The sequence below is a fragment of the Streptomyces kronopolitis genome, assembly GCF_014646275.1.
GTDB classification, from domain to species: Bacteria; Actinomycetota; Actinomycetes; order Streptomycetales; family Streptomycetaceae; genus Streptomyces; species Streptomyces kronopolitis.
Map to the genome: position 1 here is coordinate 57,672 of NZ_BMND01000005.1, position 54,413 is coordinate 112,084.

At 72.7% G+C, this 54,413-nt stretch carries 60 protein-coding genes (2 of these 60 cut by a window edge); 26 read left to right on the top strand and 34 right to left on the bottom strand.

Going from position 1 to position 54,413, the window contains the following annotated elements:
* Positions 1 to 1,064, top strand: the 3' end of a protein-coding gene (locus IEY78_RS08165; protein WP_189096934.1) for a phosphoketolase family protein. The gene continues 1,339 nt to the left of window position 1, outside the view; only the last 1,064 of its 2,403 coding nucleotides appear in the window; the start codon falls outside the window, past its left edge; its stop codon occupies positions 1,062 to 1,064.
* Between the two features lie 12 nt (positions 1,065 to 1,076).
* On the opposite strand, the gene IEY78_RS08170 is transcribed toward IEY78_RS08165, so the two are convergent.
* Positions 1,077 to 1,736, bottom strand: coding sequence for an endonuclease (locus IEY78_RS08170; protein WP_189096935.1), 660 nt, complete (start codon positions 1,734 to 1,736; stop codon positions 1,077 to 1,079).
* A gap of 822 nt (positions 1,737 to 2,558) precedes the next feature.
* Here IEY78_RS08170 and aroQ point away from each other — a divergent pair.
* The 6 genes from aroQ to IEY78_RS08200 all read left to right on the top strand — a co-directional run bounded on the left by aroQ (position 2,559) and on the right by IEY78_RS08200 (position 7,257).
* Positions 2,559 to 3,029: a type II 3-dehydroquinate dehydratase gene (gene aroQ / locus IEY78_RS08175; RefSeq protein WP_189096936.1), complete on the top strand. Its 471-nt coding sequence runs from the start codon at positions 2,559 to 2,561 to the stop codon at positions 3,027 to 3,029.
* A gap of 41 nt (positions 3,030 to 3,070) precedes the next feature.
* Positions 3,071 to 3,910: a hypothetical protein gene (locus IEY78_RS08180; RefSeq protein WP_189096937.1), complete on the top strand. Its 840-nt coding sequence runs from the start codon at positions 3,071 to 3,073 to the stop codon at positions 3,908 to 3,910.
* Between the two features lie 100 nt (positions 3,911 to 4,010).
* Complete coding sequence (locus tag IEY78_RS08185) at positions 4,011 to 4,409, top strand: DUF7144 family membrane protein (protein WP_189096938.1); 399 nt, start codon at positions 4,011 to 4,013, stop codon at positions 4,407 to 4,409.
* A gap of 78 nt (positions 4,410 to 4,487) precedes the next feature.
* Positions 4,488 to 5,819 (top strand): DUF2252 domain-containing protein, encoded by a 1,332-nt coding sequence (locus IEY78_RS08190; RefSeq protein ID WP_373294088.1) that lies wholly within the window; start codon positions 4,488 to 4,490, stop codon positions 5,817 to 5,819.
* 132 nt (positions 5,820 to 5,951) lie between these two features.
* On the top strand, positions 5,952 to 6,923 hold the full coding sequence (gene ku / locus IEY78_RS08195) for a non-homologous end joining protein Ku (RefSeq protein WP_189096940.1): 972 nt from the start codon (positions 5,952 to 5,954) through the stop codon (positions 6,921 to 6,923).
* Between the two features lie 106 nt (positions 6,924 to 7,029).
* Positions 7,030 to 7,257 (top strand): DUF6458 family protein, encoded by a 228-nt coding sequence (locus IEY78_RS08200; protein WP_189096941.1) that lies wholly within the window; start codon positions 7,030 to 7,032, stop codon positions 7,255 to 7,257.
* A 43-nt stretch (positions 7,258 to 7,300) separates the two neighbouring features.
* Here the strand turns inward: IEY78_RS08200 and IEY78_RS08205 are convergent, their stop codons facing one another.
* Entirely contained in the window at positions 7,301 to 8,770 is a 1,470-nt protein-coding gene (locus tag IEY78_RS08205) for an alpha/beta hydrolase (RefSeq protein WP_229699783.1), read from the bottom strand.
* A gap of 344 nt (positions 8,771 to 9,114) precedes the next feature.
* Positions 9,115 to 9,441 carry a plasmid stabilization protein gene (locus IEY78_RS08210; RefSeq protein WP_189096943.1) on the bottom strand — a complete coding sequence of 109 codons (327 nt, stop codon included), beginning with the start codon at positions 9,439 to 9,441 and terminating at the stop codon, positions 9,115 to 9,117.
* Between the two features lie 339 nt (positions 9,442 to 9,780).
* Between IEY78_RS08210 and IEY78_RS08215 the strand changes: the two genes are divergently transcribed.
* Positions 9,781 to 10,311 (top strand): Dps family protein, encoded by a 531-nt coding sequence (locus tag IEY78_RS08215; protein WP_189097135.1) that lies wholly within the window; start codon positions 9,781 to 9,783, stop codon positions 10,309 to 10,311.
* A 51-nt stretch (positions 10,312 to 10,362) separates the two neighbouring features.
* On the opposite strand, the gene IEY78_RS08220 is transcribed toward IEY78_RS08215, so the two are convergent.
* The 9 genes from IEY78_RS08220 to IEY78_RS08260 form a co-directional block, all read right to left on the bottom strand.
* Positions 10,363 to 10,536, bottom strand: coding sequence for a CsbD family protein (locus tag IEY78_RS08220; protein ID WP_189096944.1), 174 nt, complete (start codon positions 10,534 to 10,536; stop codon positions 10,363 to 10,365).
* Between the two features lie 17 nt (positions 10,537 to 10,553).
* Positions 10,554 to 10,961 carry a gas vesicle protein K gene (locus IEY78_RS08225; RefSeq protein ID WP_189096945.1) on the bottom strand — a complete coding sequence of 136 codons (408 nt, stop codon included), beginning with the start codon at positions 10,959 to 10,961 and terminating at the stop codon, positions 10,554 to 10,556.
* On the bottom strand, positions 10,951 to 11,202 hold the full coding sequence (locus IEY78_RS08230) for a gas vesicle protein (protein WP_189096946.1): 252 nt from the start codon (positions 11,200 to 11,202) through the stop codon (positions 10,951 to 10,953). The genes IEY78_RS08225 and IEY78_RS08230 overlap by 11 nt, the downstream gene beginning before the upstream one ends.
* 10 nt (positions 11,203 to 11,212) lie before the next feature.
* Positions 11,213 to 12,028 (bottom strand): GvpL/GvpF family gas vesicle protein, encoded by an 816-nt coding sequence (locus tag IEY78_RS08235; RefSeq protein WP_189096947.1) that lies wholly within the window; start codon positions 12,026 to 12,028, stop codon positions 11,213 to 11,215.
* Positions 12,025 to 12,549, bottom strand: a complete 525-nt coding sequence (locus tag IEY78_RS08240) for a gas vesicle protein (RefSeq protein ID WP_189096948.1) — start codon at positions 12,547 to 12,549, stop codon at positions 12,025 to 12,027. Before IEY78_RS08240 ends, IEY78_RS08235 begins: the two co-directional genes overlap by 4 nt.
* Before the next feature lie 81 nt (positions 12,550 to 12,630).
* The gene (locus tag IEY78_RS08245; RefSeq protein WP_189096949.1) at positions 12,631 to 12,882 is read right to left on the bottom strand and encodes a gas vesicle protein GvpG; all 252 of its coding nucleotides are present in this window, start codon (positions 12,880 to 12,882) and stop codon (positions 12,631 to 12,633) included.
* 9 nt (positions 12,883 to 12,891) lie between these two features.
* Positions 12,892 to 13,605, bottom strand: a complete 714-nt coding sequence (locus IEY78_RS08250) for a GvpL/GvpF family gas vesicle protein (protein WP_189096950.1) — start codon at positions 13,603 to 13,605, stop codon at positions 12,892 to 12,894.
* A 3-nt stretch (positions 13,606 to 13,608) separates the two neighbouring features.
* Positions 13,609 to 14,061, bottom strand: a complete 453-nt coding sequence (locus IEY78_RS08255; RefSeq protein WP_189096951.1) for a gas vesicle structural protein GvpA — start codon at positions 14,059 to 14,061, stop codon at positions 13,609 to 13,611.
* A gap of 84 nt (positions 14,062 to 14,145) precedes the next feature.
* The gene (locus IEY78_RS08260) at positions 14,146 to 14,541 is read right to left on the bottom strand and encodes a gas vesicle protein GvpO (protein ID WP_189096952.1); all 396 of its coding nucleotides are present in this window, start codon (positions 14,539 to 14,541) and stop codon (positions 14,146 to 14,148) included.
* Positions 14,542 to 14,806: 265 nt separating this feature from the next.
* Here IEY78_RS08260 and IEY78_RS08265 point away from each other — a divergent pair, with 265 nt between their 5' ends.
* The 4 genes from IEY78_RS08265 (at position 14,807) to IEY78_RS08280 (ending at position 19,563) form a co-directional block, all read left to right on the top strand.
* Positions 14,807 to 16,930 carry a SpoIIE family protein phosphatase gene (locus tag IEY78_RS08265; protein ID WP_189096953.1) on the top strand — a complete coding sequence of 708 codons (2,124 nt, stop codon included), beginning with the start codon at positions 14,807 to 14,809 and terminating at the stop codon, positions 16,928 to 16,930.
* A gap of 546 nt (positions 16,931 to 17,476) precedes the next feature.
* Positions 17,477 to 18,469 (top strand): dihydroxyacetone kinase subunit DhaK, encoded by a 993-nt coding sequence (dhaK, locus tag IEY78_RS08270; RefSeq protein WP_189096954.1) that lies wholly within the window; start codon positions 17,477 to 17,479, stop codon positions 18,467 to 18,469.
* Positions 18,470 to 18,538: 69 nt separating this feature from the next.
* A complete protein-coding gene (gene dhaL / locus IEY78_RS08275) occupies positions 18,539 to 19,135 on the top strand; it encodes a dihydroxyacetone kinase subunit DhaL (protein WP_189097136.1) in 597 nt (198 codons plus the stop codon).
* Positions 19,132 to 19,563 carry a PTS-dependent dihydroxyacetone kinase phosphotransferase subunit DhaM gene (locus IEY78_RS08280; RefSeq protein ID WP_189096955.1) on the top strand — a complete coding sequence of 144 codons (432 nt, stop codon included), beginning with the start codon at positions 19,132 to 19,134 and terminating at the stop codon, positions 19,561 to 19,563. Before dhaL ends, IEY78_RS08280 begins: the two co-directional genes overlap by 4 nt.
* Positions 19,564 to 19,599: 36 nt before the next feature.
* On the opposite strand, the gene IEY78_RS08285 is transcribed toward IEY78_RS08280, so the two are convergent.
* On the bottom strand, positions 19,600 to 20,418 hold the full coding sequence (locus IEY78_RS08285) for an SAM-dependent methyltransferase (RefSeq protein WP_189096956.1): 819 nt from the start codon (positions 20,416 to 20,418) through the stop codon (positions 19,600 to 19,602).
* Positions 20,419 to 20,796: 378 nt separating this feature from the next.
* Here IEY78_RS08285 and IEY78_RS08290 point away from each other — a divergent pair, with 378 nt between their 5' ends.
* Both IEY78_RS08290 and IEY78_RS08295 read left to right on the top strand, forming a co-directional pair.
* Positions 20,797 to 21,441: an RNA polymerase sigma factor gene (locus IEY78_RS08290; RefSeq protein WP_189096957.1), complete on the top strand. Its 645-nt coding sequence runs from the start codon at positions 20,797 to 20,799 to the stop codon at positions 21,439 to 21,441.
* 2 nt (positions 21,442 to 21,443) lie between these two features.
* Positions 21,444 to 22,196 carry a hypothetical protein gene (locus IEY78_RS08295; RefSeq protein WP_189096958.1) on the top strand — a complete coding sequence of 251 codons (753 nt, stop codon included), beginning with the start codon at positions 21,444 to 21,446 and terminating at the stop codon, positions 22,194 to 22,196.
* A 34-nt stretch (positions 22,197 to 22,230) separates the two neighbouring features.
* Here IEY78_RS08295 and IEY78_RS08300 read toward each other — a convergent pair whose 3' ends face one another.
* Positions 22,231 to 22,653, bottom strand: coding sequence for an STAS domain-containing protein (locus tag IEY78_RS08300; RefSeq protein WP_229699784.1), 423 nt, complete (start codon positions 22,651 to 22,653; stop codon positions 22,231 to 22,233).
* Between the two features lie 306 nt (positions 22,654 to 22,959).
* On the opposite strand from IEY78_RS08300, the gene IEY78_RS08305 reads away from it, so the two are divergent.
* The 5 genes from IEY78_RS08305 to IEY78_RS08325 all read left to right on the top strand — a co-directional run bounded on the left by IEY78_RS08305 (position 22,960) and on the right by IEY78_RS08325 (position 28,129).
* Positions 22,960 to 23,721: a DeoR/GlpR family DNA-binding transcription regulator gene (locus IEY78_RS08305; RefSeq protein WP_189096959.1), complete on the top strand. Its 762-nt coding sequence runs from the start codon at positions 22,960 to 22,962 to the stop codon at positions 23,719 to 23,721.
* A gap of 200 nt (positions 23,722 to 23,921) precedes the next feature.
* Positions 23,922 to 25,301, top strand: a complete 1,380-nt coding sequence (locus IEY78_RS08310) for an ABC transporter substrate-binding protein (RefSeq protein WP_189096960.1) — start codon at positions 23,922 to 23,924, stop codon at positions 25,299 to 25,301.
* Positions 25,282 to 26,265: a carbohydrate ABC transporter permease gene (locus tag IEY78_RS08315; RefSeq protein WP_229699785.1), complete on the top strand. Its 984-nt coding sequence runs from the start codon at positions 25,282 to 25,284 to the stop codon at positions 26,263 to 26,265. Before IEY78_RS08310 ends, IEY78_RS08315 begins: the two co-directional genes overlap by 20 nt.
* 5 nt (positions 26,266 to 26,270) lie before the next feature.
* A complete protein-coding gene (locus IEY78_RS08320) occupies positions 26,271 to 27,140 on the top strand; it encodes a carbohydrate ABC transporter permease (RefSeq protein ID WP_373294100.1) in 870 nt (289 codons plus the stop codon).
* Positions 27,137 to 28,129: a zinc-dependent alcohol dehydrogenase family protein gene (locus tag IEY78_RS08325; RefSeq protein WP_189096962.1), complete on the top strand. Its 993-nt coding sequence runs from the start codon at positions 27,137 to 27,139 to the stop codon at positions 28,127 to 28,129. Before IEY78_RS08320 ends, IEY78_RS08325 begins: the two co-directional genes overlap by 4 nt.
* Here IEY78_RS08325 and IEY78_RS08330 read toward each other — a convergent pair.
* The 5 genes from IEY78_RS08330 to IEY78_RS08350 form a co-directional block, all read right to left on the bottom strand.
* Positions 28,041 to 29,162: a helix-turn-helix domain-containing protein gene (locus IEY78_RS08330; protein ID WP_189096963.1), complete on the bottom strand. Its 1,122-nt coding sequence runs from the start codon at positions 29,160 to 29,162 to the stop codon at positions 28,041 to 28,043. The two genes, IEY78_RS08325 and IEY78_RS08330, sit on opposite strands and share 89 nt — an antisense overlap.
* A gap of 228 nt (positions 29,163 to 29,390) precedes the next feature.
* The gene (locus IEY78_RS08335) at positions 29,391 to 29,858 is read right to left on the bottom strand and encodes an NUDIX hydrolase (protein WP_189097139.1); all 468 of its coding nucleotides are present in this window, start codon (positions 29,856 to 29,858) and stop codon (positions 29,391 to 29,393) included.
* A gap of 109 nt (positions 29,859 to 29,967) precedes the next feature.
* The gene (locus IEY78_RS08340; protein WP_189096964.1) at positions 29,968 to 31,515 is read right to left on the bottom strand and encodes an ATP-dependent DNA ligase; all 1,548 of its coding nucleotides are present in this window, start codon (positions 31,513 to 31,515) and stop codon (positions 29,968 to 29,970) included.
* Positions 31,516 to 31,581: 66 nt separating this feature from the next.
* Positions 31,582 to 32,973: an FAD-binding oxidoreductase gene (locus IEY78_RS08345; protein ID WP_189096965.1), complete on the bottom strand. Its 1,392-nt coding sequence runs from the start codon at positions 32,971 to 32,973 to the stop codon at positions 31,582 to 31,584.
* 10 nt (positions 32,974 to 32,983) lie between these two features.
* Positions 32,984 to 33,922, bottom strand: coding sequence for an antibiotic biosynthesis monooxygenase (locus tag IEY78_RS08350; RefSeq protein ID WP_189096966.1), 939 nt, complete (start codon positions 33,920 to 33,922; stop codon positions 32,984 to 32,986).
* Positions 33,923 to 34,065: 143 nt separating this feature from the next.
* On the opposite strand from IEY78_RS08350, the gene IEY78_RS08355 reads away from it, so the two are divergent.
* Positions 34,066 to 34,632 carry a nucleoside deaminase gene (locus IEY78_RS08355; RefSeq protein ID WP_189096967.1) on the top strand — a complete coding sequence of 189 codons (567 nt, stop codon included), beginning with the start codon at positions 34,066 to 34,068 and terminating at the stop codon, positions 34,630 to 34,632.
* 106 nt (positions 34,633 to 34,738) lie between these two features.
* On the opposite strand, the gene IEY78_RS08360 is transcribed toward IEY78_RS08355, so the two are convergent.
* Complete coding sequence (locus IEY78_RS08360; protein WP_229699786.1) at positions 34,739 to 35,854, bottom strand: hypothetical protein; 1,116 nt, start codon at positions 35,852 to 35,854, stop codon at positions 34,739 to 34,741.
* Between the two features lie 164 nt (positions 35,855 to 36,018).
* On the opposite strand from IEY78_RS08360, the gene IEY78_RS08365 reads away from it, so the two are divergent.
* The 3 genes from IEY78_RS08365 to IEY78_RS08375 all read left to right on the top strand — a co-directional run bounded on the left by IEY78_RS08365 (position 36,019) and on the right by IEY78_RS08375 (position 38,816).
* Entirely contained in the window at positions 36,019 to 36,723 is a 705-nt protein-coding gene (locus IEY78_RS08365; protein WP_189096968.1) for a histone deacetylase, read from the top strand.
* A 102-nt stretch (positions 36,724 to 36,825) separates the two neighbouring features.
* The gene (locus IEY78_RS08370) at positions 36,826 to 37,395 is read left to right on the top strand and encodes a dihydrofolate reductase family protein (protein ID WP_189096969.1); all 570 of its coding nucleotides are present in this window, start codon (positions 36,826 to 36,828) and stop codon (positions 37,393 to 37,395) included.
* Positions 37,396 to 37,514: 119 nt separating this feature from the next.
* Positions 37,515 to 38,816: a phosphoribosyltransferase family protein gene (locus IEY78_RS08375; RefSeq protein WP_189096970.1), complete on the top strand. Its 1,302-nt coding sequence runs from the start codon at positions 37,515 to 37,517 to the stop codon at positions 38,814 to 38,816.
* 5 nt (positions 38,817 to 38,821) lie between these two features.
* Here the strand turns inward: IEY78_RS08375 and IEY78_RS08380 are convergent, their stop codons facing one another.
* From IEY78_RS08380 to IEY78_RS08390, 4 genes are all read right to left on the bottom strand, one after another.
* Complete coding sequence (locus tag IEY78_RS08380) at positions 38,822 to 39,145, bottom strand: putative quinol monooxygenase (RefSeq protein ID WP_189096971.1); 324 nt, start codon at positions 39,143 to 39,145, stop codon at positions 38,822 to 38,824.
* Between the two features lie 103 nt (positions 39,146 to 39,248).
* Positions 39,249 to 40,076: a hypothetical protein gene (locus IEY78_RS08385; protein WP_189096972.1), complete on the bottom strand. Its 828-nt coding sequence runs from the start codon at positions 40,074 to 40,076 to the stop codon at positions 39,249 to 39,251.
* Positions 40,077 to 40,493: 417 nt separating this feature from the next.
* The gene (locus IEY78_RS35105; protein ID WP_370454205.1) at positions 40,494 to 40,571 is read right to left on the bottom strand and encodes a 50S ribosomal protein bL37; all 78 of its coding nucleotides are present in this window, start codon (positions 40,569 to 40,571) and stop codon (positions 40,494 to 40,496) included.
* Positions 40,572 to 40,744: 173 nt separating this feature from the next.
* Entirely contained in the window at positions 40,745 to 41,956 is a 1,212-nt protein-coding gene (locus tag IEY78_RS08390; RefSeq protein WP_189096973.1) for a 4-hydroxybenzoate 3-monooxygenase, read from the bottom strand.
* Positions 41,957 to 42,141: 185 nt separating this feature from the next.
* Between IEY78_RS08390 and IEY78_RS08395 the strand changes: the two genes are divergently transcribed.
* The gene (locus IEY78_RS08395) at positions 42,142 to 43,260 is read left to right on the top strand and encodes a PP2C family protein-serine/threonine phosphatase (protein WP_189096974.1); all 1,119 of its coding nucleotides are present in this window, start codon (positions 42,142 to 42,144) and stop codon (positions 43,258 to 43,260) included.
* 198 nt (positions 43,261 to 43,458) lie between these two features.
* On the opposite strand, the gene IEY78_RS08400 is transcribed toward IEY78_RS08395, so the two are convergent.
* From IEY78_RS08400 to IEY78_RS08430, 7 genes are all read right to left on the bottom strand, one after another.
* Positions 43,459 to 44,787 (bottom strand): MFS transporter, encoded by a 1,329-nt coding sequence (locus IEY78_RS08400; protein WP_189096975.1) that lies wholly within the window; start codon positions 44,785 to 44,787, stop codon positions 43,459 to 43,461.
* 3 nt (positions 44,788 to 44,790) lie between these two features.
* Complete coding sequence (locus IEY78_RS08405) at positions 44,791 to 45,069, bottom strand: MoaD/ThiS family protein (protein WP_189096976.1); 279 nt, start codon at positions 45,067 to 45,069, stop codon at positions 44,791 to 44,793.
* Positions 45,060 to 45,812, bottom strand: coding sequence for an HAD family hydrolase (locus tag IEY78_RS08410; RefSeq protein WP_189096977.1), 753 nt, complete (start codon positions 45,810 to 45,812; stop codon positions 45,060 to 45,062). The genes IEY78_RS08405 and IEY78_RS08410 overlap by 10 nt, the downstream gene beginning before the upstream one ends.
* Positions 45,813 to 45,832: 20 nt before the next feature.
* Complete coding sequence (locus IEY78_RS08415) at positions 45,833 to 46,600, bottom strand: HisA/HisF-related TIM barrel protein (RefSeq protein WP_189096978.1); 768 nt, start codon at positions 46,598 to 46,600, stop codon at positions 45,833 to 45,835.
* A gap of 600 nt (positions 46,601 to 47,200) precedes the next feature.
* Positions 47,201 to 47,881, bottom strand: a complete 681-nt coding sequence (locus IEY78_RS08420; RefSeq protein WP_189097141.1) for a class F sortase — start codon at positions 47,879 to 47,881, stop codon at positions 47,201 to 47,203.
* A 32-nt stretch (positions 47,882 to 47,913) separates the two neighbouring features.
* Positions 47,914 to 48,777: a GVDTG sorting domain-containing protein gene (locus IEY78_RS08425; RefSeq protein ID WP_229699787.1), complete on the bottom strand. Its 864-nt coding sequence runs from the start codon at positions 48,775 to 48,777 to the stop codon at positions 47,914 to 47,916.
* Between the two features lie 236 nt (positions 48,778 to 49,013).
* The gene (locus IEY78_RS08430) at positions 49,014 to 49,286 is read right to left on the bottom strand and encodes a DUF3761 domain-containing protein (RefSeq protein WP_189096979.1); all 273 of its coding nucleotides are present in this window, start codon (positions 49,284 to 49,286) and stop codon (positions 49,014 to 49,016) included.
* 223 nt (positions 49,287 to 49,509) lie between these two features.
* On the opposite strand from IEY78_RS08430, the gene IEY78_RS08435 reads away from it, so the two are divergent.
* On the top strand, positions 49,510 to 50,061 hold the full coding sequence (locus IEY78_RS08435; RefSeq protein ID WP_189096980.1) for a P-loop NTPase family protein: 552 nt from the start codon (positions 49,510 to 49,512) through the stop codon (positions 50,059 to 50,061).
* A 226-nt stretch (positions 50,062 to 50,287) separates the two neighbouring features.
* Positions 50,288 to 50,992: a DUF2470 domain-containing protein gene (locus IEY78_RS08440; RefSeq protein ID WP_189096981.1), complete on the top strand. Its 705-nt coding sequence runs from the start codon at positions 50,288 to 50,290 to the stop codon at positions 50,990 to 50,992.
* A gap of 18 nt (positions 50,993 to 51,010) precedes the next feature.
* Here the strand turns inward: IEY78_RS08440 and IEY78_RS08445 are convergent, their stop codons facing one another.
* The 3 genes from IEY78_RS08445 to IEY78_RS08455 all read right to left on the bottom strand — a co-directional run.
* Positions 51,011 to 52,024 carry a DUF4331 family protein gene (locus tag IEY78_RS08445; protein ID WP_189096982.1) on the bottom strand — a complete coding sequence of 338 codons (1,014 nt, stop codon included), beginning with the start codon at positions 52,022 to 52,024 and terminating at the stop codon, positions 51,011 to 51,013.
* A gap of 393 nt (positions 52,025 to 52,417) precedes the next feature.
* The gene (locus IEY78_RS08450; protein WP_189096983.1) at positions 52,418 to 53,644 is read right to left on the bottom strand and encodes a cytochrome P450; all 1,227 of its coding nucleotides are present in this window, start codon (positions 53,642 to 53,644) and stop codon (positions 52,418 to 52,420) included.
* 183 nt (positions 53,645 to 53,827) lie between these two features.
* A protein-coding gene (locus IEY78_RS08455; RefSeq protein WP_189096984.1) for a DUF4097 family beta strand repeat-containing protein crosses the window boundary here: on the bottom strand, positions 53,828 to 54,413 show its 3' portion. 260 nt of this gene lie beyond the right edge of the window; only the last 586 of its 846 coding nucleotides appear in the window; its start codon lies beyond the right edge, outside the window — the gene reads right to left on this strand; it ends in the stop codon at positions 53,828 to 53,830.

Genomic DNA, 54,413 nt, shown 5'->3' on the forward strand with positions numbered 1-54,413 from the left:
CCGGCAAGGCCTGGCAGGCCGAGCGTCTCGGCACCGATGAGCATCTCGCCCGCGACGGGCGGGTCATGGAGGTGCTCTCGGAGCACCTGTGCCAGGGCTGGCTGGAGGGCTACCTCCTCACCGGCCGGCACGGGCTGTTCTCCAGCTACGAGGCGTTCGCGCACATCGTCGACTCGATGGTCAACCAGCACATCAAGTGGCTGCGGACGTGCCGCCGGCTGCCCTGGCGGCGTCCCGTCGCCTCACTGAACTACCTGCTGACCTCACACGTCTGGCGGCAGGACCACAACGGCTTCTCGCACCAGGACCCCGGTTTCGTCGACCACATCCTCAACAAGAGCCCGGAGGTGGTCCGGGTCTATCTGCCGCCGGACGCCAACACCCTGCTCGCGGTGGCCGACCATGCGCTGCGCAGCCGCGACTACGTCAATGTGATCGTGGCCGGCAAGCAGCCGAGCTTCGACTGGCTCACCCTCGACGAGGCCCGCGCCCACTGCGCACGCGGCGCCGGCGCCTGGGAGTGGGCGGGCACCGAGGACGGCAGCAGTCCGCCGGACGTGGTGCTGGCCTGCGCGGGGGACGTGCCCACCCAGGAGACGTTGGCGGCGGCCGCCCTGCTGCGGAGCCGGCTGCCGGAACTGGCGGTGCGGGTGGTCAACGTCGTCGACATGGCCCGGCTGCTGACGCCCGGGGAGCACCCGCACGGCATGCCGGATGCCGAGTACGACGCCCTGTTCACCCGCGACAAGCCCGTCATCTTCGCCTACCACGGCTATCCGTGGCTGATCCACCGGCTCGGCTACCGGCGCGCGGGCCACGAGAACCTGCATGTGCACGGCTACAAGGAGGAGGGCACCACCACCACGCCCTTCGACATGGTCGTCCGCAACGACCTGGACCGCTTCCGGCTGGTGATGGACGTGGTGGACCGGGTGCCCGGCCTCGGGGTGCGCGCCGTCGCGCTGCGGCAGGAGATGGCCGACGCCCGCACCCGTCATCACGCCTGGATCCGGGAGCACGGCACCGACCTCCCGGAGGTCGCGGACTGGACCTGGAGCGGCTGACCCGGCGCCGGTTCAGGCGCCCGCCGCCTCCCGGACGTCCTCGGCGACGGACCGGTCCAGTGCCGCGCGCACCAGCCCGGAGGCGAAGGCGGCGGTCCGGTCCGCCCCGACCAGGCGCGCCAGCCGCCGGGGGTCGCCGGGCAGGCCCAGCCGCTCCGCGCCCTGGACGGCCTTGGCATCGAGGTACGGGGCGAACTCCGGCCAGACGCCCTGCACCTCCCGCAGGAAGATGTGCGAGCCCGTCGGCCCCAGCCCCGGGACCTTCTGCAGTTCCCGGCGCAGCGCGGTGGCCTCACCGCCGGCCGCCTCCCGCATCCGCCGCAGGTCGCCGCCGCAGGTGTCCAGCAGCAGCGTGGCGCCGTCACCGAGCTGGGTGGCGGTGCGCTCGTCGTAGCGCCGGTAGCCGCCCTCGCCCAGGGCGTCGACCCGCTGCTGCCAGGTCGCCGCGGCCATCCGCCGCGGGGTGCGCAGTCCCGCGTCGAACAGCGCACGGGCGGCCGCCACCGCCACGGACGCGCGGATGGGCGCGCTGAGCAGCCCCGCCAGCACCAGCAGCTGGTACAGCGGCTGCGGGGTGTTGGCCAGCCGGATCCCGCTCCGGGCGGCGACGGTCTCGCCGTGCCGCTCCAGCAGGGCGTGCGCCAGCGCCCGCTGCCCGCCGCGGGCGCTCACGGCGCGGTCCCGCGGGGGCCGTCGGGGCCGAGGGGGACGTCGAGGGGTGGGTCGAGGGGGAGAGTGCCGGCCACGCCATGCCTCCGTCGCTGCGGTCGGTGCGTCCGCGCTCACCCTCCCCGATGCGCCGCACGGGAAACGGCCACTGCTCCAGGGGGCGCAAGGTGCCGCCGCCGCTCTCCCGCGTCCGGGGGCGTGTCCGGGGCGCGTCGGGCGCGTCCGGCGGCACCCGGGTGCCGCCGGTGTCGCCAAGTCCCGCGGTCCGTCGCAGAGTGGGCACGGATACGGTCCGTGCGCGGCCGTGCGCATGGTCGGCGCCGGACCGGCAAGGAGACCGGCAGTCCCGCGCGGAGGGAGCGCCCGGCGCCCGTCCGCCCAGCAGCGACCGTGAGGAGCAGATGACGGTGCGAGCGCACACAGGACAGTTGGCCACCCCTCGTCCGGATCCCGTTCCGCCCACTCCGGGTCCGGGCCCCGGGCCGCCCGGCCCCACCCCGGGCCCGACTCCCGGCCCGGCCCCCGCCCCCGGTCCCGATCCGGTGCCGCCGCCGGTGCCGCGCCCCGAACCGGACCCGGTCCCGCCGACCCCCGCGCCGCCGACGCCGGGCCCGCAGCCCGGCCCCGCGCCCGATCCGCTGCCCGCGCCGGGCACCGCCCTGTGCTCCCGTCGGCCGGGCGGTGGCACCGGCCGGCGCTGAACCGGCTCCCGACGGCGGCCGGTACCGGCCCGTGGGCCGGGCCGGCCGCGGCGTCCCGCACAATGAACCCACCGGTTCCTACAGACGCCGGGCGCGCACCGCGCACCTCTGCACGGGAGAGAAGATGCCGAACCCGGACGCCGACCACGCCTCCGCCGTCCCCGTCCTGGTCCTCAACGGGCCCAATCTCAATCTGCTCGGGCTGCGTGAGCCCGAGATCTACGGGCGGGACACCTTCGCCGACATCGAGGCGCTGTGCCACCGCACCGCCGCCGCGCACGGGCTGCGCGCCGATGTGCGGCAGAGCAACCACGAGGGCGTCCTCATCGACGCCGTGCAGGAGGCACGGACCGCGCACCGCGGGATCGTGATCAACCCGGCCGGCTACAGCCACACCTCGGTGGCCCTGCGCGACGCGCTGGCCGCGGCGGACGTCCCGATCGTCGAGGTGCATCTGTCGAACATCCACCGGCGGGAGGAGTTCCGGCACTTCTCGTATGTCTCCGCGGTCGCCGACACGGTGATCTGCGGGGCGGGGGCTAACGGCTACGCGCTGGCGCTGGCCCATCTGGCCCGTCTGGTGGACACGGCCTGACGCGGCCGGGCATTCGCGCCCGGCGTGGTTAACCTCGGCGGGTGGGGCATTCCGAGGAGCGCGCCGAGGGTGCGGGACCGTTCATCACCCGGCTGACCTGGCGTCTGGCGGAGGGCGGCACCGCCGTCTGGGAGTCCCGGGCGGCCCGCAAGCGCGGGACGCTCGCGGTGCGCCCCGCCGGTGGTGGCGAGAGCGGGGTGCGGCGTGCGGACGCCGTGGCCCTGACGCGGCTGCGCAGGCTCAACGGCGTGGCCGCGGCCTCCTTCACGGTCGGCGGCCTCCTCTTCGCCGTCGGTGCGGCGCTCGCCCAGTTCAGCACCGCGGGCCCGACGGTGAGCGCCTCGGTCTACTTCGTCGGCGGCGTCTTCTTCACCCTGGGCGGCTACGCCTCGCTGGTCCAGACGGTCAACGCGCCGCGCCGGGAGGGTACGGCGGGTGAGCTGACCACGCCCGCGTTCCGGTGGTGGAGCTACGAGCCCGGCCGGGTGGACTGGCTGAGCACCTTTCTGCTGTTCCAGGGGACGCTGGTGTTCGGCGTCAATCTGCTGGACTCGTTCCTCCAGGGGCTCACGGCACGGCAGTCGAACCGGCTGATCTGGACGCCCGACATGATCGGCTGCGCGCTGTTCCTCGTCTCGGGGCATCTGGCGGTCATCGAGGTCTGCCACGGCCGGCCGTGCCTCCACGGGCGCAGCCTCGGCTGGTGGATCGTCGCGGTCAACCAGCTCGGTTCGGCGCTGTTCATGGTGTCCGCGCTGGCGGCCTTCAGCCGGCCCGCGACCGGCAGCCTGGTGAACGTCGCCGTCGCCAATTGGGGGACCCTCACGGGCGCGCTGTGCTTTGCGGTCGCGGGCGTGCTGCAGGCCGGCGAACGTCCCTGACATGCGGGTGCGGCGGACCTGTGGAACCGTGGTCTCACAACGTGATCACCGGCGGGTCCGGTGTGGACACGGCCAGGTTTCTCAAGCAGAGGAGTGACCCATGGCCTCTCGGAAGCAGACTGTGGGCGGTTGGACCGCGTTCGCCGCGGTCCTGATGATCTTCGGTGGCGCGATGACCCTCCTGGAGGGCATCTCCGCCATCGCCAAGGACAACGTCTTCGTCACCACGACGAACTACGTGTTCTCCTTCAACCTCACCGGATGGGGCTGGATCCATCTCATCCTCGGCCTCGTCATCCTGCTCGCCGGCATCGCGCTGCTGAGCAGCGGCGCGTCCTGGGCGCGGGTGGTCGGTGTGATCCTCGCGGGTCTCAGCGCGCTGGCGAACTTCCTGTGGATCCCGCACTACCCGTTCTGGGCGATCGTGGTGCTCGCCATCGACATCTTCATCATCTGGGCGCTGTGTGCCGGAGACCACCGCCACGCCGTCGCCGTCTGAGCCGGCCCGGCGCCTCCCATGGCCTCCGGACCCACCGCGCAAGAACGCGCGGACGCGGGCAGGGCACTTCGCACCGAAGTGCCCCGCTCGCGTCATGAGGAGTTCAGTCCGGCACCGGACCGTGCCGACCCGGTGGATCTGATCGAGCGGCAATCGGCCCTCCGGCTGCCGGAGTTGGTGCCGCTGCGCTACGGGCGGATGCTGGAGTCGCCGTTCCGGTTCTACCGGGGCGCGGCCGCCCTCATGGCCGCGGATCTGGCCACGACACCGTCGACGGGGCTGACGACCCAGCTGTGCGGGGATGCCCATCTGCTGAATTTCCGGCTGCTGGCCTCCCCCGAGCGCCATCTGATGTTCGACATCAACGACTTCGACGAGACCCTGCCCGGTCCCTGGGAGTGGGACGTCAAACGACTGGCGGCCAGCTTCGCCATCGCGGGCCGCCAGAACGGCTTCAGCGAGCCGGAGCGGGCCGGCATCCTGCGGGCCGTCGGGGCTTCCTACCGCGAGCAGATGCGCCGGTACGCCACGATGCGGACCCTGGACGTCTGGTACGCGCACGACGAGATGGCCGAGGTCGCGGCCGAGGAGGCCGGTGAGCTGGGCGCCAGGGGCCGTGCGGGCCTGTCCCGGATGATCGGGGACGCCCTCGCGCACGACACCCTGCAAGCCTTCCGCAAGCTGACCCGGCGCAGCGGCGACGAGGTGCGGATCGCCGCGGATCCGCCGCTGATCGTGCCGGTGCGCGAGCTGCTGCCGGGCGCCGAGGGGGAGCGCCTGGCCGGCACCCTGGAGGATCTCGTCACCGGCTACGGCCGCAGTCTGCGCGCGGATCACCGCAGGCTCCTGGAGCAGTACCGCGTCGTCGACATGGCCCGCAAGGTCGTCGGCGTCGGCAGCGTCGGCACCCGCTGCTGGATCATGCTGCTGCTCGGCAGGGACTCCGGCGACCCGCTGCTGCTCCAGGCCAAGGAGGCCGGCGAGTCGGCGCTCGCCCCGTACGCCGGGCCGAGCCGTCATGACAACCAGGGGGCCCGGGTCGCGGAGGGCCAGCGGCTGATGCAGGCCGCCAGCGACATCTTCCTCGGCTGGCGGCAGACCACCGGCATCGACGGGCGGCCCCGCGATTTCTACGTGCGCCAGCTGCGCGACTGGAAGGGCATCGTCCAGACGGACGAGATGGTGCCGGTGGGGATGCGGCGGTTCGCGGTGCGCTGCGGCGGCACGCTGGCCCGCGCCCACGCCAGGTCGGGCGACCGGATCGCGATCGGCGCGTACCTCGGCTCGGGGACGGTCTTCGACGAGGCGCTGGCGCGGTTCGCGGAGCGCTACGCGGACCAGAACGCGCGCGACCACCAGGCGCTGGTGGCGGCGGTCCGCTCGGGCCGGGTCCGGGCCGAGGCCGGTTGAGCGGACGGACCGCCTCCGCGGGGTCGGGCCCGGGCGGCCGCCACCCGTTCGGCACACCCCGTACGGCAGCGGATGTCGGCTGCGGCCGCCCCGCCTAGCATGGATCCGAATGGCTCCGACGAAGGCGGCCCCATGCGCCCCACGGCGAAGTTCTCCATCAGCTTCGGCCTGGTCACGATCCCGGTCGCGGCGTACAACGCCACGGACAGCTCCACGTCCGTCAGCTTCGTGCGGATCCACACCGCGGACGGCGGCCGGGTGCGCAATCAGCCCGTGTGCTCGCTGGAGGGCGTGGAGATCACGCCGGACGAGATCGGCCGGGGCTACCGGCCCGGCGACGGCGACACGGTCGTCCCGCTGAGCGACGAGGACCTGGACGCGCTGCCGCTGCCGACCGCGAAGACCCTGACGATCCTGGCCTTCGTGGCGGGCGGCGACATCGACCCGCTGCAGATGGGCAAGGGCTACTACCTGGGCATCGACAGCCCCGCCGCGGCCAAGCCCTATGTGCTGCTGCGGGAGGCGATGGAGCGCCATCAGCGCGTCGGCCTCGGCAAGATCGCGCTGCACGGGCGGGAGACGCTCGCCATGATCCGGCCGATGGCGGGCGCGCTGGTGATGCAGGTGCTGCTGTGGCCGCATCAGATCCGCCCGATGGACGGGGTGCTGCCCGAGCGGCCGGTGGAGGTCCACGCCAACGAGGTGGAAGCCGCCGAGACACTGATGGACTCCTTCGGCGAGCTGTCCGAGGACGATGTGCACGACCACTACCGCGAGGCGCTCGAAGAGATCGTGGCGGCGAAGCTGGCGCATCGTGAACCGCACTTCGACACCGGCGAGGAGCAGCCCGCCGGCCAGGTGATGGACCTGATGGCGGCCCTGCAGGACAGTGTGCGCGCGGCCCGCAGGTCGCGCGGCGAGGACGAGGACGCCGAACCCGCCCGGGGCGCCGCCGGATCCGGTCGCGGCACGAAGAAGAGCGCCGCCCGCAAGACCGCGGCGAAGAAGCCGGCCGAGGGCAAGGCCGCGGCAGGGAAGGCCTCCGCGAAGAAGACGGCCGCGGCGAAGAAGACCTCCGGCAGGGGCGGCCGCCGCGCCGGCTGAGCCCGGCCGGGGCAGCCCGCCCCGCTCCCGCACATAAGCCGACCACCGCGGGGTACGCGGGTGGTCAACGAGCATTTCTGCCAAGAGAGTTATGGAGGTTGACACCATGGGTATCGGCGGGTGCATCGGCCTGCTCGCAGTGGGCGCGATCCTTACCTTCGCGGTGGACTGGCACATGGCCGGGATCAACCTCGACCTGGTCGGCATCATCATGATGATCGTCGGCATCATCGGCCTCGCCACGTACGTCAGCATCCTCAAGCGGCGGCGCACTCAGCCGCCCTCCCCCGGCGCCCCCGTCGTCGATGTGGAGGACACCCGCTACTACAAGTAGCCCCCGCCGCCGGCGTGCACGGCCCCGCCGCGAGGCGGGCCGGTCAGCCGCAGGAGGTATGGGCCTCGGGCAGGGTGCCGTTGAGGAGGAAGTCGTCGACGCGGGTCTGTACGCAGGGGTCGCCGGTCGTGTAGGCGGCGTGCCCCTCGCCCCGGTAGGTCAGCACGACACTGGAGTTGTCCAGCGCCCGGGCCATGGCGAACGCGCCCTGGTAGGGCGTCGCCGGATCGTTGGTGGTGGCGACGAGCAGCATGGGCGGCGCGCCCGGCGCCGAGACATTGCGGGAGGAGTCGTCGCCGGCCACCGGCCAGTCGTAGCAGTCCAGCAGGGTGGGGGCGATGTCGGGGCCGAAGAGCGGGGAGGCCTTGGTCAGTTCGCGCTCCGCGCGCGGGTAGTCGTCGGCGCCGTAGCGTTCCGAGGTGTCCCGGCAGGAGATCGCCCGCAGGGCCAGCTGGTCCTGCGGCGGTAGCGCGTCCCGACCGACCTGCCGCGCCGGGAGCCGGGCGGCGCTGCCGCCGCTGTCCCCGCTGTCGCTCAGCCGGAGGATCCCCGAGGCGTCCCCGCGCCGCAGCTGGGCCAGCGCCTGGCGCAGCTGCGGCCATGCGCTTCTGCTGTAGAGGGCCTCCCGCAGGGCGTACACATAGGTGGTCTCGTCCACCGTCTCGCCGTTCACCTTCATCGGCCGGTCGCTCAACTGGCGGTACCAGCTCAGGAGTTGCTGCTGCGCCTGGTGCGGGTCGGTGCCCAGCGGGCAGTCCGCGGAAGCGATGCAGTCGGCGGCGAAGTCGTCCAGCGCCCGCTGGAAGCCGCGAGCCTGGGCCACCGCGGTCTGCCAGGTGTTCTTGGTCGGGTCCTCGACGCTGTCCAGCACCATCCGGCCGGCCTTGTCGGGGAATTCGTGGGCGTAGACCGCGCCGAGCTTGCTGCCGTAGGAGAAGCCGAGGTAGTTGAGCTTGTCGTCATGGACCGCGGCGCGCAGCACATCCATGTCCCGGGCGGCGTCGGGGGTGCCGACATGGGGCAGCAGTCCGCCGGAGTAGCGGCCGCAGGCGTCGTTGATGCGCTTCTCCTTGTCGGCCAGGCTGTTGTTGTCGCCGGTGGACGGGGGCGGGGTGAGGGTGCTGCCGCAGGAGACGGGTTCGGAGTGGCCGGTGCCGCGCGGATCGAAGCTGACGATGTCGTATTGCTGCCCCAGCCGGGCGAAGGCGCTGCCGCTGTCGATCAGGTAGTTGACGCCGGAAGCACCCGGCCCACCGGGGTTGAGCACCAGTGAGCCGAGCCGCTTGCCGGGGCCGGTGGCCTTGAGCCGGGTCAGCTGGATCTGCATCGTGGTGCGGCCGGGGTCGGAGTAGTCCCGCGGCACCGTCAGCCGGGCGCACTCCAGGCGGCCCCGGAAGCCGGGCGGCTCGGTGGCGGCCCCGCTCTGCGCACCGCTCCGCACGTCCCCGCCGCACGGCTCCCAGGAGAGATGCTGCTGGTAGAACGGCGTCAGATCCTGGTCACCGGCTGCCACCGCGGCGGGAGTTCCCGCGGCGACGCCGCACAGCGCCACCGCCACCGCGCCGGCCCACAGCCGGACGGACGCCGCGCGCCGGCGAACAGGCCGCGCTCCCCCTGTTCCCACGCGAGACCGCGCACGGCGTCTTCCCGGCATATTCCGAGCGTAGGGCCGTTGCCCGGCGTCCGCACACCTGCGGCCGGGCCGTCCGCCGCCGTATCGGCGCGCGATTCCACCACGCAACGCCATCAAACGCATACACCAGGTCACCGCGAGGGCTCTTCCTGCGCTTCAAGATGCGGAGGCCCGAACACGGCGCACTCTGGAACGAGGGCGGACCACCGAGGCCGGAGGCGCGCTCAGCGGCCGAGGGCGTGGCGCAGCTGCTCCTTGGTCATCGAGGAACGGCCTTCGACATGGCGCTTCTTCGCCTCCTCGTACAGCTGGTCCCTGGTCGGGCCCTGCGCACCGCGGTGGGAGCGCTCGCCGCCCCGCTGCGGAGCGGACTTCGGGTCGCGGGTGGAGACCCTGCCCGGTGACTTCGCCTCGCCGGCGCGGGCCCGCTCCTTGTTCACCGTGCGCGCGGCGATCTCCTCGGCGCGCTTGCGGGGCGTTCCCCGTTCCTGTGCGCCTTCCTTGATGTGCTCGTACTGGCGCTCACGCTTTTTGCTCGAACCGGCGGGCATGCTGACCTCCTTGACGTGGGCGGGCGGCCGCGCCGGGCCGTGCGCGGCGGCGACGCGGCGGGCCCGTCCGACCGAATGCCGCAGCTACCACTTCAGCCCGAACGGCGTCGGTGCGCGACTCGGCGCGCGCGGCGATGGGCCGTCCGGCCGGGCGGACGCCGCTTTCGGGTGCCCGCGAGTTTTCGGGTGCCCACGAGCCGCTTTCCCCAACGGTCCCGAGGACATGTTTCCGGGTGGAACCGCCGGGCACCCGCATCACCATCACAGGAAGATCGACCTGTGGTGAAAGGAGAGTTCACCGTGGCCGCGAGCAATTCCCCCGCTTACACCGTTCCCGGCATGACGGAGGCCGAGGGCGCAGAGGTCATCGAACGCCTTCGGCTGAGGCTGCACGCGCTCAATGACCTGGCGCTGACGCTCAAGCATGTGCACTGGAATGTCGTGGGTCCGCATTTCATCGCCGTCCACGAAATGCTCGACCCGCAGGTGGATTCCGTCCGCGCCATGATCGACGCCACCGCGGAGCGCATCGCGACACTGGGCGGCTCCCCGTCCGGCACGCCGGGCGCGCTGGTCGAGGAACGCACCTGGGAGGACTACTCCGTCGGACGGGCGGACGCCATCGCGCACCTGGGCGCGCTGGACCTCGTCTACTCGGGGATCATCAAGGACCACCGGGCGGCCGTGGCGGCCACCGACGAGGTCGATCCGGTGACCCAGGACCTGCTCGTCGAGCATCTGCGCTCGCTGGAGCTGTTCCAGTGGTTCGTCCGGGCGCATCTGGAGAGCGCCGGCGGCACGCTCAGCACCGACGCCGCGCACACCGAGGCGGCGGCGGGCCGGGTGGCCGTCCAGCAGGCGCGCCGCTAGCCCCCGCCCCGCCGGCCCCGCCCCCGCCGTACGGGGGCGGGGCCGCGCCGGTCAGTGCCGCAGCGCGTCCCGGCCCCTTTCCACGGCCTGCTTCATTTTCCCTCTGGCCTGTTCGGCTTTCCCCCGGCGGGCCAGGCCCTTGTTTCCCAGCGCCTTACCGGTGGATTCCATGGCCTTTCCCCCGACGATATGGCCGAGGTTTCCGGTCTTCTTCCCGATGCCCATGTCGCGCTCCTTCGGGGTCATTCGGCCGGTGGCAGCAGCGTCCCCAGCGGACCGAGATCCAGATTGAGGTCCTGCATCTTCAGGTCGTATTGGGCGCAGAGTTCCACCATGCGGTCGTGCAGAATCATCAGCGTCGCTCCCAGCCGCTCCTCCTGTTCCTCGGTGAGGTCGCCGGAGTCGACCCGTTGCAGGGCCTGGCGCTCCATGAGCTGGCGCAGCAGCTCGACGAGGGTCAGCACGAGCTTGATGAGGTCGCGTTCCACGGTGTCCGGATCGGTGCGCAGCCGGTGTGCCGGGCTCCGCCGTTCCCTGCCGCCGGACGGCTCTTCGTCCTGCGGCGCCGCGGGCAGCAGCCGGAACGCCCGGGCGGCCGCGTCGGCGACATCGTCGAAGCGCCGGGCGGGGCCGCGGTCCTCATCCGTCATGGCCGTCGCGCACCGGGGAGGCGGTGGTGGACCACGGGGCGGGCATCTGCTCGCTGATGGAGACGATCAGCGCGCGCAGGGAGATGCGGACGAGGTCGATGTCGGCGATGGAGAGCACGACATCGCCGGTGAGGACCACCCCGCCGCTGAGCAGCCGGTCCAGCAGGTCGATCAGTGCGATCTGCCGGTCCGGCAGCGGATCGCGGTCCACCGCCGGCGGCTGTCCGTCCGCCGCCTTCACGATGCGGCCCTCATGGTGCGGCCCGCCTCGTGGGCTCGGTTTCGGGCGGCGTGGCGAAGGAGTAGGGGGCCCAGGGCCCGGTGACCTCGACGCGCACCCCGCTCAGGCCCTCGGCGGCCCGCAGGACGTCGGCGCGGAAGCGCTCGGCGTGCCCCACCGGCACCAGATAGGCGTCGTTGATGACGTTCTCCCCCGGGCCGCGGGCGAGTTCGCCCTGCTGGGGCCGGTGCTGGACCCGGTCGACGGCGTGGTGCCGGGCGGCGTCCTCGACGCGCCGGGCGATCTCCTCGGCGTCGCGGTAGGCGTCCTCGCGGGCGTGCCGCTGGGCCCGGCGGTGGCTGAGGTAGGCCCGCCCGGGGCTCAGCTCCGGTGCGGCCGGCGGGGCGGCCGGGCGGTCGGTGGCCGCGGGCGCCTCGACGTAGATCTTGACGCCCCACTCGGTGTGGGCGGTGAGGTCGGACAGCCGTCCCGCGAAGGCCTCCTGGCGGGCGTCGAGCATCTGCCGCACCCGTTCGTCGTCGAGGTACACCGTGGCCAGCCGGAGCGGCAGGACGGTGGTGCGCTCGGCCAGCGCGCCGATCACCCGGTGGTGGGCGCGGGCCACCGACTCCAGCCAGTCCAGGTCCTCCAGGTGGGCGCGCAGCGCGGACTCCTGGAAGTCCTGCTCGGGCACCGGGCTGACGGCGACCACCAGCTCGCCGCGGTGTCCGGCGCGCACCAGGTGCACCGACGCGTCCGCCACGCCGGGCAGTCCGGACAGCGCCCGGTCCAGCGTTCCGTCGTCGTCCCGGGCGACGGCGTACGCGTAGCTGATGGTCTCCGTCATGACGTGTCCCGCCGCCTACCGCGGGAGCGGGGAGCGGGCCGCCCGGCGCGGGAGGTCCGTGCGGTGCGGCGGGGCGCGGGCCGGCTCTCCTCGGGCTCGGCCTCGTCCTCGTACTCCTCGCCGCCCTCGCCCTCCACGTACTCGGCCTCCTCGTACGCGTCCTCCTCCTCGTCGGCCGCCGGCAGTTCCTCGCGCAGCGCCTCGATCTCGGCGCGCAGCCGCTTGTTCTCCTCGGCGAGCGAGTGGGAGCCTTCGGAGGCGCGGGAGGAGAGCGAGGGGTCGTGCTCCCACCAGTCGATGCCCATCTCCTTCGCCTTGTCCACCGAGGCGACCAGCAGCCGGAGTTTGATGGTGAGCAGCTCGATGTCCAGCAGGTTGATCTGGATGTCACCCGCGATGACGATGCCCTTGTCCAGGACCCGTTCGAGGATGTCGGCGAGGTTGGCCGACGAGCCCTGCCCGCCGGGCGCGGCGGCCCGGGACGGGTAGTCGCCCGTCCTGCGTGCGAGGGGTTCGTTCACGGCCGCCGCACCTCGATCCGCGGCGCTCGCGGCAGGGCGGCCGCAGCGCGCGGCCGCGCGCCGGCTCCCCGGTGACCGCGGTCAGCCGCCGGTGCCCTGCACATGCGCCCTGATCTCTTCCAGCCGGTCCAGCAGTTCGTCCTCGCGCCGGTCGAAGGTCTCCTCATCGATCTCGCCGGCGAGCAGCGCGCGTTCGAGGGCGGCGAGTTCCCGCTCGATGGGTGCGGGGTCGTAGTACTCCTCCTCCGCGGCGTCGACGACGCGTTCCATGACCCAGGCCACGCCGCGCACGGGCGCCAGCGGAAGGGTGGCGAGTTGGCTCAACAGTCCCATGGGGACTCCCTAGACGAAACTGTAGGCGGGCAGCGGGCCGAGCAGCCGGAGGTCGAAGTCCTCCCCCAGCTCCTTGGCCAGATCCTGCTGCGCGCCGAGGAAGCTCTTCTCGTTGTCCTGCTCCACCAGGAAGGACACGCTCAGGAAGTCGTCCCCGGTCGCCTGCGACAGGCGCTCCTCGCGGGCGAACCCGCGCAGTGCGTCGACGAGTTGGCCGGCGAGCGCCTCCTGCCGGTCCTGTACTTCCCGGGCGATCAGTTCACCGAGGGCGAGCGGCAGTTCCGGTCCGCCAGTACCGCTCTTGAGCTGGTCGTTCAGCGTGCGTGCCTCGTCCGACTCCGAGAGGATCTGCCGCAGCAGCGCCTCCTCGGCCTGGGCGGCCTTGAGGTGGTACTCGACGCACCCCTCCAGTGCCTCCAGCCGCTCGGTGAATTCCTCCGCACGCTCCTCCAGTACCTCGCGCACGGCCTCGTCGTCCGTGGTGGTGAAGCCGAACTGCAGGGGCAGGACGGTGCCGTCGGCCATCAGCGTCTCCTGGACGGCCTGATGCGCGCCGAGGTCGCGGCGCTTGGGGCGCAGCTGCTCGGGGGCGTCGCTGACGACGGCGGTGAGTTCCTCGCTGCGCACCGTGCGCAGCGTGGACGGCGGGTCGCCGACCCCGTGCAGGGACGTGAGGTGCTGGGGGTGGCTGGTCGCCACGATGGAGTAGACATAGACGGGCATCGCTCACTCCTTCCGGCGACGGGCCGGGCGACGGGCCGGCCGCTCACGCCGGCCGGCGGGCTCCTTGTGCTTCTCCTCGTCCTCCTCCTCGTCGTCGCCGCCCTTGAGGGCGTCGCTGACGGCTTCCGCGGCCCCGGACAGCGCGCCCTTGGCCTTGCCGTGCGAACCGCCCTCGGTGACCTCGCCGACCAGGTCGGTCAGCTGGGAGGGCGCCTTGCGGCCCTCCTCCAGGTCGAGGCGGTTGCAGGCCTCGGCGAAGCGCAGGTAGGTGTCGACGCTCGCGACGACGATGCGGGCATCGATCTTGAGAATTTCGATGCCGACCAGCGACACGCGCACGAAGACGTCGATGACCAGTCCGCGGTCCAGGATCAGATCGAGGATCTCGTAGAGATTGCCGGAGCCTCCCCCGCCGCCGGTGGCGACGGATCCTCCGCCTTGCGGCACCACAGTCACGGTGCCTCCCTTCACCGGCTCACCCCGCGTGCGGGGCGGCCGAGTCGTTCGCCCGGCGAACGTGCTGCGGCGGGCCGCCGGTCCTCAACGCCGGTCGACCTGGCCGCGGGTGTAGCGGCGGGTGCGTTCGTACGCCACCAGCTCGCCTTCGGTGTCGAGCCTCACCCGGTACGTCGCCATCACGCTGGTGGTTCCGGGCACCCGTTCCAGCTCCAGGACCTCCACATCCGCCTGCCAGCCGTCCTCCGTCGGCTGCACCGCGGAGACGGACTCGGGCGCCCGCCCCAGCAGCTGTTCGAGCTGCTCGGAGGCGTTCCGCATGGCGCGCGGCGCCGAAACGCGGCGGGCCGCGCGCTCCGTCGTCCCGCTCTCGCGGCCGTCGGCCCGGCCACTGCCGGTTTTTCTTACGGCTTTCTTGGCGGTCTTCTTACCGGACGGACGCCGGACTCGTTCCGTGTCGTCCTCTTCGTCTGCGGCCATGTTCTTCTCCGGATTCGGAGGCGACATGCTGCCCACGCCACTTCCAAGAGGCGCCACTACATGATATACGGCCTGGGCTGCGCGCATCTTGAACGATTCCGCCCCTGGCGGGAGGCGGGGCGGTCGGGGAACCGAGTGCCGCGGGCCGGTCGGCGGCGTAACGTCGGCACTGACCCGGGAGAGACGGCACGGCGGTCTCGGCACGGGGATACCGGCGGGCCGGAGTGGTCTCGATGGCGCGACGACAGCTGTGTGCAGGTGTGCGATGACCGGCGGGGCCGGGGCGGATCCGGTCGACCGGGCACTGCTCGGCGCCCTGCGGAAGACCGGCGCCTCGGCCGGCGGCCTCTACGAGCTGGCGGACGACGAACCGGTGCTGCAGCTCACGGTCATGAGCGGGATCCCGGCGCCGTTCCTGGAGCCGTGGAGCCGGGTGGCGCTGGCGGCCCCGATCCCGGTCGCGGTGGCCGCCCGCGAGCGGCGCCTGGTGTGGGCCGGCGGGCAGCAGCAGCTGGCCCGGGACTTCCCCCGCACGGCGGTGGCCGTGCCCTACGACTTCGCGCTGGCGGCCGCCCCGGTCGGCGACGGCGCCACCGGCCACGGCGCCCTGCTGCTGATGTGGCCGGCCGGGCACGCGCCGCAGCTGTCGGCGGACGAGTACGAGGCGGTGGCGGCCTCCTGCCGGCGTCTGGCGGCGCTGCTGGACGAGCGCCCCCGGCCCCGGGGCCCCGCCGCGCCCGCCGGTGCGCCGCGGGTCGTGTCGCCTCCGCCGCCGCGGTCCGTGAGCCCCCGTGAGGCGCTGGCGGCCGTCGACTACCTGGAGCGGATGCCCGGCGGCTGCTGCGCCCTCGACCTGGAGGGCCGCTTCACCCTGGTCACCACGGGCGCGGCGGAGCTGCTCGGCGGGCCGGACACCGGGCTGATCGGCTCGCGCCCCTGGGACGCCCTGCCGTGGCTGCGCGACCCGGCCTTCGAGGACCGCTACCGCGCCGCGGTGATCAGCCGCCGGGCGATGTCGTTCACCGCCTGCCGGCCGCCGGACCGGTGGCTGACGTTCCGCCTGTTCCCGGACGCCCGCGGGCTGAGCGTGTGGATCAGCCCCTCGGAGAAGGACTACGGGCCGGTGACGCCGCCTCCCGCGCAGGGCGAGGTGGTACCGGCGCGGGCCGGGCAGATCTACCACGTCCTGCACCTCGCGGCGGCCCTCACCGAGGCCGTGGGCGTGCGGGACGTCGTCGATCTCATCGCCGGTCAGATCGTGCCGGCGTTCGGCGCCCAGGGCATGATCATGTACGCGGCGGAGGGGGGCCGGCTGCACACCATCGGCCACCGCGGCTACCCCCCGGAGGCCATCGCCGCCTTCGAGGGCGTCGCCCTGGACGCCGCCCACAGCCCCGCCGTCCACGCCCTGGCCACCGGGGAGTCCAGCTTCTTCAGCTCCCCCGAGGACATCGAACGCGACTACCCGGGGCTGCTGCGGCTGACCGGCAAGGCGTCCCGGGCCGTGCTGCCGCTGGTGGTCTCCGGCCGCCCGGTCGGCTGCTGCATCCTCTCCTACACCCGGCCCCGCACCTTCAGCCCGCAGGAGCGCCAGGTCCTCACCTCGCTGGCGGGGCTGATCGCCCAGGCGCTGGACCGCGCCCGGCTGTACGACACCAAGCAGCAGCTGGCCCACGACCTCCAGGCCGGTCTGCTGCCGCACAGCCTGCCCGAGGTGCCCGGGTTCGCCGTCGCCGGCCGCTACCTGCCGTCGACCCGCGGTATGGAGATCGGCGGCGACTTCTACGACCTGATCCGGCTCGACGAGGGGCACATCGCGGCCGTCATCGGTGACGTCCAGGGGCACAACGCGGCGGCCGCGGCCTTCATGGGGCAGGCCCGCACCGCCGTGCGCGCCTACGCGGCCGCGGGGGTGTCCCCCGGCGAGGTACTGGCCCGCACCAACCGGCTGCTGACGGATCTGGACCCGGAGCTGTTCACCAGCTGCCTGTACGTCCACATCGACCTGCGGACCCGGCGGGCGTGCCTGGCCGGGGCCGGTCATCCGCCGCCCATCCTGCGCCACCCCGACCGGCACACCTCGGTGCTGCACGTACCGCCCGGACTGCTCCTGGGGATCGACCCGGACGCCCGGTACTCCGCCACGGAGATCACCCTGCCGTCCCGGTCCGTCCTGGCGCTCTACACCGACGGCCTGGTCGAAACGCCGGGCGTGGACCCCGAGCGCTCGGTCGCCGAACTGGCCGGGCGGCTCCACGACGCTCCGCCGCTGGGCCCCGAACGCCTCGCCGACGCGCTCCTGGAGAAGGACGCCGACACGGACCGGCAGGACGACGTGGCACTGCTCCTGCTGTCCGCCCTGCCCTCCGGCCCGGCCATCCCGGTATGAGCCCGGCGCCGCGGGCCGTGCGGCGACGCCGGGAAGGGTGAACGGCCGGGCGGGCGCGGGGGCGAGCGGCCGGGCGCCGCGGCGCGCTTCCACGCTGTCCCGATGAAGACCGCCGCCGGGTTTTACCCGGGACCGGAACAGGGAAGCAGCCTCTCCACGTCACGGTGACACGCCGGGACATCCACGCGGTGGGGCCGCGCACCACGGTCCCCGAGAGCCGGGGCGCACCCCCCGGAGGACGACGGCAGGGAAGACACGCCCGCGGGCAACCCAAGGGGAACGCACTACAGAGAGCACAACGACACCAGCACGCAGCAGTGCCGCCAGGCCCCTCACCGTCCGATACTGGTCCCGCCGCACCTCGACGTCCAAGGCCGGCACCCGCCACCCGAGAGGCCGTCAGCACCGTCCGCACGAGGTCGGCAGCAGCCCGCCGAAGCCCGATTCCCCTGCCCGGAGACTACCGAGATCAACCGCGGCCTACCTACCATGACCTGGACAAACACCGGTCATCGGGCCCACTGCCAGTTTCACCAGGAGGTACCCATGAAGATGCTGATCAACGTCGCCGAAACCGTGGTGGCCGATGCGCTGCGCGGCATGGCAGCGGCGCATCCTGAGCTGGTGGTGGATGTCGAGAACCGGGTGATCGTGCGGCGGGACGCGCCGGTGGCGGAGAAGGTGGCGCTGGTCTCCGGGGGCGGCAGCGGTCACGAGCCGCTGCACGGGGGATTCGTGGGGCCCGGCATGCTGGACGCCGCCTGTCCCGGCGAGGTCTTCACCTCGCCGGTGCCCGACCAGATGGTGCGTGCCGCGGCGGCCGTGGACAGCGGGCACGGCGTGCTGTTCCTCGTGAAGAACTACACCGGGGACGTGCTCAACTTCCAGATGGCGGCCGAGCTGGCGGAGGACGAGGGGGTGCAGGTGGCCAGCGTGCTCATCGACGACGATGTCGCGGTGAACGACTCGACGTTCACCGCGGGGCGGCGCGGCACCGGCGCGACCCTGTTCGTGGAGAAGATCGCCGGCGCCGCGGCCGAGGAGGGCATGCCGCTGGAGCGGGTGGAGGCGCTGGCCCGGCAGGTCGTGGCGTCGTCGCGCAGCTTCGGGGTGGCGCTGAGCGCCTGCACGACTCCCGCGAAGGGCAGCCCGACGTTCGATCTTCCGGACGGCGAGCTGGAGTTGGGCGTCGGGATCCACGGTGAGCCGGGGCGCGAGCGCCGCGCGATGATGACCTCGCGGGAGATCGCGGACTTCGCGGTCGACGCGGTGCTGGCCGAGCTGGACCCGCGGCTGCCGGTGCTGGTGCTGGTCAACGGCATGGGCGCGACCCCGCTGCTGGAGCTGTACGGGTTCCAGGCGGAGGTCCGCCGGGTGCTCGACGAACGCGGCGTGGCGGTGGCCCGCACGCTCGTGGGGAACTATGTGACCTCGCTGGACATGGCGGGCTGTTCGGTGACGCTGTGCCAGGTGGACGGGGAACTGCTGCGGCTGTGGGACGCGCCGGTGCAGACCGCGGGACTCCGCTGGGGCCGGTGAACCGGCGCCAGCTACCCGCTTTTCGTTGAGTACCCGAACGACCAAGGAGAGTAGTCCGTGTCCGAAACGGTGCTGGATGCCGCGTTCTTCGTACGCTGGATGACGGCGGCGGCCGCCGTCATCGACCGGGAGGCCGACCGGCTCACCGAGCTGGACTCCCCCATCGGTGACGCCGACCACGGGAGGAATATGCAGCGCGGCTTCGCGGCCGTGGTCACAGCGCTGGAGGCGGAGCCGCCGGCCACGCCCGGCGCCGTGCTGACCGCCGCCGGACGCAAGCTGATCTCCAGTGTGGGAGGGGCGTCCGGGCCGCTGTACGGGACGCTGCTGCGGCGGGCCGGCAAGGCGCTCGGCGAGGAGCCGCAGGTGTCCGCGCAGGAGCTGCGGACCGGGCTGAGCGCCGGGGTCGACGCGGTGGCGCAGCTCGGCGGCTCGGCGCCGGGCGACAAGACGATGCTCGACGCGCTGGTGCCGGGGGTCGAGGCGCTGGCGACCTCCTTCGACGCGGCGGCCACCGCCGCCGAGAAGGGGGCGCTGGCGACCGTGCCGCTCCAGGCCAAGAAGGGCCGGGCCAGCTATCTGGGCGAACGCAGCATCGGGCACCAGGATCCGGGGGCGACGTCCTCGGCGCTGCTGTTCGCGGCCCTCGCGGAGGTGGCGAAGTGAGCGAGCGGACGACGGACGGTGCGGCCGGCGGCACGGTCGGGGTGGTGCTGGTGTCGCACAGCGCGCCGGTCGCCGAGTCGGTGGCACAGCTGGCGGTCGGGCTCGCCGGTGGCGGCGGCACGGTGCCGGTGGCCGCCGCGGGCGGCGGTCCGGACGGCGGACTGGGCACGAGCGCGGAGCTGATCACCGAAGCGGCCCGGTCGGTGGACCGGGGTGCCGGGGTGGCGATCCTGGTCGACCTGGGCAGCGCCGTGCTGACCGTGAAGTCGCTGCTCGCCGAGGGCGACGAACTCCCCGAGGGCGCGCGGCTGGTGGACGCGCCGTTCGTGGAGGGCGCGGTGGCCGCGGTGGTCACCGCCTCGACCGGCGCGGATCTGGACGCGGTCGCGGCGGCGGCCGGGGAGGCGTACGGCTACCGCAAGGAGTGAGGCAGACCGGACCGGAGGCCGGCTGCCGCGCCCTGCTCAGGGTTTGCGGGCGACGCCCGCGTAGCAGGCGGCCTCCGCGTCGGTGACGTGTGTGGCGTCCTCGGGGTGGTCCGGGCGCCACTGGTGGGAGAGCGTCACGCCCGGCTCCAGCAGCTCCCAGCCGTCGAAGAAGCGCAGGAACGCGGCGCGGGAGCGGAACTGGAGCCGGGTGCCGGCCTCCCCGTAGATCTTGATGATCTTGCCCATGGCCTCGGGGCTGAAGTCCGGTGTCGCGTGGCTCATGGCGAGCGTACTGCCGCTGGGCAGCGCGGCCTTGAGGCACTCGACGATCTCGTGGGCGCGGTCGCCGCCGTCGTCGGGGACGAAGTGCATCAGCGCGTTCAGGCTGAGTGCGACCGGGCGGCCCAGATCGAGGGTGTCCAGGAGCTGGGGCGCGGTGAGGATGCCCGCGGGGTCGTGGACGTCGGCCTGGACGTAGGCGGTCCGGCCCTCGGGGGTGCTGCGCAGCAGGGCCGCGGCGTGCGCGAGGACGATCGGGTCGTTGTCGGTGTAGACGACCCGGGCGTCGGGGGCGATGCCCTGGGCGACGTCGTGGAGGTTCGGCGCGGTCGGGATGCCGGTGCCGATGTCGAGGAACTGCCGCATCCCGGACGCGGCCAGGACGCGGGTGGTGCGGTGCATGAACTCGCGGTTGATGCGGGCCGCGACCAGCGCGGCGGGGAAGACGCCCAGCACGCTGCCGGCGGCCATCCGGTCGGCGAGGAAGTTGGTCTTGCCACCCAGGAAGTAGTCGTAGATCCGGGACGAATGGGCCCGGTCCAGCCGCAGGTCCACCACGGACTCGTGCTCGTTCATCGTGCGCTGCCTCCCCGGTACGGCATATGACGCCGGCGCCCGACCGGCGCGCGGTGCCTCCCCCTCGTACGCCGCGCACCCCGGCGGCGCATCCCGCGCCGCCGTGCGCCTGGCTGGGGAAGCACTGCCCCGTCCGCCCCGGAACATGCCGGAGCGCAGCGGCGAAGGCGCCCGGCAACCGGAACCGCCCGCGGCACCGGCGTCACATGCCCGTGTCACGCGTAGTCATATGAATACGCTACGGAAGATTTTTGCCCACGCGATGCCACAAACGGGCGTACTTTCCGGTTCATTGGAGGGTGAGGGCAACCGCTCTCCCGCCGCCGGCCCGCCTCGGCGCCCGATGGCGGAGCACGGCAATCGGAACGAGGACGGCTCGTGAGCGTAGACCGGGACCGACCGCTACCGGCGTGCGCCCCGGCGCATGCCCATACCGCGGAGTTATCGGCACCATCCCGCTGCGGGCTCCCGTCCGTCACACCGGTCGCGCTCGACCGCCAGCTGTCGATCACCTTCGAGGCGTTCCTGTCGACGCATGCGCGCAAGTGGCTGACGTACGCCTATCTGCACACCGGCAGCCAGGCCGCGGCCAGGGAGGTCACCCGGGCGGCGTATGAGCGGCTCGGCAGGCTGTGGCCACACGCCCTACGGCAGGCGTCGGTGGAGGCCTACGCCTGGTCGGTGCTCAAGGAGCGGGTGGTGGAGTGGCTCTACGACCACCAGCAGCCCACCGCGCTCACCGAGACCGCCGCCTTCGCCGTCGTCACGCACGCCCTGCTGCGCGAGTGCCAGCAGCAATTCGCCATGCTGGAGAGCCAGTTGGGGCTGTACGCGGCCATCGCGCGGCTGCCGGAGCGGCAGTGCGACGTGATCGTGCTGCGCCATGTCATCGGCTACAGCGACGCCCAGATCGGCTCCTTGCTCGGCGTCGACGAAGTGACCGTGCGCTCCTACGCGAGCCGCGGCAAGCGCAAGCTCGCCGCCGCGCTCGGCATCGACCGGGGAAACCCCAGGGGGAACTGACCATGTCGCACATCCGTCCCGCCGCCCGCCGGGAGACCGTCGAGACGCTGCTCAGCGCCGCCGCCGCGGTGTCCTGGATCGAGGGCCTCTCGGGGTTCCACGATCTCGACGACGCGGGGGTGCTCGGTGCCCTGGGCACCACCCGCCGCAGGGGGGCGGCCGACCCCGACGGCCCGCCGCCGGCGGTGTCGGCGGCGCGCGACGGCCAGGGCGCGCCCAGCACCTATCCCAGCGCCCGCGACGAGGCCACCCATGAGCTCCAGCTGGCCTGCGCGCTGGTCGTCAACGCCGCGGCGGCCGCGGCGAGCCTGGAGCGGCTGGTCAACGACCACCGCATCGACCCCGAGGGGGCGCTGGTCTTCGCCTGCCTGCTGCACATCACCGGGCGCGGGGACGCGGCGCACTTCTGGTGGCACTTCGGCGCCGGCGCCGGCAGCCGCACCGCCGCCTACTGCCTGTATCTGTCCCACCGCCGCAACGGCGAGTACCGGGACGCCGCCTACTGGCGCGAGCAGGCCGCCCACGCGCCCGACGAGGAGCGCCGCTGCGTGGCCGCGTTCGACGAGAAGCAGCTGCTGCCGGACTCCGCCCGGCACAACCTGCTGGTCCAGTGGCACAGCGGGCTGGCGCCGACCCTGCCGGACGCCCTGGAGGAGGTGATCCACCGCCTCGCCGTGGACGGCGAGGACGAGGACTTCGGGGCGATCCCGCACCCCTCCCCCACACTCGTCCGGGATCTCGGCCGGGCGCGGTAGCAGGCCCGGCGGGCGGCCACCGGGCCCGGGTGCCTCACGCCTCGTCCGGGTCCGGGGCGGAGTCCTCCACCTCCGGCGGCCAGGCCGGGCGGCTGGCGTCGGGAACCGCGGTCAGCGCGTGGCCGACGGTGGGATAGCAGGAGAAGACGTTCAGGGACTGCGTGCCGACCAGCAGGCGCAGCATCCGCACCCCGAGCGAGGCCAGCAGCAGCCGGCCCTCCAGCCGGCGGCACAGCCACTCCAGGGCGAGCAGGCAGCTCAGGCCCCGTGAGTCGCAGAAGCGCAGTGCGGTCAGATCGAGCACCAGGAAGCGGTGCCCGGCCGAGACCACCGACCGCGCCTCGGCGAGAAACGCCTGCTCGGTGCGGAGGTCCAGCTCTCCGCTGACCCGCAGCACCGCGCACTCCTCCGCCTGCACGATCGCAGTGACCGCCAACGACCGCATCTCCGCACTCATGGCGTCCAGACTAAGCGCCGCCGCGGGCGGCCTCACCGCCACGGCCGGGCGGCGCACCTCCGCGGGCCCGCCCTCCGGCCGGTCCCGGAGCCCCCTACGGGCCCGTGACCAGGGCCGTACGGGCACCCGTTCGTGCGTCCGGCCAGGCTGACAGGGCGCCCGAGCGGGCAGAAACGGGCAGATCTTCTGCCGTAACGGGCATCCTTTTGCACCGCCCTGCTTGCTATAAACCTGATGCGGGCGGAAACGGGCAGTGCCGTGACCGAACGGAAAACGGAAACAATCAGAACCAGCCAGGAGTGAGCCATGAGGGCCGAGGAACGCCAGCACCGCATCCTCGCGCTCGCCCGGCAGTCCGGCCGGGTCGAGGTCGCGGACGCCGCGGCGGAGTTCGGCGTCGCCCGGGAGACCGTGCGGCGCGATCTGAGCGAGCTGGAGCGCCGGGGCCTGGTCCGGCGCACCCACGGGGCGGCGTATCCGGTCGAGAGCGCCGGTTTCGAGACCACGCTCGCCCGCCGGGAGACCCAGCAGGTGGACGAGAAGCGCCGGATCGCGGCGGCCGCGGCGGGGCTGGTCGGCGAGGCGGAGACGGTCTTCGTCGACGAGGGCTACACGCCCGAGCTGGTCGCCACGCTGCTGCCCGCCGACCGCCCGCTGACCGTGCTCACCGCCTCGCTGCGGACCGCCTCGCTGGTCGCGGCGTCCGATGACATCACCGTCCTGCTGGCGGGCGGCCGGGTGCGCGCGGGCACCCAGGCCACGGTGGGCTCCTGGGCCCGCGACATGCTCGCCCGGTTCGTGATCGACCTGGCCTTCCTGGGGGCGAACGGCGTCTCCCGGGAACACGGCCTGACCACCCCGGACCCGGCGGTGGCCGAGGTCAAGGAGCAGGCCCTGCGCTCCGCCCGGCGCCGGGTGCTGGTGGGCGTGCACAGCAAGTTCGGCGCCAGCAGCTTCTGCCGGTTCGGCGAGGTGCGCGACATCGACACGATCGTCACCGACGCGGGCCTGTCCGCGCCGGAGGCGCATCGCTACTCGCTCCTGGGGCCGCAGGTGCTCCGGGTCTGACCGGGCGGGGGCCGCCCGGACGACCGGCCCCGTACCGCATCACCACATCCTCCACAGCGCACCGCCGGAAGCCGGGAGACCCCGGCCGCCGGACGGCTCCCTGGCGTACCCCGAAACAGCGGTACGCGCCCCCGCACCGCCCATCCGCGGCGGTGCTCCCTCCCCCGACCCCTGTCCACGCCCTCAGAAAGGTACGAGCCGTGAGAGCACGACCCCCCGGACCGCGCCGCGGCGGCCGCCCCCTGGGGCTGACCGCCCTGGCGGTGGCCCTGGCGCTGTCCACCACCGGCTGCTACCGCGGCGCCGGCGACGCGGGCAACGAAGGCCGCGACACGCTCAACGTCCTGATGGTCAACAACCCGCAGATGGTGGATCTGCAACGGCTCACCGCCGAGCACTTCACCAAGGAGACCGGCATCACGGTCCACTTCACCGTGCTGCCGGAGGACGATCTGCGCGACAAGATGAGCCAGGACTTCTCCAGCCAGGCCGGGCAGTACGACGTGGCCAGCGTCAGCAACTACGAGACGCCCATCTACGCCCGCAACGGCTGGCTCTCCCCGCTCGGCGGGCGGGCCGCGGCGGACCGCGGATTCGACCAGGGCGACATCCTCCCCCCGGTCCGCTCCTCGCTGACCGCGGCCGACGGCAAGCTCTACGCGGAGCCGTTCTACGGCGAGTCCTCCTTCCTGATGTACCGCAAGGACCTCCTCAAGGCCGCCGGGCTGACCATGCCCGCCCGCCCCACCTGGCACCAGGTCGCCGCCATGGCGGCGAAACTCGACGGCTCCCGCCCCGGCATGAAGGGCATCTGCCTGCGCGGCCAGCCCGGCTGGGGCCAGCTGGCGGCCCCGCTGACCACCGTCGTCAACACCTTCGGCGGCACCTGGTTCGACAAGGACTGGCGGGCGAAGGTCGGCAGCCCGGAGTTCACCGCCGCCACCCGCTTCTACGTCGACCTGGTGCGCAAGCACGGCGAGCGGGGCGCCCCGCAGGCCGGCTACACCGAGTGCCTCAACGACATGCAGCAGGGCAAGGTCGCCATGTGGTACGACGCGACGGCCGGCGCCGGTTCGCTGGAGAGCGGCGACTCCAAGGTCGCCGGCAAGGTCGGCTACGCCCCGGCGCCGGTGGAGCGCACCCGTGAGGCGGGCTGGCTCTACACCTGGGCCTGGGGTGTGCAGAAGGCGAGCAAGCACCAGGACGCGGCCTGGAAATTCATCTCCTGGTCCTCCGGCAAGAAGTACGAGCAGCTGGTGGGCCACGAGCTGGGCTGGTCGCGGGTGCCTGGCGGCAAGCGGGCCTCGCTCTACCGCGACCCGTCCTACGCCAAGGAATCCGGGGCGTTCGCCGGTGCGACCGAGCGGGCGATCAGCGCGGCCCGGCCGCAGGACCCCGGCGTGCAGCCGCGCCCGGCGCCCGGGATCCAGTTCGTCGGCATACCCGAGTTCTCCGACCTGGGCACCAAGACGTCGAACGAGATCAGCTCGGCCATCGCGGGCAAGCAGAGCGTCCCCGAGGCCCTGACGAAGAGCCAGCGACTGGCACAGGAGGTGTCCGATGCCTACCGGGATCACTGAACCCGTGGCCGGCGCCCCGGCCTCCGCCATCGGCGATGGCGTCCGCCCGGCCGTGCGGGTCCGCCGCGGTGAGCGGGCGAAGGAATGGGCCCGCCGGGCGCCCCTCCTGCCGGCACTGGTCTTCCTCGTCCTCGTCACCCAACTGCCGTTCCTGGCCACGGTGGTGATCTCGTTCACCCGCTGGAACGCGCTGGCCCCCGACCACCGCGGCTTCGCCGCCCTCGACAACTACCGCGCAGTCTTCACCGATCCGGCGATGCGGGCCTCGGTGGGCACGACCGTGCTGCTGACGGTGACCGTGGTGCTGGTCAGCCTGCTCCTCGGGCTCGGTCTGGCGCTGCTGCTCGACCGGAGCTTCCGCGGGCGCGGCCTCGTGCGGACCCTGCTCATCACGCCGTTCCTCATCGTGCCGGTCGCCTCCGCGCTGCTGTGGAAGCACGCGCTGTACAACGCCTCGTACGGGCTGCTCAACGGCGCGCTGACCTGGATATGGGGGCTGTTCGGCAGCGACAACCCGCCGCAGCCGGACTGGATGACCGACTCCCCGCTGGCCGCGGTGGAGGTGTCGCTGATCTGGCAGTGGACCCCGTTCATGATGCTGATCCTGCTGGCCGGGCTGCAGAGCCGGGCGGCGGACGCGGTCGAGGCGGCCCGGATGGACGGCGCCTCCGCGTTCGACATCTTCCGCTATCTGACCCTGCCGCACCTGCGACGCTACCTCGAACTGGCCGCCCTGCTGGGCACGGTGTACGTCGTCCAGAACTTCGACGCGGTGTTCACCCTCACCTCCGGCGGCCTGGGCACCGCCAACCTTCCGTACACCATCTACCAGACCTTCTACCAGGCCCATGACTACGGACGGGCGTCCGCGCAGGGCGTCGTCGTGGTGCTGTGCTCGCTGCTGGTGGCGACCTTCGCGCTGCGCACCGTCTCGTCCCTGCTGCGCGAGGAGGTCACCCGATGACCGGCATGTCCCTGAGCCCGCGCCGCGACCGCTCCCCGGCCACCCGGCGCCGGCGGCGCACCGGCGGTCTGCTGGGCCTGGCGGCCTGGCTGTGCGGCATCGCCTTCTTCCTGCCCGTCGCCTGGATGGTGCTGACGTCCTTCCACAGCGAGGCGGACGCGGCGACCAATCCGCCGAGCGTCGGCGCCGGACTCAGCTTGCACGGCTACCGCGAGTTCTTCGGCGCCTCGGGCAGCGGCGTCAGCCCCTGGCCCCCGCTGCTCAACTCGCTGACCGCCTCCGTCGCCTCGACCCTGCTGGTGCTGCTGCTGGCGGTGCCCGCCGCCTACGCGCTGGCCATCAAGCCGGTGCGCAAGTGGAGCGATGTGCTCTTCTTCTTCCTGTCCACGAAGATGCTGCCGCTGGTGGCCGGGCTGCTGCCGGTCTACCTCGTCGCCCAGCACACCGGGATGCTCGACAGCATCTGGCTGCTGGTCCTGCTCTACACCTCGATGAACCTGCCGATCGCGGTGTGGATGATGCGCTCGTTCCTCGCCGAGGTCCCGGTGGAGATGCTGGAGGCCGCCTCGATCGACGGGGCGGGGCTGACCACCACCCTCACCCGGATCGTCGCGCCGGTCGCCATGCCCGGCATCGCGGCGACGGCCCTGATCTCCTTCATCTTCAGCTGGAACGAGCTGTTGTTCGCGCGGGTCCTCACCGGCGTCGTCGCCGGTACCTCGCCGGTGTTCCTGACCGGACTCGTGACCAGCCAGGGCCTGTTCCTGGCCAAGGTGTGCGCCGCCGCCACCGTCATCTCCCTCCCGGTGCTGCTCGCCGGGTTCGCCGCCCAGGACAAACTCGTCCAGGGCCTGTCGCTTGGAGCCGTGAAATGAAAGCCGCAGTGATCAGCGCCCCCGGCACGGTCGAGGTCAGCACCGTCGAGGACCCGGCGCCCGGCCCCCGCGAGGTCGTGGTCTCGGTCGCCGCGTGCGGACTGTGCGGCACCGATCTGCACATCCTCCAGGGCGAGTTCGCGCCGACGCTGCCCGTCGTGCCGGGCCACGAGTTCGCCGGCACGGTCGTCGCCACCGGCAGCGCGGTGACCGAACTGGCCGAGGGCGACCGGGTGGCCGTCGACCCGTCGCTGTACTGCCACGAGTGCCACTACTGCCGCCGGGGGCGCAACAACCTCTGCGAGCGCTGGGCCGCGATCGGGGTGACGACGTCCGGCGGCGCCGCCGAGTTCGCCGTCGCCCCCGTCGCCAACTGCGTCAAGCTGCCGGAGCACATCCGCACCGAGGACGCGGCCCTGATCGAGCCGCTCTCCTGCGCCGTCCGCGGCTACGACATCCTGCGCTCGGCCCAGCTGGGCACCCGGGTCCTGATCTACGGCTCGGGCACGATGGGTCTGATGATGCTGGAGCTGGCCAAGCGCACCGGCGCGGCCGGCGTCGATGTCGTCGACATCAACCCGCAGCGGCTGGCCACCGCCCGCACCCTGGGCTGCAGCGCCGCGGCCGGCTCCGCCGACGAGCTGGACCGGCCACGCGGCTGGGACGTGGTCATCGACGCCACCGGCAACGCGCACGCCATCCAGGACGCGCTGGGGCGGGTCGGCAAGGGCGGCACCTACCTCCAGTTCGGCGTCGCCGACTACGCGGCCCGCGCCACCATCGATCCCTACCGCATCTACAACCAGGAGATCACCATCACCGGCTCGATGGCGGTCCTGCACAGCTACGAGCGCGCCGCGGAGCTGTTCGCCGCCGGGGCCCTGGACCCGGAGGTCTTCATCAGCGACCGGCTGCCGCTGGACCGCTACGCCGAGGCACTGGGCCGCTTCCGGGCAGGCGAAGGGCGGAAGATCCTGGTACGGCCGTGAGGCCCGGCGGGCGGCGCTGCGGCACGGCGCCGCCCGCGGGGGCGAGTTCGCCGTGCAGCAGCGCCGTGCCGAGCGGGGTGAGGGCGTGGATGACGCAGCCGCCGTCCCGCCGGCTGCGGGCGAGGTTGGCCTCGCGCAGGGCGCTCACGTGCTCGCTGGCCGAGGGGGCGGAGACCCGTAAGCGGCGGGCGAGTTCGCCGGTGGTGGCCGGGGCGTCGAGGGCGGCCAGGATGCGCGCCCGGGTCCGGCCGAGCAGGGTGCACAGCGCCTGCGGATGGCGGCCGCGGGTGGTGGCCGGCGCCCAGGACGCGGTGTGCTCCACGGGGTGGACCAGCACCGGCGGCAGTCCGGGGTCGGCCAGGGCGATGGGTCTGCGCCAGCAGAAGTGGGAGGGGATCAGCCGCAGTCCGCGCCCCTGGAGCCGCAGATCGCGGTCGTGCGGATAGTCGACGTGCAGCACCGGCGGCTCCCAGCGCAGCGCGGGGCGGTAGGCGTCCAGCAGCCGGTCGACGCCGTCGCGGCACAGGGTGCGGGCGCGGGCGCCGCGGTCGGAGTCGACCGTGGCGGCCGCCTCCGTCCAGTCCGGGGCGATCACCGCGCGGTGCACGTCCCGCAGTGCGGCGGCGAGTTCGTCGAGCGGCCGCCGGCCGCCCGCGGCCAGCGCGCCGGTCCAGCGCGGGAGCCGGGCCGGCAGCCCGGCCCGCGCGGTCTCGGCGACCAGCCGGCCCGGGGGCGTGTCCCGCAGCGCCGCCAGGCCCGCGGCCAGGCCGTCGCGGGCCGCGTCGGGGGTGAGGAAGTCCGGGAAGTACGGGGCGTGGGCCGGGGCCAGGGCGGCGATCAGCCGGGCGGCGGGTATCAGCCCCCGCTCGTCCAGTTCGCTTCGGGCCCTGGCGCGCCAGGGCCCGAAGACCGGCACGCCGCGGCCGGGCGGCACCAGTTGGTGCATGGCCAGCACGGTCTCCCAGAGCGGATCGGGTTCGGCGGCGATCTGCACCCGTGCCAGATCCCGGTCCTCGAAATGGATGCGCAACATGCGGCCCCCGCGGCATGCTCATGAACCCTGTGGCCAGGGCCCCCCGTTCGGGGCCCGGCCGTGCGGACCCCGCCGCCAGACTGCCCGGGGGGCACGCGGCTGTCCAGGGCGGTCGGGAGCCTTCGGCCTGCGCGGTGGTGAAGGTGGGGAGCGCGGGGCGCCCTTTCACCGCCGGTGCGGCGGCTCCTTCCGGCCGTCCCGTACGGCGCGTGTCCTGCCGTCCGCCCCCTACTGGTCGCCGGATGCCCGGTCCTCGTCGGCCAGTTGCCCGGCCAGCCGGTCCAGGAACGCCTGCTGGCCGGCCACCAGCCGCTCCCGCGCCTCGTGCGGCGGGAACCAGGCCACCCGGTCGATCTCCGGGAAGGTGGCGGTCACCCCGGACCCGCGCGGCCACTCCATCTCGAAGGTGCCGGGCACGATCCGCCGCGGATCGAGATCGCCCTCGACAGCCCAGACGGTCACCACCTTGCCGCTCGCCTGGCGGACGTCCCCCAGGGGGCGGTAGGGACCGGCGGGCGGCGGCATCCCCAGCTCCTCCGTGAACTCCCGCCGGGCGGCGTCCCACGCCTCCTCCGGCGGTACGTACTCCCCCTTGGGCACGGACCACGCCCGCGCGTCCCGGTGCTCCCACAACGGGCCGCCCATGTGCCCCAGGAGCACCTCGGTACCGGCCGCCGCCCGCCGGTACAGCAGCAGCCCGGCGCTGCGTTTCCCCGTCGTTCCCGTCCTTCCCGTCCTTCCCGCGCTTCCTGTCCTTCCCGCGCTTCCTGTCCTTCCCGCGCTTCCTGTCCTTCCCGCCACGGCGCTACCGTTCCCCGTCGCCGTGCGCGGCGCGCACCGTCTCGACGGTGTCCGCCTCGGCCGCCGTCTTGTCCTCCCGGTAGCGCAGCACCCGTGCGAAGCGCAGGGTCACGCCCGCCGGGTAGCGCGTGGAGGTCTGGAGTCCGTCGTAGGCGATCTCGACGACGAGTTCCGGACGCACCGTCACCACATGGCCGTCGTCCGCCACCGCGAGCTCCCGCAGCCGCTCGGTCTGCCAGCTCAGGGTGGCGTCGGTCAGCCCCTTGAAGGTCTTGCCCAGCATGACGAATCCGCCGTCCGCCGCGCGCGCCCCGAGGTGGAGGTTGGACAGCTTGCCGGTGCGCCGGCCGTGTCCCCACTCGGCGGCCAGCACCACCAGGTCGAGGGTGTGCACGGGCTTCACCTTGAGCCAGGCGGCGCCCCGGCGGCCTGCGCTGTAGGGGGCGTCCAGCGCCTTGACCACGACGCCCTCGTGACCCCGGCGCAGGGTCTCGGCCCAGAAGTCCTCGGCGGCCGCGCGGGCCGCGGCGTCGGACGGGTCCGCGACCACCCGGCGGCGCACCCGCAGGGGCTCGGGCACCAGGCGGGCCAGCTCCGCGTGCCGCCGGTCGGTGGGCAGTTCGAGCAGGTCACGGTCGTCGATCGCGAGCACGTCGAAGAAGACCGGGGACAGCGGCAGCGCGGCCTGCGCGGCGGAGACGTCCACCCGCGAACCGAACCGGCCCGCGACCCGTTGGAAGGGCAGCGGCCGGCCCGCGCCGTCCAGGGCGATCACCTCGCCGTCGAGGATGAACCGGCCGGCCGGCAACTCCCGTGCCAGGGCGGTGACCTCGGGGAGGCGGTCGGTGACCTCGTCCAGGGTGCGGGTGTGGATCCGTACCTCGCTCCCGTCGCGGTGCACCTGGACGCGGATGCCGTCGAGCTTCTCCTCCACGGCGCACGGGCCGAGCTTCTCGACGGCATCGGCGACGGACTTGGCGCTGTGCGCCAGCATCGGCCCGACGGGGCGGCCGACGGTGAGCCGGAAGGCCGCGAGCGCCCCGGGCCCCTCGGCGAGCAGCGCCCGGGCCACCTCCGGCAGCGACCCGGCCAGCATCACGGCCCGCCGGACGTCCGCCGCGGGCACCTGGGTGGCGGCGGCGAGCCCCTCGGCCGCGAGGGCATCCAGCGCGCCCTGCCGCACCTCACCGGTCAGCAGGCCGACCAGGAACCGCTGCTCCTGCTCGGTCGCCGCGGCCAGCAGGGCCCGCACGCGCCGGCGCCGCTCCGCCTGTGCCCCGGCGCCGGAGACCCGTGCCAGCGCGGTGAGCGCGGTGTCCACCTCGCGTACGGTCAGCGTGGCGTGCCCGGCGGGTGCGACCGGCTCGCGCAGTACACTCCAGCCGATCCCGATCCGCCCCTGGGGCAGCCGCCCGGCGAGGTAGGCGATGACCACCGGGACGTCCTCCGGGTCCGCGGCCCGGAAGAGTCCGGCCAGCAGGGCGGTCTTGCGCGAACGCGCCGAGGTCGCGGCGACATCCGCCGACACCTGTGCGAGGCCGGCCAGCAGCATAGGCCCATGGTGCCCCCGCGGCGGCGTTCCCGCTTCCCGGCCGGTAGCGGGCCCGCCGGTGTCCGGTCAGGGGGCGAGGTAGGAGTGGAAGACGTTGTCCGGGTCCCACTGCGCCTTGATCTCCTGGAGGCGGTCCCAGGCGGCGGGGGTGTACGAGCGCCGGGGCCGGTCCGCGCCGGCCTCCAGGTCGGTCTCGGCGATGTAGTGGCGGCCCTCGCCCCGCGGGTCGGCGGCGGCCATGACGTCGCGTAGCCACTGCTCGTTGGCCCGGTCCTCGTCCGGGTCCTGCCAGACCGCGTAGGGGACCAGGTAGGACGTGCCGAGCGGGGCGAAGGACATGTCCCGCAGCAGGGCGGGCTCCGTGGAGACCGGCCGCACGGGCGAGAGCACCAGCGACTTGCCGGAGGGGGCGCGGGCCACCACCTCGGCGATCCGGCCCAGTTGTGTCGGATAGCTCTCGTCCGACCACAGGGTGTCCGCCGCGTACCGGTGCAGCGGCGGCCAGAGGACCGCCGCGCCCTCGTGCAGGGTGGCGAAGGAGGTCGGCACGGGCGGCTGCCGGGTGAGGGTGGCGAAGGGGCAGTCGTCGAAGGGTGCCAGCGCCCGCAGCGCCTCCCGCTGCGTGGCCGCGAACGCGGTGGCACCGACCGTGAGCCGCAGCCCGGGTGTGCCGTCGCGCTCCGGCCCGGCGGGCTGGAGGACGAACGCCACCTCGACATACGGCGGGAGTCCGCTCGCAACCTGCTCGGTCCACTCGGTGACCCGGGCGAGCTCCGCCATGGGGAAGGTGAGGTTGGTCGTCATGATCGAGGCGGGGTGCGGGTGCAGGGCGAGGCGGAAGCGGGTGACGACCGCGCAGAACCCCGGCCCGGCACCCCGCGCGGCCCAGAAGAGGTCGGAGTGCTCGCGCTCGCTGCAGGTGACCGTCCGGCCGTCGGCGGTCACCGCCCGGATCTCCACCACGTCCGCGCAGGACACCCCCCAGGCGCGGGAGTTCCAGCCGAGGCCGCCGCTGAGCAGGAACCCGCCGACCGCCACACTGGGGCAGTGGCCGACGGGAAAGGCCAGGTCCTGCGGGGTGAGCGCGGCGACCAGTTCCTGGCCGGTGGCGGCGGGTTCGACCGTGGCGGTCGCCGGGGCGGTGGCGGTCGCGGGGGTCAGGCGGCACTCCCGCAGCCCGGAGAGGTCGAGCAGCAGGCTGTCGTCGCGCAGCGCCGAGCCGGACCAGTTGTGTCCGCCGGACCGCGGGGCCACCCGCAGCCCGTGCGCGCGGGCGTACCGCACGGCGTGTGCCACATCCGCCTCCGACGCGGCCCGCACGACGACCTCGGGGAACCGCCCGGGCAGCCGCGCGTTCCACACCGCACGGGAGCGGGTGGTCTCGTAGCCGGGGTCGCCGCGCCGGATCAGCGCGCCCTCGACCTCGTCGGGCCCCGGCTCCGGCTCCTCTGGACGCATCCCGGCCTCCTCACCAGATCTGGTGGGTGATCAGGCCGAAGACACCGATGCACACCAGGTAGCCGAGCACGACCACCCCGGTGCCCAGCACCTGGATGCGGCGGGTGGTGCAGCGGCCCGGCACCAGCCAGAAGGCGAGCGCCTTGTTCACCAGCGGCATCAGCAGCCAGGTCAGGGCGCTGACGCTCAGCACGTTGGACAGGAACAGGCCGATGTACTCGCGGATGGTGAGCTTCTGGAGCGCGATGCCCACGGTCAGGTTGAGCACCATCACCGTCGGATAGAGCGCCAGGACGACGGACATCGCCTGCTTCCAGTTGGGCGGCGCGTTGCCGCCCTTGCCGTGGTCGAACTGGAACCACCCGCTGAACGACGAGCCGACCTTGCGGACGTCGTAGGAGGCGAAGTGCTTGCTCCCCTCGTCCAGCAGGGCCTTGCGGGCGTCGGATCCCAGCCAGGCGTCGAGGTGTTCGCGGGAGTCGAAGCGGAAGACGACGACCCAGTGCTCCTGCACGCCCCGGACCGGCTTGAACAGCTCGGAGCCCATGAAGCCGGGCGCCTTCTCCTGCTCCACGAGCGTGCGCTCCTGCCAGTCGAGGAAGGCCTGCTCGTGTCCGGGCCGCACCTCGTGCGAGATGACGGCCGTGACCGCTTCCGGGGTCTGCTGGGCGGGGGTGCCGCCCTGCAGCACCTCCTGGCGCGGGGGTCCGTCGAAGAGTCCGGCCGCCTCGTGCAGCAAATCCTGCCGCCGGCCGGAATCCAGCCAGGCGGTCAGGTGGTCCATTCCGGAGAACCGGAATACAGTGACCCATTCATTTTCCTCGCCGGCGCCGGGCGGATATACCTCGGCGCCCACGAATCCCTCGAATTCACGGGCCGCCCGGTTCGTCTTGTCCTGCCACCGCTGGTAGTCATCCGCTCGTCCCTCGCGCACCTTTTGCGAGGTCACGACGGTGGCATTCTCGTCCGCTGAGGGACGGCTTGCACGGGAGCTCACCTTGAGTAGCCTAGTCCACAAGGGATTTATCGGGCAAATGGAGCATATAGCCCTACCGTTCCGCTGAGGAATCGATGCCGATCGGAGACCCCGTAATGGAACAGAAAGAACTCCTCGCAGAAGCCGTCCGGCTCGCCACGGAATCCGTGGAGAACGGCTGGGGCGGCCCGTTCGGCGCGGTCATCGCGCGCAACGGCACCATCGTCGCCCGCGGACAGAACCACGTTCTGCTGACCGGCGATCCCACCGCCCACGCCGAAGTCGAAGCGATCCGCAAGGCCGTGCAGGTCCTCAACCCGGACGCGCCGAGCATCTCCGTGGAGCGTCAGAACGAGAGCACCCTGGGCTACGTGCCCCGCCCCGAGGGATCACCGGACCCGCTCCCCGAGCGCGCCAAGATGCTCCAGGGCCACGAGATCTACATCAGCGGCGCCCCCTGCCCGATGTGCATGAGCGCCATCTACTGGGCGCGGATGGACGCGGTGTACTACAGCTGCGACCTGACCGACACCGCCAAGATCGGCTTCGATGACTCGTTCCAGTACGAGGACTTCGAGCGGCCGCTCTCCGAGCGCCGGATCAAGATCCAGCAGATCTACCCCGAGATGGGCGCCACCGCCTACTCGGCGTGGAACAACCGGAGGCTTCAGCACGCCTACTGACGCCCCCTCGGTACCGGCAGGCGCCGGGCCCCCGCCACACGCGGGGGCCCGGCGTCCGGCACGGGCACGGCCAGTGCGCCGGGCGCGGACCGCGTGGGCGCCGGTCTCACTCGTACATCACGTACTCCGGCTGCGGCCTGAGCGCCAGCACCTCCTTCGGCGTCATCAGCCGGCTGCCCTGGGCGTCCTCCTCGTAGAAGAGCTTGAAGCCGGTGTGCAGCCCCTGCGGCAGGTCGCGGACGAGCCGCTGCCAGGTCCCGCGCTTCAGGCCCGGTGAGCCGATGCCGTCGGCGCTCTTGATCAGCGCCACGCCGGGCTGCGGCCGCAGTGCGGACTGCTTCTGCACGACGGACGGGGCGACCTGGTGGAAGACCAGCGGCTTCTGCGGCAGATCGTGCGCCTCGACCAGGCCGGACAGATAGCGCGCCACCCGGGTCAGCTCCTGGCCGCTGGTCCGTCCGTAGGTGTCGCCCGGCACCTGGCCTCGACCCATCTCCCATTCCGGGTCGAGCGCGATCCCCACGTCGGGGTGGACCAGCCACTCGCGCAGCGCCTTGACCTCGTCGAGCACCGGGGCACGGCCCGGCTGGATGTTCAGCAGCAGCATGGCCCGCCGGTCGCGCGCCACGTCGTGGAAGCGCCGGATGGTGGCGGCGGGCGTCCGCGAACGGTAGGTGCCGTCCGGTCCCGCCGAGGCGTTGGCGACGGTCGCCAGGAGTTCGAGGACGGGCAGCGGCTCGCGCCCCGCGGCGTAGCGGTGTGCCACCTTCTCCACCTCGGCGGCCCGCTGCGCCGGTGTGCCGGTCCCGAGCCGGCCTAGCGCCGCGGCACCGGGCAGCCCGCAGAACCCGACCATGCGGTAGTGCGGGAACAGCTCCCTTCCTCCACGGGGGAGTTCGGGGCGGCTCCGCTTGTGCGGACGGGTCGGGTGGGCGGTCGCGGAGCCGGACGGGGCGGGGGCGCCGCTCCCGGCCGAAGGGGAACTCCCGGACGTACCGGCCCCGGTGGAGGGCGAGGAGCGCGAGCCGTCCGGCGGGGCCGCCTCGGGCGCCGAGCCCCCTCCGGAGGGAGTGCCTCCGCACCCGGTGAGCACGCCGAGCCCCGCCGCCGCGGTGACCGCGAGCATCCGCCGCCGGCTCGCGTCCGGCGACGGCACGGACCGGGCGGAGCGGCCGCCGGCCACCCGCGCCCCGGATATCCCGGAGCCGCTTCGGCCTGACACCTCGTCCGTCACACTGCCTCCGTCCCCCGGCGCCTGCGGCCGATGGCCGGCGCCGGCTGTCGTTCGGACAGGTCCTGCCCGTGCAGAGCGCATCTCCAGACCGCCCGCGGCAAAACCCGGGACGGAAACGATCAAGCCACGGCCGCCCCGCGTAGCGTGGGAACGTGATCAGGCCCCGACGCCTCGAACCCCTAGGCGGCTCCCCCGAAGCCGTCCGCCCCGGCACGCCCGTGCACCGCCTGTGGTACGCCGCCTACGGCTCCAACATGCACCGGGAGCGGCTGACCGCCTACCTGGCCGGCGGCCGCCCGGCCGGCGGGCTGCGCACCTACCCGGGCTGCCGGGACCCCCGCCCGCCGGCCCGTACAGCGGCGGTCATGCTCCCCGGGCTGCTGTACTTCGCCACCGAGTCGCAGGTGTGGACCGGCGGCCGGGCCTTCTACGATCCCACCGCGCCGTCCGGCGCCCCCGACCTGCCCGAACTCCCCGCTCACGCCTACCTGCTGACCACCGACCAGTTCTCCGACCTGGTGGCGCAGGAGATGGACCGGGAGCCCGGTGAGGATCTCGACCTGACGCCGGTCCTCACCCATGGGCGGGCCCGGATCGGTCCCGGCCGGTACGAGACCCTGGTGTGCCCCGGACTGCTGGACGGCGCTCCGGTCCTCACCTTCACGGCCCCCTGGCACCGCGAGGACATCGCCCCGAACGCCCCGTCGGCGGCCTATCTGCGGCACATCGGGGCCGGGATCCTCGCCGCCCACGGATGGAGCGTGCACCGGACCGCCCGGTATCTCGCCGGCTGCCCGGGAGCCGCCGGGCACTGGAGTGCCGGCGAGATCGCGGCGCTGCTCGGCACCGCTCCCTGAACGGCGCGCGGTGCGTGGCTGCTCCCCCGCCGCCCCGGTGCCGGGCACACTGGTGCCCTCCGGCCGGTGCTCCCGGCCCTGACGACGTCGGCGAGGAACGCGATGCGAAAGATCGTCCTGACCATGTCGGTGTCCCTCGACGGCTACATCGAGGGACCGCACCGCGACATCGAATGGCATCTGGTCGACGACGAGTTGCACCAGTACTTCAACGACCAGCTCCGGACGATGGGCGGCTTCCTGAGCGGACGGGTCACCCATGAGCTGATGGCCGGATTCTGGCCAACCGCGGATGCCGATCCGTCAGTCACCGGGCCCATGGCGGACTTTGCCGGGATCTGGCGGGACATGCCCAAGACCGTGTTCTCCCGGACCCTGGAGCGGGCCGACTGGAACACCACCGTCATGCACGACGTCGTCCCCGAGGAGATCCGGGCGCTCACCGCGCAGGAGGGCGGCGACCTGGCGCTGAGCGGCGCCGACCTCGCCGAGACCTTCCGCCGGCTCGATCTGATCGACGAGTACCGCCTCTACGTCCACCCCGTCCTCATCGGCCGCGGCAAGCCGCTGTTCCCCCCGTCGGACACCAAGGCCGACCTCCGCCTCATCGGGACCCGCGCCTTCGGCAACGGCGTCGTCCTCCTGCACTACCGGCGTGCCCGGGCGGAGTGACCCGCGCGCAGGTGGGCGGCGGTCGCCGTCGGCCCGACTTGCGCGGCCCCCTCGGATGGGGTTACTTCGAAGGGAGGTGTGGACGCAGCTTCCGTCTCCCCTGGGTAGGGGGTGCACACGTGCTGTTCACTGACCGCGCGGACGCCGGCCGCCGCCTCGCCGAGGCGCTGCGGCATCTGGAGGGGGAGGATCCCGTCGTGCTGGGCCTGCCCCGGGGCGGGGTCCCGGTAGCCTTCCAGGTGGCTCGGGCGCTCCACGCACCGCTCGATGTGATCGTGGTCCGCAAGCTCGGCGTGCCCTCCCAGCGGGAACTGGCCTTCGGCGCCATCGGCGAGGGCGGCGTGCGGGTGATCAGTGACGACATCGTCCGCCGCGGCCGGCTCGACGCGTCGGATCTGGCCTCCGTGGAGCATGCCGAGGCGGCGGAACTCGCCCGGCAGGCGGAGCGTTTCCGGGCCGGGCGGCAGCGGCTTCCCCTGGAGGGCCGCACGGCGATCGTGGTGGACGACGGGGTGGCCACCGGCTCCACCGCGGCGGCCGCGTGTGAGGTGGTGCGGGCCCAGGGCGCGGCCCGCGTGGTGCTGGCGGTGCCCGTGGCGCCGCCGGACGCGGCCGAGCGGCTGCGCGCCGCCCTCGATGAATTCGTCTGCCTGTCCACCCCGTTCGGCTTCTCCGCCGTCGGCGAGTGGTACCGGGACTTCTCCCAGACCCCGGACGACGAGGTCGTCTCACTGCTGTCGCGGGCCGCGGACGGTCCCGGGGCGGCGGACGGGCCGCGGACCGGCGGGGACGTGGCGGAGGAGGTCGCGATCGAGACCTCCGGGGTGCGCCTCACCGGTGACCTCACGGTGCCGGCGGGCGCCGGGGCGGTGGTGATGTTCGCACACGGCTCGGGCAGCAGCCGGCACAGCCCGCGCAACCGGCTGGTCGCCACCGCGCTCCAGGAGGCGGGCCTGGGCACGCTGCTGTTCGATCTGCTCACCCCGGCCGAGGAGGGCAACCGGGCGAAGGTCTTCGACATCGAGACCCTCGCCGGGCGGCTGGCCGGCGCCACCGGCCGGCTGCGCGACCGCACCGGCCTCCCGATCGGCTATTTCGGGGCGAGCACCGGAGCCGCGGCGGCGCTGCGGGCCGCCGCCGACCCCGGCGCGGACGTCGGCGCGGTGGTCTCCAGGGGCGGGCGTCCCGACCTCGCCGGAACGGGGCTGCCCGGCGTACGGGCGCCGACGCTGCTGATCGTGGGCGGTGACGACACCATGGTCATCGATCTCAACCGCGCGGCGCAGGCGGCGCTGCGCTGCGAGAACCGGCTGGAGATCGTCCCCGGCGCCACCCATCTCTTCGAGGAACCCGGTGCCCTCCAGGAGGTCTCCGAGCTGGCGCGGGACTGGTTCCTCCGCCACCTGGTGAAAGGGGCGTAGCGCCCTCAGCCGAGGTCGAGTTCGCCCATCTTGCTCCAGCCGTCCGCACCCTCGATGGTGGTGCTGACGATGTCGGGGGTGTGCCGCAGCAGCGGGCGCATCCGCTCGATTCCGGCGCGGAAGTGGTCGGAATTGACGTGCGCTTCGGCCGCGTCGTCCTGGAATGCCTCGACCAGGACATAGGTGTTCGGGTCGGCAATGCTGCGGGACCATTCGAACCACAGGTTGCCGGGCTCGGCGCGGGTGGCGCTGGTGAAGGATTCGACGTGCTGCGGCCACTCGTCGGCGTACTCGGGCTTCACGGGGAACTTGACGACGATGAAGATCATCCAGCGATTCTAGGTCACCGGCGGTGGGATCCGCCGACCCGGTCCGCGCTCCCCCGTCCCCTTCCGCGATTGCCCGATTCCGCGGAGATTCCGCGGACCCGGCTCACCGGCTTTGTGCGGCGGGGCCGTCCGCCGGGGTGTGGCGCAGCGATCTGACGAGCAGCACCCCCACCACGATCAGCGCCACACCCAGCCAGGTCGGCCCGCCGCCGGCGGCGAGCACCACGATGCCCACCGGGGTCAGATAGCCCGCCAGCGGGATGAGCATGCTGCTCACCGGGGGCTCCGGCGGGCCGGGGATGTTCTGCTCCTGCCGCACTCGGGCCCGTACGACGTCCGGATACCAGTGGGTGAACTGCAGCGCGACGATAATCGCCGCGATCTGGATGACCCAGCCCGTCCAGAGGTTATTGGGGTTGTGCAGCACGAGGTCGCCGAAGGCACCGGCTATCGCCGCGACGCCGAATGCCGCGCCCCATACACCGGTGATGTAGTAATTGGTCCGCAGGAATGCCGGATCGTGCCAGCGTTCACGGGGCACCTCTTCCCGGGCGTACTGCACGGTGAACGGCACCCGTATCGCCATGGAGCCGAGGGCGATCACCAGCAGCGCGATATTCGAGATCTCCCCGGAATAGTTCTCCAGCCAGCGATGGGTGCCCGCGGAGGCGACGGCGCCGATGACGGCCATCACCGCGAAGAAGACCACATCGGCCACTTCGAGGATTTTGAAGGACGTGCCGGGATGGCGGATGCGGCCCATGATGACGATCGCGACGGCCAGCGCGAGGGCGATCCCGACCGCCAGCTCGTAGCGGCCCTGCCCGACGACGACGGACATGGCGATCCAGGGCGACATACCGATGACGGGGCTGTCGAGAAACTGCGACAGCCGTCCGTCCGTGGTGGTTTCCTGCCGGCCGGGTGCCATGGCAACAGCCCCTCTCCGGTGCAACTCCTTTCACGTTAAACCGCTGCCCCGGCTCCCTCCACTCGGGCGCCGGACGGACCGGAGGCACGGCGGCGGGCGCGCTCGCGGGCCTGCGGCACGGGCCGAGGGAGGTCCGGGGGGCGCCTCGGGGATCGGCTCAGGGGCGGTTCAGGGAGGGGTCGGGGTGTTCCCGGAGGGCGGTGCGGCCGGGAAGCGGAAGGCTGTCCGGCATGAGGTGTTCTTCCCTGTCCGGCAGGTCAGTTGCCGCCCGGTCCCCGCTCGTGAAGGTGTGGGGCCGGGTCCGGCGGCGCGGCCGCGCGCCCGCCGACATGACGGTGGGCTCCCGGTCTCCGCTGCGACACGGACACCAGGAGCCCACGGGCGCCCCCTCGGCGGGGGCGGGTCACCGTCCCGGCTTCAGGACTGCGGCCGCTTGCCGTGGTTGGCACCGTTCTTGCGGCGGGCCTTCTTCTTACGACGGCGCTTCGATGACATGTCGTCCCCTTCCTCGGAGTCTCAGCGATAGGTTTCGCCGAATTTCTACCACTTCACAACGGTATCTCGCCCGGCGATCACGAGGCCGCGTACCCGGACCCGCGCCGCTCACCCCGCCCCGAGGTGTGAATCAGCCCACGAAATCCCTGCTCGGGCGGGTGCGCGCGGCGGTCTCACAGGTCGGCGTCCTCCCCCAAGTAGAGCCTGGCGAACGCCTTTCCCGCAGCCTCGGAACCCAGCAGCCGCCGCAGCCGCGCCGTCGCCGTACCCGCCCGGAAGCGGTCACCGGAGGAGGCGCCGTGCAGCACCTCCGACAGCCACTGCGAGAACTCCAGGTACTGCCAGACCCGCCGCAGACACGCCTGCGAGTAGCCGGCGAGACCGCTACCGTCGCCCCGGTAGTGCGCGATCAGCGCGTCAGCGAGCAGCAGGGCGTCGTGGAGCGCGAGGTTCATGCCCTTCGCGGCGATCGGCGCGACCAGGTGCGCCGCGTCGCCCGCCAGGTACAGGCGGCCGTGGACCATCGGCTCCACCACGTAGTTGTGCATGTCCAGGACCACCTTTTCGAGCAGTGGCCCCTCGGCGACCGGCGGGGCGCCCGCGGCGGCGAGCCGGGTGCGCAGCTCGTCCCACACCCGGGCATGCGACCAGTCGTCGGCGCCCTCGCCGGGCGCGATCTGGAGGTAGTAGCGGGTGACCTCGGGGCTGCGGGCCATGTGGGCACCCAGTCCGCGCTCGTGGATGCCAAAGATCACGCCGTCCGCGGACGGCGGCGCCTCGGCGAGGAGGGCGAGCCAGGCAACTCCGTGGTCGTGGCGGGACAGGACCGTGCGGCCGTCGGGTATCGACGCCCGGCTGACCCCGCGCGCGCCGTCGCAGCCCGCGATGAAGTCGCACTCGATCCGGTGCCGCTCGCCGGTCACCGGGTCGGTGTAGGACACCGCGGGCCGGTCGCCGTCGATGTCGTGCAGCCGCACCTCCCGTACCCCGAAGCGCACCTCGCCGCCCGCCGTGTCGGCGTAGGAGGCGACCAGGTCGGTGACCAACAGCGGCTGCGGATAGACGAAGTGACGCCGCCCCGACAGCTCCGCGGTCCGCACGGTGTGCCGCTCCCCCTCGAAGCGGAACTCGAACTCGCCCTGCGTCTCGGCCCGTTCGAGCAGTCGGTCGGCCAGCCCGTGCCGGGCCAGCGCGCGTACCACCCGCTCCTCCATGAACCCGGCCCGCGGCCGCTGCTCGATGAACTCCCGGCTCTCCGCCTCCAGCACCACGCAGTCGACCCCGGCGGCGCGCAGCAGATTCGCCACGGTGAGCCCGGCCGGGCCCGCGCCGACGATGACGACGCCGGTGCGGGTGAGGGGGAGGGAGGGGGTGGAGGAGGACACGTCGCGGTGTTCCCTTCGGAGCGGGGAGAAAGATCGCAGGCAGTATGGCGGTTGACGGCGGCGGCCGAGCGGGCGCCCCGGCGATCAGCCGGCGATCACCCCGCTGTTCCCGCGCGGTCACCCTGCGTCGTCCGGCCGACCGGGTCTGCCGGGCGCACGGGGCGGGACAGGTGTAAGGAAGAGATATGAGCGTCCGGCGCGCTGTCACCTCTCCCGGCGGACCCTGGCGGCTGGGCCGTGGGCTGATCGCCCTCCCGCTGGTGCTCATCGCGGTGATCACGGTGATCGACATCGACAGCCCGACGACCATCCATCTGGGACCCTTCCTGGTGGCGGCGCCCGCGATCACCGCGTCGTTCGCCGGTCCCGGCGTCACCGGCGCGGTCGGCGTGCTGGCCGTGGGGGCCCAGGTCCTCATCGGCCAGCTGCACGGCGGGCTGCTGACCCCGAACCATGAGGCCCAGATCGCCGCCCTCGTCGTGATCTCCATCATCGTCACGCTCTTCCGCCACCTCCGCGACCGGCGCGAGCGGCAACTGCACCAGATACGGTCGGTGGCCGCCGCGGCGCAGGAGGTGCTGCTGCGGCCGCTGCCGCAACGGGCCGGACCGCTGCGGATCGCGTCCATGTATCTGGCGGCGGAGGCCGAGGCCCGGATCGGCGGCGACCTGTATGCGGCGGTGCCGGCACCGGGCGCGATCCGGCTGGTCGTCGGTGATGTCCGCGGCAAGGGGCTGTCCGCCGTCGGAGAGGCCACGGTGCTGGTCGGTGCCTTCCGCGGGTCCGCCTACCGCAACCTCTTGCTGCCCGGCATCGCGGAGCACCTGGGCAATTCCGTGTACTGGAACGCGACCCACCTCGAAGGCGCCGATCCCGACACCGCGGAGTCCTTCGTCACCGCCGTGATCGTCGATGTCCGCACCGACGGCCCGTTCATCGAGCTGGTGAACTGCGGGCACCCGCCGCCACTGCGGCTGCGGAACGGCACCGTCGAGGCGCTGGAGGTCGCCGAGCCCGCCCTCCCCCTGGGCCTGAGCGCCGCCGCGGAGAGCGACTTCCGGGTGGAGCGGTTCGACTTCGCCCCCGGCGACCTGCTGTTGCTCCACACCGACGGGGTCATCGAAGCACGCGACCACACCGGCACGTTCTATCCGCTGCTCGACCGCCTCACTTCCTGGAACGAGACCGACCCCGCGGCCCTGATACGCCGCCTCCGCCACGATCTGCTCGGCTACGCCGGCGGCACCCTCGGCGACGACGCGGCCGCCGTCGCGATCGCGGCATCCCCGGAGACCGCGAAGTAGCGGCTGGGGCGGGGCGGTTCGGTCCGGAGCGCGGCTGGGCTGGGCTGGGCTGGGCCGGAGTGGTATACCGCCCTGCGCGGCCGGACCGGGTCGGACCCCCGGCCGGACCGAGGCGGACTCCCTCCGGCCGGACCGCGGCGGACCCCTGGTCAGACCAGGGCGGACCCCCGGGCCCTTGCGCGGCCGGATAGCCGCGGGTCAGTCCCCGCTCCCGTCCACCGGGAGCACCTCACAGCCCGTGTCGCCCGGCGCGCCCGTGCCTCCGGGCTTGCCCGTGCCTCCCCGCGTCCCCGTGCCTCCCCGCGTGCCCGTCCTGTCCACCGTGACCAGGAGCAGCGCGGCGACGATCAGCACGGCCTGTACGGCGAAGGCGGCCGACACCCCGACCCGGTCGGACAGTGCGCCCAGTGCCAGCGGCGCCGCCATGATCGCGGAGTTCACCACGAGTTGGTTGCGGGCGGCGGCGAGGTCGGAGCGGTCCGGCGCGGCGGCGATGGCATGCGAGAAACTGAGCGGGAAGAGATTGGCCACCCCCGCCCCCGCGACCAGCAGCGCACCGCAGGACAGCACCAGCGCGTGCGAGGACCACAACACGCCCAGTCCCGCCGCGGTGAGCAGGAGGGAACCGGTCAGCAACCGGGGCGCCCTGCCCTGGTCGGCCACCAGCCGGCTGCCCGCCGTGCGCCCGGTCAGGATGCCCACGGCGAAGAGGGTCATGAGGCTGGCCGCCTGGCTGACGCCCAGGCCCAGACGGCTCACCAGCAGGGGCGCCCCGTAGAAGACGGTCCCGAACTCGATCCCCGCCGCGGCCCCCAGAGCTGCGGAGCGCAGCCAGAAACGGCCGGGCAGACGCCCCGGACGCACGGCGTCCGCGGCGGGGCCCCGGCCGGGCAAGGGCCTGCCCCGGCCCAGAAGGAAGAGGACGGCGAAGACCGCGACCGGCAGCGTCAGGCCCGCGCGCCAGCCGGCGTCCGTGCCGCCCAGCGAACCGATCAGGGCCGGCGCGAGCACCGCGGCCAGGCTCGCGGCCGCGTTCGCCTCCACCAGCGCCCGGTCGCGGTGCGCGGAGTGGTGGACGGAGAGCAGCGCCAGGCTGGACGTCTGGAGCATGGGCCCGGTGACACCCAGCAGGGCCGTGGCGGCGAGGGTGAACGCGACGGTGCTGCCGATGGCCAGCAGTACGACGCCGCATGCGGTGCCGAGCACGGACAGCCAGAACAGCCGGTGCCGGCCGAGGCGGCGCAGGGCCTGGGTGAAGAAGAGACCGGACAGCACGCTGCCGGCGGCGAACGTGGTGGAGTGCAGGCTCATGACCAGGTAGCTGAAGTCCAGGTCACGCCGGAGAAGAGTGAGGAAGGGGGCGAGGGCGTACAGGCAGTAGGCGTACGCCGCCAGGCTGGTGTACCCCAGGGCGGTGATGCGGTCGCGCCGGAACCCCGGCCCGCGGCGGTGGGCGGAGGGGTCGAACGGGGCGGCCCCGACCGTCCCGCGCGGGGCGGTGGGTCCGCGTCGTCGCGGGACGGTCATGGGTCAACAGCCCCCGGCGACGGCGGGAATGACGGTGATGCGCGATCCGTCCGGGGTGGCCGTCCGCAGGCTGTCCGCCGCGCGGATGTCCTCGTCCTCCACGTAGACGTTGATGAAGCGGCGCAGCTTCCCGTCGTCGTCCAGGATGCGTGCGCAGATTCCCGGGAAGTCGCCTTCGAGCGCGGTGAACGCCTCGCCGACGGTGCCGGTGTTCAGCGACACCTCCGCCGCGCCGGCGGTGTAGGTGCGCAGGACCGTGGGAATCCGGACTGTCACCGGCATGGTGAGCCCCCTTCTGGGTCGGTTGCCGTGGTGGGGGGCACCGGCCGGTGCCCCGTGGTGGAGCCGATGTGCAGGTCTTCCCGGTCCGCCACGGTGAGCACCGCCCCGGCCGGCTGCCGGCGGAAGGACACCGCCTCGAAGCCGGGGACGGCATGGCGGGCCCCGCTCGCCCGCAGCGGCGCCGGGTCGAGCCGGCTCACCGCGACGCAGGTGGCGCCGGCCGCGGTGGCCGCCCGCACCCCGCCGGAGGTGTCCTCGAAGACCAGGCAGGCGGCGGGCGGGAGTTCCAGGCGGCGGGCCGCCAGCAGATAGCAGTCCGGTGCGGGCTTGCCGCGGGCGGATTCGCCCCAGGTCACGGTGGTGGCGAAGAGCCCCGCCAGCCCGAGCGTCCGCAGCGCGCGGTCCGCTCGGGTGGCCGAGGCCCCGGTGACGAGGGCGAGCGGTACGCCCGCACCGGCCAGGTCGTGCACCAGCTCGGAGGCATGGGGAACCGGCGTGAACGCCAGGCCGGGCTCGGACTCGCGCACCCGGGTCAGGACCTTCGCCCGGTCGGGCGGCGCGAGCGGGGCGAACACGGTCTCGACGGTGTGCTCGGGGACGCAGCCGTAGACGTGCGCCGCGAAGTCCCGTTCGCCGATGGTCAGTCCGTGTTCCGAGGCCAGCTGGTTCCACAGGTCGGCGATGGCTTGGTCCGTATCGACCAGGACGCCGTCCATGTCGAACAGCACGCCAGAAAACTGCACGGTGATACCTCCGTTGTGCCTTACTTGTCGAGCGGGCCGACCAGGTCCTGGTCGGCCGCGAGACGCCCGGCCTCCACGGCCAGTCGCATCGATTCCGCGAGCTTGGTGGGTGACGGGGCCTGCGCCACGGCCGTGTTGACCAGTACGGCGTCGGCACCCAGCTCCATCGCGCGGACGACCTGGGCGGGAGTGCCCAGGCCGCCCTCCAGGACCACCGGTATGGAGACGGCGGCCATGGTCTCCCGCACCGCGCGCTCGTCCACCACGCCACGGGCGCTGGCGACGGGCGAACACATGACGCGGACGGCGGCACAGCCGGCCTGCTCCAGCGCGACGGCCGTGGCGGGGTCGGGCAGGATGAACGGCAGGACGTCGAAGCCCTCCGCGATCAGCTCCGCCGCCGCCGTGACGGTCTGGGCGTTGTGCGGCAGGTTGTCCGAGGGGCGTACGTCGAGCTTCATGATGTCGATGCCGTAGGAGTCCCGCAGCCGGCGCGCGGTGAGCAGCGCGTCCTGCCGGGAGCGGGCGAAGGACGTGGTGCCGATCCACACGTAGTCGTCCAGCCCGACGGCCTCGTCCAGGTCCGACATCAGCAGGCTGGGCTTGGTCTGCTCCAGGTCGAAGGTGGTGATGAAGACATCGCACGCCGCGCTGCGCAGGACCTCGCTGACGAGGGTGGGGTCGGTGTACTGCTCAATGCCGAGGATGAGCCGGGACCGGAATTCGCGACCGCGGAGAGAGAGCCAGGGCTCAGCGGTAACAGCAGTGCCCAGGGCAGCCGTTGACATAAGTTCTCCTTTGAGTGTGCGAAAGAGCGGTGGCATGGAACGAGTGGAATCAGTGGCACCGAACATCTATTCCGCTCACGAATACGTCCCTCATTCCGCGGCTGCCGAACTCTCCACTCATCGAGTTGTCGCCCGCGGCGTGAATCGACGGACCGGATCTTGGTCTCGCCACCCCCAACTGTCAACTGTAAAAGGCGAGTTAGAGGAACCGTTCAGTCCGTTCCTGGGCCGCCTCTACCCCTGCGACCTGCGGCGTCTCCGTCACGGACCCGCAGCGCACGCACCACCGGAGGACCCACCGCGCGCCCCGTCCCCGAAAATTCCGGGATCCGACGGCTCGGATCAATACCCTGACCTGGGATTCAACTTCTGTTCACACCCTGCCGAGCACAGAACACCGAAAGCACCCACCGACATTGACCAAGAGGACCTCCCCATTGGCTGGATACCTCCGCTGAATGCCTGGACCGCAATGGCTGAACGAAGGATTCCGTACGCGCCGCATCCTGTGCTTCCACAACGAAACCGGCGGCCCGGTCGCCCTGGAAGAGCGCCGGACCGCCGGCCGTTCGCGCGCCGGGGACTTGCGGATGACCGCCGCTACGCGCGGCCCGTGAGGCTGGCGAACACCACCAGGTTGTCGGGGTAGTAGTGCTTGCCCTGGTCGTAGCGGCCGCCGCAGGTGATCAGCCGGAGTCCGGCGTGATCGAGGTTCTTGTAGACCTCGAGCGTGGGGAACTTGTTCTTCGGGTACTGGGCGACGCGGTCGACGGTGAACTTCGCCGTGCTGCCGTCCTGCCGGGTGACCTCGATCGCGTCACCGGCCTTCATCCTCGACAGCGCGTGGAACACCGCCGGCCTGCCGTTCCAGGTGACATGACCGGCGATCACGGCCGGCCCCTGCGAGCCGGGCGTCGGCCCCGGCTCGTACCAGCCCGCCTTGTCGGGGTCCCGGGGCGTCTGCATGGCGCCGTTCTTGTGCTGGCCCAGCGACTCCAGCGGGGAGGACACCTGGAGCGCGGGGATGGAGAGCCGTTCCGGAGCCGACTTCGGCATCGCGGCCGCGGGCTTCCCGGCGGCTTCTCCCCCCGGCGCGCCGTCGTGGGACGGCTGACCGCCGCCCTGAGCGGGCTGCTCCACGGGGGCCGACCGGGGCGGCGCGTCCGGCCCACCGCACCCGGCGACGAGCACGGACGCCACCGCCGCGGCGACCGCATACGCGGTGGCACGGCGACCCCGCCGGCCGGCGGTGCGCACGGAGTCCCCACTCCGGCGCTTCACAAGGCTCTCGCGACTCACCCGACTCACCCGGCTCACGCGGCGCCCCCGTTGCTCCCGCTCCGTACGGTCCGCCCGGCATGCCCGGCGTGCCTGGCGTGCCCGGTGAGGAGCACGCCCCGCCGTCGTCGTGCGAAGGTCAGCGCCCCGGTCAACGCCATGAACGCGACTCCGCCGGCACCGAGCACCGCGGCCGGCACCTCCTTCTCCGCGGTGGGCCCGGTCCCGGTCTCGACACCGCCGACCGGAATGGATCCCACCGCGGCGCCCCGGACCTCACCGCAGTTGGTCGGGGCGGTGGCCTCCTGGGGCAGTTTGGGATCGAGTTCGCTCTTGCCCGCGCCCTGGAAGTCGTAGGTGTTGTTGTGGTTGCGGTCGATGCCGTGCTGCACGATGTGCAGGTCCTTGATGTGGTCGACGACCGCCTGGGAGACGGGGATGGTGCGCTCGTAGGAGAGCTTTCCCTGTGCGTCGGCCTTGGGCATGCGGTCGACGGCGAGGCCGCTGCCCATCGCGTCCGTGGGCCCCTTGGTGGTGAGCGAGATGTTGATGTTGCCGTAGTCGACCGTGGCTTCGGTGTTGGTGAGGACTCCGTCGCCGTTGGTGTCGTCGCTCGCGTCCGGGCAGTGGAAGTCGTGGCCGTCGGTGGAGCCGTGGAGGTGCTGGGCGGAGGGCTGCCCGGGCACCAGCCCTTCCGACTCGATCTTCACGGTCAGCTGATGGCCCTTGATGCTGAGCATCGCCGTGCCCTTGGAGCCGGAGTTGTTCAGCTGCGACAGGTTGATCTGGTACGCCCCGTTGCCCTCGGCGAAGGCCAGGGACGAGCCGCCCGCGGTGAGGGTCAGGGCGGCGGGCAGAGCGACGAGTACGGCGAGTCGGCTGGTGCGCTTGGTTATCACGTTCGTTCCTTTTCCGGCGGCCTCCGCGAAGGAGGGGGGACCGCACGTCGTCCGGAGGCGAAGCGACACCTCAGCGAGGCATCAGCCGTGATTCGGAGCCACAACCCCCGCGGATGGGTGGCGGGTTGCAAAATTTTGACGCCGCGCTCCGCCCCCTCCCCGCACATGCCGATGCCCCACCCGGTGGTGTCGGGTGGGGCATCGGCTGACCGAGGCCGCGAGGGCCCCGGGTCCGTCTACTTGAACCAGTACCGCACGCCGTGGTGGTGGCTGCAGGTGCCGGAGAAGTGGCGGCTGTAGGACCAGGTGCCGTCCTTGCACTTGGCCATGACACCCGCGGGGTGCTTGACGTGGGTGCCACAGGTGCCGGTGGTGTGGTGGGCGCAGTGGACGGTGGCGGCTTGGGCGGTGCCGGCGCCGATGGTGACCGGCGCGATGACGGCGGCGGCGAACGCGGCGGCGGCGATGGCGCTGCGGATGCGGCGTGCCGGACGAGTGGAGTTGAGCAAGGTGCCCCCCTGGCTGGTTCTGACTGGAGGCTTGAGTGTGGCGCGCGAGCGTTCCGCATGTGAGGGAAAGCTGACCGTTGTGATGGTTGTGTGACCTTCGGGAGCAAAAGGTCATCGTGGGCACCTGGGTGGGCGCAAGGAGACGGCCGGCTCACCGGTCGGGTTTCACCGAAAGGCGCTCCCGACCGCCACCGGTCGCACGAACCGGACCGATGATGGGGACGTGACTCCGAAGGCAACGACGGTCCCCGGGACGCGACTTGTGTTACTGCGCGGCAACAGCGCCTCCGGCAAGAGCTCCGTCGCCGCCGGCCTGCGCGAGCGGTACGGGCGGGGCATCGCCCTGGTCGGCCAGGACAATCTGCGTCGCGTGGTGCTGCGCGAGCACGACATCCCCGGCGGCGCGAACATCGGCCTGATCGATCTGACCGTGCGGCACGCCCTGGCGCACGGCTTCCATGTCGTATTGGAAGGCATCCTGTCCGTCGCCCACTACGGGGACATGCTCACCGCGCTCTTCGCCGACCATCCGGGCCGCACCCACGGCTTCTACCTGGACGTCCCGTTCGAGGAGACCCTCGCCCGGCATGCCACCAAGCCGATCGCCGGCAAGATCGGTGAGACGCTGCTGCGCTCGTGGTACCGGCCGCTCGACCTGCTGCCCGGCGACGTCGAGACGGTCATCCCCGCGACCAGTTCCCTCACGGGGACGATCGACCGGGTGATGCGGCAGTCCGGCCTCGCCGAGCTAGCCGAGCCCCGGCCCGGCGACTGAATCCCCCGGCGGGCGCCCCGGCCGTGACAGCAGCCGTCCGGGCGCGCCCCTCTCCCACCCCGAACCGACGCCTCCGCCTCCGGCGCCGGCCGCGCGCCGCTTGGGCGCAGGCACCGGCCGCGTCCTCCACCTGCGCGTGCCGACTACCCGAACCCCACGCCATAAGTTAGGTTAGGCATACCTAAGTAACCCGCTTGGTGTCTTCCTACCCGCGCCTGGAGCCCGGATGCGCCCCTTCAGCAACCGCGCCGCCACCCCGACCGCCGCCGAACGCGTCCGGTCGATCCTGGCTGCCGCCCATTCGATGACCGTGGTGAGCGACGGGCAGCACACCGAAGTGCGCCGCCTCGACGGCACGGGGGCGATGGGCCACTTCCACCTGCACGCGCCGTTCGAGGGCCCCGACGCCCAGACCTCGACGCGCGTCCCGGTCCGCCTGGAGCTGACCGACATCGCCCCCACCCCCGTACGCGACCGCTTGCGTGCCCGCGTCACGCTGACCGGACTGCTCATCGAGCCCTACGACCCGGACGCCGCGACGAGCACCTGCATGGAATTCGGGCAGGCCGTCCTCGAAGACGCCCAGGGTCGGGCCTACGTCACCCTCCACGCGCTCGGGGCGGCCGACGTCGACCCGATCGCGACCAGCGAGGCGGGCATGCTGACCCACTTCGTCGACGACCACAGCGAATTCGTTCCGCTGCTGCTGCGCCTGGTCCGTCCGCAGCCGGACAGCGGCATGCTGCGCGCCCTGCCGGTGGCGGTGGACCGCTACGGGGTGACCCTGCGCCTGGAGTACCCGCACACCCACCACGACGTCCGGCTGCCGTTCAAGACGCCCGTGACCGACATCGAGCAGGCCGGTCCCCAGATTCACGCCCTCCTGGCCACCGCGCGCCGCTTCTCCCACACCGGCCACCTGCTGACCTGATCCCGCCGGGCGGCGCGCTCACTTGCCCGTGGGGTGCGGATTGCCGAGGTAGGGGAACTCGTTCAGCAGGTCGGTGTGCGGCGCGAGCCCGGTGGGAGGAATGTCGCCCGCCGAGAGGAAGGCGAGCCGGTGGTTGATGACGTCATCGGTGAAGACGCGCCCGTTGGGATACCGCGCGGGCTTCGAGGGGTCGAAGGTCAGCATGTCGGGGAGGATGCGGTCGGCGTCGATCGCCGCGATCGCCGCTTCCCGGGTGTAGTTGCCGGTGTGCCCCATGAGGTGGACGAACAGATCGGTCCACCGCTCGCGGTCGTTCACCGGCTCGCTGGCGTTGTACTCCTCCTTTGTCTCGTCGGTGTTGAAGAAACTGCTGACGGACGGGTGGCCCGCACGGTCGGCGTGCACGAGCCGGCCGTCCTTGCGCACGCTGCAACGGCCCCAGATGCGGATCTCGGGGTCGGCCCGCAGCTCGCTCGTCGGCAGTTCCACCACCGTCGAGAACACATTGGCCTCCGTGTTCGAGTCCACGCCGGTCCACGGTGACGCGCCGCCGAGATGGGGCGCGGTGAAGTTCCTGCCGCCTCGGGTGTCGTAGAGGTTCTTGATCCCGTCGAAGTCGAAGAAGAAGGCATCGCTGCGGCTGCCGGCGAAGAACGTGTAGGGGCCGGCAGTGACGCGGTTCGCCTCGGTGCCGAAGGACACCTCGGCGTCGGCGACGACCTTTTCTCCGACGACCTCGGCCGAGCGCGCCTCCTCACCCTTCGCGACGTAGACACTGAAGGTCTGACGACCGTCTCGCGGCGGCGCGAAGACATAGCTGAAGGCGATGTCGGTGAGGCAGTCGCCGTCATTGTCGATGTTGAGGCGGTAGATGGCGTCGGGGTGCATGGCGTCGGCGTTGGGATTCGCGTTGAGGATGAGCACCGTCCTCGCCGGGTCGGCCGGGGACTGGAAGGCGTAGAGGTCACAGAGGTCGAGCCGCTGGTCCCCGAGCGGTGGGCCGAGGCTGAGACCGGTGAAGTGATTCGACATCCTGCATGTCCTTTCGCTGCTGCCGGGCCGTCCGCCAGGCGGTGCCGGGATCTGGCGCCGGGGAAGGCGGGATGCGCTCTCCGCGCAGAGGGGCCGCCCCTCACGATCGGAGACATTTGAGCATGAATGCCGTGATATCGGTCGGATGCCCGGCCCGCCTGGCAGGCCCCGTTCAGCCACCGGTGTCTCCGCGCCGCGGCTCCCCCGCCGCGCGGTACGACAACTCCTCCGATCAGAGCTGCGACCCGGCGGCGACCCGGCCGCGACCTGCGGTGGACGGCGGCCGGCGGCCGGCGGCCGGCGGCCGGCGGCCGGCGGCCGAGCGGGCAACGACCCCCACGCGACCGCCGACACGGGTGACGCGTCCGGGCAGTGTCGCGCCCGGGCGGCGTCCTACCGGGCCGATTCCGTCCAGGTGACCGGGAGTTCATGGACGCCGTAGATGTTCATGTCGGTCCTGAGTTTCACCTCCTCGGCGGGGATCGCCAGCGCAAGGGTCGGGAAGCGGCGCAGCAGTCCGTCGAAGCCGGCGCGCATCTCGATGCGGGCCAGCTGCTGGCCGAGGCACTGGTGGATGCCGTGGCCGAAGGACAGGTGGCCCCGGGCGTTGCGGTGGATGTCCAGGGTGTCGGGGTGGTCGAAGCGCAGGGGATCGCGGTTGGCGGCCAGCAGGGAGACCACGACGGTCGAGCCCTCACGGATGGTTTGACCGCCGAGTTCGATGTCCTCGGTGGCGTAGCGGTAGAGGACGTCGACCACGGACAGGTAGCGCATCAGCTCCTCGACGGCGCCGGGCAGCAGCTCCGGCCGCGCGCGCAGTTCGGCCAGCTGCTCGGGGTGCTCCAGGAGCGCGAAGGCGCCCAGTGCCAGCATGTTGGCGGTGGTCTCGTGGCCCGCGAGCAGCAGCAGGAAGGCGGCGCCGGTCAGCTCCTCGATGGTGAGGTCGTCATGGCGGGCCAGGTCGGAGAGTATGTCGTCGCCGGGGGTGGCGCGCTTGCGCGTGACGAGTTCGGACAGGTAGGTCGTCAGTGCGCCGTACGCGGCCATCTTCTCGTCAAGCGGCTGGTCCTTGACCAGGAACTTGGCGGAGTTGACCTGGAAGTTCTCCCGGTCCGCGTAGGGGACGCCGAGCAGTTCGCAGATCACCAGCGAGGGCACCGGCAGCGCGAACTCCTTGACCAGGTCGACCGGCGGGGCCAGTCGCGCCAGTGCGTCCAGTTGCCGCTCGGCGATGTCGGTGATGCGCTCTTCGAGCATCCTCATGCGCTTGACGGTGAAGGCGCCGGTGAGTCTGCGCCGCAGTCTGCTGTGGTCCGGCGGGTCCATGGCGATGAACATGCCCGGGATCTGCGGGGACGGTTCGGTGCTGACGGGCATGCCGGGGGTCTCGTACGGCACATGGAGAACGCCGAGGTCCTGGCGGGAGCTGAACCGGGTGTCGGCCATGAGCCGGCGGACCGCCTCGTATCCGGTGACGAGCCAGCCCTCGTGGCCGTCGGGGAAGAGCATGGGGCTGACGGGGCGGGCGTCGCGCAACTGCGTGACGCGGCGGGGCGGGTCGAAGGGGCCGGCGTCGCGCTCCATCGGGAGGCCGTGCGGGACGGGAACGGGCTGAGTCATCCGATGTCCTCTCGGTGCGGTCGGACGGCGGCGGGCGCCGCCGTCCGACCGCACACGCGTAACAGTGGCGTGGGCATGACAGAGAAGTGCAAGGCGGAGATGCGCTGGAGCTCCTCCCGCTCGAAGACTGAAGCAGCGGGAGGCCGGGGTGAGTGGGCGAGGCTGCCGGGTGCGCGGGGATGGTCAGGACTTGGCACGGAGGATGTCGATGTTGCCGAATCGGGTGCGGGCGCGGACCTCGACGGTGTCCTCGGCCTTCTCCGGGGAATCGGACGCGGCGAGCGCGTTGCGCACCTGCCCGGCGCTGGAGCTGACGTCGAGCCAGGCGGCCGTGCCCTCGCGGATACCGACCTCGATGGCACCGTGGGAGGTCTCCAACTGGACGGTGCCGCGGACCACTTCGCCCACCCGCACGGTGCCGTTCGCGGTGGCCGCGGAGACCGAGCCCTCGGCGCGCACGATGTCGATGTCGCCGTTGGCGCCGTTCACCCGCAGCTCCCCGGTCGCGGCCCCGACGGTTGTGGTGCCGTGCGAGTTCTTCAGGACGGCGGGTCCGTCGACAAGGCCGACGCGCAGGCTGCCGGAGCTGGTGGTGATCTCGGCCTTGCCCTCGACGCGGTCCACGGTGATCGAGCCGTGCGACGCGGTGAGGTGCAGCGGCCCGGTCGCCTCCAGGCGCACATCGCCCGAGGAGGTCTTCACCCGGACCTCGCCGAGCCGGCCCTCGCCGAGCACCTGGGTCCAGGCGCCGGTCAGGTCGACGCGGGAG

Bases quoted from the DNA above. Each gene is read 5' to 3' on its own strand.
- aroQ (WP_189096936.1), top strand. From the start codon at position 2,559: ATGCCGAACCCGGACGCCGACCACGCCTCCGCCGTCCCCGTCCTGGTC.
- IEY78_RS08185 (WP_189096938.1), top strand. From the start codon at position 4,011: ATGGCCTCTCGGAAGCAGACTGTGGGCGGTTGGACCGCGTTCGCCGCG.
- ku (WP_189096940.1), top strand. From the start codon at position 5,952: ATGCGCCCCACGGCGAAGTTCTCCATCAGCTTCGGCCTGGTCACGATC.
- IEY78_RS08200 (WP_189096941.1), top strand. From the start codon at position 7,030: ATGGGTATCGGCGGGTGCATCGGCCTGCTCGCAGTGGGCGCGATCCTT.
- IEY78_RS08210 (WP_189096943.1), bottom strand. From the start codon at position 9,441: ATGCCCGCCGGTTCGAGCAAAAAGCGTGAGCGCCAGTACGAGCACATC.
- IEY78_RS08215 (WP_189097135.1), top strand. From the start codon at position 9,781: ATGACGGAGGCCGAGGGCGCAGAGGTCATCGAACGCCTTCGGCTGAGG.
- IEY78_RS08220 (WP_189096944.1), bottom strand. From the start codon at position 10,536: ATGGGCATCGGGAAGAAGACCGGAAACCTCGGCCATATCGTCGGGGGA.
- IEY78_RS08225 (WP_189096945.1), bottom strand. From the start codon at position 10,961: ATGACGGATGAGGACCGCGGCCCCGCCCGGCGCTTCGACGATGTCGCC.
- IEY78_RS08235 (WP_189096947.1), bottom strand. From the start codon at position 12,028: ATGACGGAGACCATCAGCTACGCGTACGCCGTCGCCCGGGACGACGAC.
- IEY78_RS08245 (WP_189096949.1), bottom strand. From the start codon at position 12,882: ATGGGACTGTTGAGCCAACTCGCCACCCTTCCGCTGGCGCCCGTGCGC.
- IEY78_RS08250 (WP_189096950.1), bottom strand. From the start codon at position 13,605: ATGCCCGTCTATGTCTACTCCATCGTGGCGACCAGCCACCCCCAGCAC.
- IEY78_RS08260 (WP_189096952.1), bottom strand. From the start codon at position 14,541: ATGGCCGCAGACGAAGAGGACGACACGGAACGAGTCCGGCGTCCGTCC.
- IEY78_RS08265 (WP_189096953.1), top strand. From the start codon at position 14,807: ATGACCGGCGGGGCCGGGGCGGATCCGGTCGACCGGGCACTGCTCGGC.
- dhaK (WP_189096954.1), top strand. From the start codon at position 17,477: ATGAAGATGCTGATCAACGTCGCCGAAACCGTGGTGGCCGATGCGCTG.
- IEY78_RS08285 (WP_189096956.1), bottom strand. From the start codon at position 20,418: ATGAACGAGCACGAGTCCGTGGTGGACCTGCGGCTGGACCGGGCCCAT.
- IEY78_RS08295 (WP_189096958.1), top strand. From the start codon at position 21,444: ATGTCGCACATCCGTCCCGCCGCCCGCCGGGAGACCGTCGAGACGCTG.
- IEY78_RS08300 (WP_229699784.1), bottom strand. From the start codon at position 22,653: ATGAGTGCGGAGATGCGGTCGTTGGCGGTCACTGCGATCGTGCAGGCG.
- IEY78_RS08305 (WP_189096959.1), top strand. From the start codon at position 22,960: ATGAGGGCCGAGGAACGCCAGCACCGCATCCTCGCGCTCGCCCGGCAG.
- IEY78_RS08315 (WP_229699785.1), top strand. From the start codon at position 25,282: ATGCCTACCGGGATCACTGAACCCGTGGCCGGCGCCCCGGCCTCCGCC.
- IEY78_RS08320 (WP_373294100.1), top strand. From the start codon at position 26,271: ATGTCCCTGAGCCCGCGCCGCGACCGCTCCCCGGCCACCCGGCGCCGG.
- IEY78_RS08325 (WP_189096962.1), top strand. From the start codon at position 27,137: ATGAAAGCCGCAGTGATCAGCGCCCCCGGCACGGTCGAGGTCAGCACC.
- IEY78_RS08330 (WP_189096963.1), bottom strand. From the start codon at position 29,162: ATGTTGCGCATCCATTTCGAGGACCGGGATCTGGCACGGGTGCAGATC.
- IEY78_RS08340 (WP_189096964.1), bottom strand. From the start codon at position 31,515: ATGCTGCTGGCCGGCCTCGCACAGGTGTCGGCGGATGTCGCCGCGACC.
- IEY78_RS08345 (WP_189096965.1), bottom strand. From the start codon at position 32,973: ATGCGTCCAGAGGAGCCGGAGCCGGGGCCCGACGAGGTCGAGGGCGCG.
- IEY78_RS08355 (WP_189096967.1), top strand. From the start codon at position 34,066: ATGGAACAGAAAGAACTCCTCGCAGAAGCCGTCCGGCTCGCCACGGAA.
- IEY78_RS08370 (WP_189096969.1), top strand. From the start codon at position 36,826: ATGCGAAAGATCGTCCTGACCATGTCGGTGTCCCTCGACGGCTACATC.
- IEY78_RS08380 (WP_189096971.1), bottom strand. From the start codon at position 39,145: ATGATCTTCATCGTCGTCAAGTTCCCCGTGAAGCCCGAGTACGCCGAC.
- IEY78_RS08385 (WP_189096972.1), bottom strand. From the start codon at position 40,076: ATGGCACCCGGCCGGCAGGAAACCACCACGGACGGACGGCTGTCGCAG.
- IEY78_RS35105 (WP_370454205.1), bottom strand. From the start codon at position 40,571: ATGTCATCGAAGCGCCGTCGTAAGAAGAAGGCCCGCCGCAAGAACGGT.
- IEY78_RS08395 (WP_189096974.1), top strand. From the start codon at position 42,142: ATGAGCGTCCGGCGCGCTGTCACCTCTCCCGGCGGACCCTGGCGGCTG.
- IEY78_RS08400 (WP_189096975.1), bottom strand. From the start codon at position 44,787: ATGACCGTCCCGCGACGACGCGGACCCACCGCCCCGCGCGGGACGGTC.
- IEY78_RS08405 (WP_189096976.1), bottom strand. From the start codon at position 45,069: ATGCCGGTGACAGTCCGGATTCCCACGGTCCTGCGCACCTACACCGCC.
- IEY78_RS08415 (WP_189096978.1), bottom strand. From the start codon at position 46,600: ATGTCAACGGCTGCCCTGGGCACTGCTGTTACCGCTGAGCCCTGGCTC.
- IEY78_RS08440 (WP_189096981.1), top strand. From the start codon at position 50,288: ATGCGCCCCTTCAGCAACCGCGCCGCCACCCCGACCGCCGCCGAACGC.
- IEY78_RS08445 (WP_189096982.1), bottom strand. From the start codon at position 52,024: ATGTCGAATCACTTCACCGGTCTCAGCCTCGGCCCACCGCTCGGGGAC.
- IEY78_RS08450 (WP_189096983.1), bottom strand. From the start codon at position 53,644: ATGACTCAGCCCGTTCCCGTCCCGCACGGCCTCCCGATGGAGCGCGAC.